Here is a 57671-nt window from a genome sequence, read left to right as displayed (position 1 = left end):
AACGCCGAAAGGATCCCTGCCGGAGTAGTTCTTGTCCGCAATCGCCTTCTTGATCTTGTCCATCGAGTAAACCGAAGCGTGCGGGTCGAGTTTTCCAGCCACCGTCAGATAGTGCCCGGACGGCGACACGTCCACGCCGTGCGGGCTGCGCGGCTCAGGAACGAAGTGCAGAACCCCTTCGTCCACCGCGGTCTTGAGCGACATCATGCGCACGCCGTTGCGAACTTTGAACTTGCCTGCCGCAATGACTTTCTCGGCCTTCTTCCAGTCGATGACATGGAGGAAGTCGTAGTCGTTGGCCGACGCTCCACCCTCCAGCGAAGGCTTGCCCTCGAGATTCCCACCGGTTGCCATCTCGGTGTTGTAGGAGTTGATGAAAGCAAACCCGTCGCTCGCCAGTTTGCCCGCGTCCGCCAAATCCTGGTCGTACGGCGGCAACTCGATTTGGAAGCTCTTCGAAAGCACGCCCTTGCCGGTCTTCTGGTCGACGGAAACGAAAGTGGAGACGCCCCGGTACGACTTCTTGTAGTCGGAGAGCGGCGCGTACCCACTGGGCGTCAACGGAATCGGCTGCATCGAGGAGATGTGCACGTACTCGGTGTTCGGTGTTGCGAAGACCCCGCCGTGCGAAGTCCCGATGTTCGGGATGTCCAGGATCTGCTTCGTCTTGAAGTCTCGAAGGTCCACCATTCCCAAGCGGCCGTTCGCGCGATCGTTGATGTACATGAAGCGACCGTCGTAGTCGCCGGCAGTCTCGGAGATGGCCGGGTGATGGCTGTCGCCCCACGTGAGCGACTCGCTCTTCGCGGGATCGGATCCCCGTGCAAGCACTTCGTCGCCGGAGTCGGCTCCGAACCCGTAGCCGGACCAAGGATCAGGCGAGAACACCGGGATGATCTTGAGCAGGCGCATCGAGGGCACGCCGATAACCGCCATCTGTCCGGAATGCCCTCCGGATGCCATGAGGTAGTACTCGTCGTACTTTCCTGGAGCGACGAACGTCTTGAGCGCCGCTTGAGCCTCGGTGCCGCTGAGTCCGCGCGCGGAGGCGACCTTCGTCAGGTCACTGCTGGTTGAGGCCCCCAGGCGCGCCCCGCCGATCCCGATCACCGCACCCACGATGAACGAGACGACGATGATCAGAGTCCTGCTTCTCATACCCCACCGCTCCCTTCAGAGACCCTCGCAACAGCAGCGCGAACGGCTCTCGTCCGGCGCTGCGACCCGGTGCGACCGTCCTCCCAACGCGCTCCGGGCCCCCTCCTGCGGCCGATTATCGCCCTAGAGTGGTCGGAAATCCGACGCTGCCGATAGGTGAGATTGACCCCAATGCCGGTAGGTAAGGTGCACTACGATCGAGCCGTACGCAAGCGCCACGCCTGCGCGAGATGCCGGCCGGCGTGAACCACCCGGGAGGGGTGCGCATGGCGATCATCGATGGGTTCTCCTACCAGGTTCCCGACGCCGACCCGACGGAGACCGACGAGTGGCTTGAGTCGCTCGACTCCCTGGTCCAGGCTAGGGGCAAGGCGCGCGCGCGCTTCGTGCTTATGAAGATGCTCGAGCGCGCGCGCGAACTGCAAGTGGGGTTTCCCGCGACCGTGTCGACGCCGTATGTCAACACGATTCCGAGCGACCACGAGCCGGCGTTTCCAGGCGACGAGGACATGGAGCGACGCATCCGTCGGTTCATCCGCTGGAACGCAGTGGCGATGGTCACGCGGGCCAACATGCGATCGGAAGGGCTCGGGGGTCACCTCGCCACGTACGCGTCTTCCTCGACGCTCTATGAAGTGGGCTTCAACCATTTCTTCCGCGGCCGCGACGAAGGATCGCGCGGAGATCAGGTCTTCTTCCAAGGCCACGCGGCTCCCGGAATCTATGCGCGCGCATTCCTCGAAGGTCGCTTCGACGAGACGCACCTTGACAACTTCCGCCGGGAACTCAGCGGAGGGGGGCTCTCGTCGTACCCACATCCCTGGCTGATGCCGAACTTCTGGCAGTTCCCAACGGTCTCGATGGGACTCGGTCCACTCACCGCGCTCTACCAAGCCCGCTTCAACCGATACCTGCGGGATCGAGACATCGCCGACACCGACGGGTCGAAGGTCTGGTGTTTCCTCGGCGACGGTGAGTGCGACGAACCGGAGACACTCGGGTCTTTGTCCCTTGCCGCGCGCGAGTCGCTCGACAACCTCATCTTCGTCGTGAACTGCAACCTGCAACGGCTGGACGGTCCCGTGCGCGGCAACGGCAAGGTGATTCAGGAACTCGAAGCGGTATTCCGCGGTGCCGGATGGAACGTCATCAAGGTCATCTGGGGATCGCGATGGGACGATCTGCTGGCGATGGACACCGACGGCATCCTCGTCAACAAAATGAACAGCACCGTCGACGGCGAGTTCCAGAAGTACGCCGTCGAGTCAGGCGCGTACATTCGCGAGCGGTTCTTTGGGCCCGATCCTCGCCTCCAAGCCATGGTCGCGGACATGAGCGACGACGAGTTGCGGCGCCTGCCGCGCGGCGGGCACGACTACCGCAAGGTGTACGCCGCCTATCAGTCCGCGATTGAGCATTCGGGATCGCCCACAGTCGTTTTGGCCAAGACGATCAAGGGTTGGACTCTCGGCTCAGAGATTGAGGCGCGCAACGTCACGCACCAGATCAAGAAGATGTCGCACGATCAGTTGCTCACGCTCCGTGACCGGCTGCACCTCGAGACCCACATCTCCGATGAGTCGCTTCGCGATGAAGTGCCGCCCTACTTCCGCCCGGCGCCGGGAACGCCCGAGCACGAGTACTTGCTGGAGCGGCGGCGCGCGCTCGGCGGTTTCGTGCCGAGGCGGACGGCGCGCGCCGCCGCGCTCGCCGCGCCGCAGGATTCCGTCTTCGCCGAATTCCGGCTCGGCTCAGGTGAGCAATCTGCGTCGACAACTATGGCCTTCGCGCGCATGCTCCGGAACCTGCTCCGAGACCCGTCGATCGGCAAGCGCATCGTCCCGATCGTGCCGGACGAAGCTCGCACGTTCGGGCTCGACGCCTTGTTCCGCACGTTCAAGATCTACGCGCCGCACGGGCAGTTGTATGAGCCGGTCGATGCCGGCTTGCTGCTCTCGTACGCAGAGGGGCGTGACGGACAGATTCTCGAAGAGGGGATCACCGAAGCCGGATCGATGGCGAGCTTCACCGCGGCAGGCACGAGTTACGCCACCTGGGACGAGCACGCGATCCCCTTCTACATCTTCTACTCGATGTTCGGATTCCAACGCATCGGGGATCTTGCCTGGGCGGCCGCAGATGCGCGCGCGCGCGGCTTCTTGCTCGGGGCGACCGCGGGACGCACCACGCTGAACGGTGAAGGGCTTCAGCACCAAGACGGCCACAGCCTGTTGCTCGCGTCGGTGATCCCAACCTGCCGCGCATACGATCCCGCCTTCGCCTACGAAGTCGCCGAGATCGTCCGCGACGGGGTGGCGCGGATGACCGGAGAGTCTCCGCAAGACGGCTACGTCTACATCACGCTCTACAACGAGACTATGCCGCAGCCGGCGATGCCGTCCGGCGTGCAAGATGGAATCCTGCGCGGGCTGTACCGGTTCATCGAAGCTCCGTCCGGTCCCCACCGGCGCGCGACGATCCTGTTCAGCGGGACGGCGTGCGGGGCGGCGCTGGAGGCGCGCGCACTGCTTGCGCAGGACCACGACGTCGCGGCCGAATGCTGGAGCGTCACCTCCTACAAGGCTCTTCGTGACGACGCACTCGCAGTCGATCGTCACGCGCGCCTGCATCCCGGCGAATCGGCCGCGACTCCGTACATCACGCACGCGCTGCGAACGGCCTCCGGCCCGTTCATCGCCGTAACCGACTTCGTCACGGCCGTCCCCGACCAAGTGGCACGCTGGATCCCGGGCAGGTTCGTTCCGCTGGGAACCGACGGCTTTGGACGCTCCGACGCGCGCGCGGCGCTTCGACGCCACTTCGAAACCGACGCCGCGCACGTCGTTGTCGCCGTGTTGCACGCGATAGCTGCGGACGGAGCAGCGAGTCCCGCGGAGGCGGCCGACGCAATCGATCGCTACGCCATCGATGCGGCCGCGCCGAACCCGCGCACCGCGTAGGCGACGCGAGGGCAAGACACCCAACGATTACCGTCGTCGCGGATCTCACCTTTGACCCTGTTTGCACCGGAGTGCTACCGTCCAAACGCCTCGTGAGAGGGCAGCGAGTAGCGAACACCGCCGGGAGCGCAAGTTCCTAAGCGAGAGCTCGTCAGGGTGAGGGGAGCGCGTGTGTTTCGTTTCGGAGCTCGTGTTCGCGTTGCGCGCGCATGGGGCGTCCTGCTCGCCGTCATGATCGTTGCGTCGAGTTGCGGCGCTCGGTGGACGGCGCAAGAGGACGCGCGCGCGGCCGGCGAGTTGGTCGCGTCCTCCGGCGACTCGCCGACTCCTTCGACCACCGACGCTCTGCAAGAGGTCGGGGGAATTCAAACGTCACCCCCGTCCTGGACGACCCGCACGACCGGCCCGCGCTCAGGCCTCACCGTCACCGGCGACGCAGGACCGCATCCCGGAGTAACGAACACAGAGATCACGCTGTGCGTGCTGATGCCCGAGACGGGCGCCTCTCCTCTTCCGACGGCATGGGAGAAGGGTGTGAACGCGTTCTGGGACTACCTGCGCAGGAAAGGCGGAGTGCACGGGCGGAACATCCGGCTCATCATCAAGGACACGAAGTCGGACACAGCCGAAGCTTTGGCGCGCGCGCGGGACTGCATCAACGAGGGCGCATTCAGCTTCTACACAATGGACCGCGTTGAAGTGATGTCGGCCCTCAGCAAGTTCCTGGACGACCAGGGGATTCCTCACGTACTTACCTTCGGACCACCCACGACCGCCATGAACTCCGGGTCGAAGAACAGGAATACGTTTGTCGTCTCGATGGACCACCGCGCGCAAGGTCGCCTCGTCGCCGACTACTTCTCAACCGGAGACCTGTCCAACAAGCGCCCGGCGATCGTTCGCGAAGACGTCCCCGACGCCATTCCGTTCGCCGCGTTCTTCAAGGCTCGGCTTGTCGAGCGCGGGCGGAAGGCGGTTGCGGAAGAGGCGATCAACGGTCAGGGAAACGACTTCTCTCAAACGGTCCTGAACCTCAAGAGAGCCAACGCCGAGGTCGTCGTCGCATACATGGCTCCGACAACGCTCATCAAACTCGCTCAGCAGGCGCACGCGGCTGCATACGATCCGGTGTGGTTCGCAGATGCTCCCTCCTGGAACTTCGACATGGTCCTTCAGCTCGCCAACTCGAACGGAGCGCTTAAGGGCGCGCGCGCGTTCTCCCCGTGGGTGGCGCTCTCCAGCCCCGCCGCAAGCACCTACAAGCGTGCATACGCCGAGATGTACCCGAACGAAGCTCCCGACGACATCGGACTGATCGGCTGGGGTTTGGGCGAGGTCATGCATGCCGCGCTCGCAAAGGCGGGCAAGGACCTCGGCTACAACTCATTCCGCACGGCATTCCAGACTCTGTCGGTAACGCCGACGACCTGGGGTCCACTCGATTTCCGCCCCAATCGCAGAGTCGGAACCGACTCGATCATCGAGTTCCGCGAGGACGGCGACCATTGGGTACAGGTCGGCACTTTTCGAAGTTCGTTCTAGCGCACGCGCGAAACACGCACGCCGACAGGAGGAATTGATGCAGACCGAAAGAATGCGAGTGGTCGTCGTCGGCGCCGGAGTAGCCGGCTGCGGAACTGCGGCACTACTCGCCCACAACGGAATCCAAGTCACTCTCGTCGAAAGCGATCCGTTCGTCGGCGGACGGGCCGCGACGCGCACCGCATCCGAATGGGGGTGGGCCGACGAGCGATGGAGCGAGTACCGGCCTGATTTCGGCCACCACGCCCTGGGTGGCAACGGCTTCTTCGAGCGACTGCTACGGGAAACCGGCGCTTGGGATCGCGCCGACATCCGCCCGCTTCCCATGGCGCACTTCATGGGAGACGGCCGGCTGCACCAAGCTCCCGTCACCTTCAGGCAGTCGCTGAGTGCGTACAACTACATCGGCCTCAAACAGAAGCTTCAACTCGCGAGATTCGACAGGTTCGCAAGGAAGATAGACACCGAGGAGGCCATCCAGCGGTACGGCAGGGTTCCGCTTCGCCGGCTGCTCGCCGACTTCAATCTAGGCCCGCAGGCAACCGAGATCATTGTCGAGGGATTCGCCGCCGGCTATCAGACAACCGTCGACCTCGATGCGAACTCCGCAGGCGACCTCCTGCTGTGCATGAAGCTGCTGCGGCGGGGGCTCGACAAGCACCGAACCACAGCAGTGCTCTACCCGCACGGCGGCTTCGGAAGACTGAGCCAGGCGCTCGCCGATATCGTTTCAACTCACAACGGCGAAGTTCTGCTCGGAAGTCGGGTGGAAAGGATCACGACAGAGGCCGAGCCGACGGGTGAGAGCCGCGTAACCGGGGCCACCGTCGACGGCCGGCACATCCCTGCCGACGCGGTGATACACACCGCCCCGGCATTCGATCTCGGCTTCCTGCTCGACGACCAAGTCGTCGACGCGCAGCCGGAATTCTTCAACCGCGTTGCCGAGGGACGCAAGGCCTCATCCAGTCTCGCGCTGCTTATCTGCGGCGGACCGCAGACGTTGACAGGTGCGGCACTCAATACATGGGTGTTTGTGCCTCGATCGCAACTACGCGAGTTCTCCGAGTACCTCCTCATCAGCGAACTGGATCATTCATTCGGGGTAGCCCCCGTGGGCCGACAGGTTCTCACGAGCGCCACGCTGGCCGAAGGCGACTTCGACATGCGGGAGTTCGGGGAGAAGATGCGTCGGGAACTGGAGCGCCTGTTCCCCGGCCTCGATCTCTCGAAGGCCGAGTGGACGACAACCAGGCTCTTCCCCGTCGTAGACGGTGTGGCTCGGACCATCGACTGGTACGGCGACCATCGACCGGGTCCGCGCACCCCGATCAAAGGTCTGTTTATCGCCGGCGATACGACGCAGGAGTACAGCACCGGAACGGACGGATGCGCGCAGTCCGCGTACCTCGCGGTCGAGGCAGTACTCGGACGCGACCTCGTGAGAACAGCGGACGTTCTGTGAAGGACCCGACATGCAGACCGGCGAGGGCCGAGAGTTCGCCAAGGTGAAGGGAGGGCGGGTGTTTCGCGATTCCGCTTCTTGTCGTTCTCTTGTTTCCCGCAGATGCGGTCGCGCGCGACCGGCCTCGCACCGCCGCGCGGCTCTCACGGCTCTCGGCCTTACCGCGCTGCTACTTCCCGCGTGCGGCGCGCGCTGGGCGCCGGATCTCGATTCACGCATGCTCGCGGGCTCGAACGACTCCGTCGAGTCCCCACAGACGACAACCGGGCCGATCGACCCCACCTGGTCCCCAGGCCTCGATCCTTCGGCTTCACCGGGCGATCTGCCGCGGACACCGGACGGCCGGATCAATCGGACGCGCACCTCCGTCGGCACGGAGAACTCTCCTATTGCCCCCGGTCCGCACCCCGGTGTGACCGACACGACCATCACCGTCTGCTATCTCGTTCCCTTAACGGGCGCATCACCGGTTCCGACCGACTGGGAAAAGGGCGTCAACGTGTACTGGGAACACCTTGCGTCCAAGGGCGGCATTCACGGGCGCAATGTGCAACTCCTCGTCAAGGACACCGAGTCCGACCCGGCGACCGCGAAGGCGCGCGCGCGCGATTGCATCAACGAGCAGGCGTTCGTCTACTTGATCATGGATCGCACGTACGTGGAGGCAACCGTCGTGAAGTTCCTCAACGATGAGAACCTCCCCCACGTTCTGATCGTTCCGCTCGGTGCCAAAGAGTTGAAGAAAGGCGGACGCTGGACGAACACGTTCGGCGCCGTGATGGGCGTCGAGGAGCAAGGACGACTTATCGCCGACTACTTCACCACCGGCGATCTCAAAGGCAAGCGGCCCGCTGTCGTTCGCGACGACGCCCCCGACACCGTCCCCGGCACCGAGGCGATGCGCGCGCGCCTGAAGGAAAAGGGCGTCGCGCTCGTAGCGGAGGAGCGAATTGACCCGAACGGGAACGACTACTCCAGCACCGTGCTCAACCTCAAACGCGCGAACGCCGAAGTCGTCTGGGTGTATGCGGCGCCGGTGACGATCATCAAGATCGCCCAGCAAGCGCAGGCGGCCGCGTACCTACCCATTTGGTTCGCATGCGCCCCATCGTGGAACTTCAACCAAGTTCTGCAAATCGGTAACTCCGACGGCGCAATGAAGAACGCGCGCGCGTTCTCGCCCTGGTCCTCGCTGTCGAGCCCCGCCGTGGACGAATTCAAGGCCGTCTATCGCGCGCGGTACAATCAGGAGCCGGACGACATCGGCGTCGTAGGGTGGGGATTCGGCGAAGTTCTCACCGCGGCACTGCAGGCGGCCGGTCGCGACCTGGGGCACGACACCTTGCGCGCGGCGTTCCAGAACCTGCACGCCACTCCGAAGATCTGGGCACCGCTGGACTTCGGCCCCGGTGTGCGAATCGGCTCCAACGTGATCATGGAATTCAGAGAGGCGGGAGACCACTGGGAACAGGTTGGAACGTTCCGGAATACCTTCTAGGTGAGGCATGCTCGGGTATCTGCTGATCGGGCTTGCCAGCGGTGCCGCCTATGCGTTGATGGCGGTCGGCATCGTTCTGGTCTACAAGGGATCGAAAGTCCTGTCTTTCGCGCAAGGCGAAATCGGCGCCTTCGGCATGTTTCTTGCGTGGACGCTGCACGACCGCGGGATGCCGGTCGCATTGGCGGCACTAATCGGCGTCGCGCTCGCCGGCGTGCTGGGCATTGTGGTTGAGCGGTACGCGATCCGGCCCCTTGAAGGTCGACCGCCGCTAGCCGGCGCCGTCGTGACGCTCGGTATCGCTCTCGGCCTCACCTACACCGAGGGGACCATCTGGGGGTTCAACATCAAGTCGTACCCGTCGTCGGTCGGCAGTGCATCGATCTCAGTCGGGGACGCGGTGCTGTCCACCACGAACCTGACGGCCATGCTCCTTGCCGGCACGACGGCAGCGGGGATGTATTTCTTCTTCTCTCGCAGCCGATTCGGGCTTGCGGTCCTTGCCGCCACCGCCGACCCCGACGTCGCGCGCGTTCTCGGCGTACCGGTGACACGCGTCTACCGCTTCGCATGGGGACTGGGCGGAGTCCTAAGCGGTCTTGCAGCAGTGATCCTGGTCCCCCAGTTCGGCGCGCTGGTTCCGTTTCACCAGACTCTGTTCTCGATTCGCGCGCTTGCCGGAGCCATCATCGGCGGCTTGGATTCGGTACAGGGCGCAATCGTGGGCAGCCTCATCGTCGGAGTCGCCGAGTCGCTATCGCGCGGCTACATCGGCGGGGGCGGAATCACGGACCTGGTCGTGTTCGCTCTGATCCTTTCGACGTTGTTGGTGCGCCCGCGGGGGCTGTTCGGTGCGCGCGCCTAGATTCGCCGCGAACCCCCGATGGTTAGCAGGCGCCGCTGCGGCCGCCTTCGTCTGCTTCATGCCTATCGCGATGCCGAGCAAGGCATTCGTGCTCTCGGTCATCCTGGTCAAGACCACCGCGGCGATGAGCCTCAACACTCTGGTCGGCCACGCCGGGCAGATGTCGCTCGGACAAGGGGCGTTCGTCGGGGTGGGAGCGTTCGTTGCGGGGAACCTCGCGGTTCGAGGACTCCCCCTCCCAATCGCAGTCGCGGGGGCGGCGGTGGCCGGCGGCTTGGTCGCCGCTGGGACCGGGTTGCCCAGCCTTCGGATCCGCGGCCTCCAAGTCGCAGTGACGACGCTGGCGTTCGGCGTCGTCGCCGAGAAGTTCCTGTTCGGGCAGCAGTGGTTCTCGGGAGGATCCGCAGGGTTGATGATCGATCGCCCCGTGCCCTTCGAAAGCGACCGAGCGATGTACTACGTCGCCCTGGCTGCGCTTGGGTTCGCCTACTGGGTGGACATGCGAGTGCGAGGAACGAAAGCCGGGCGGGCGTTCGCCGCGGTGCGCGACTCCGAGGAGCGCGCGACATCTTTCGGCGTCGAGCCCGGACCGTCCAAGCTGCTCGCCTACACGGTGAGCGGGGCGGTCGCAGGTGTGGCCGGATCGATGTTCATCTACGTGGTCGGCGCCGGCACCCCATCGTCGTTCGACATCTACCTGTCACTCAATCTCGTCGCGATCGTCATCGTCGGCGGCGTCGGTTCGAGGATCGGCGTTCTGGCGTCATCGGCGCTGCTGCTCGCACTCCCCGAACTCGTCCCCAAGACGATCGGCGGCCTCAATATCGACCTCGGGCGGCGCGCGCCCCTTATCGCCGCATGGCTGCTCGTCGTAGTTGTGGTCTCGCTGCCAGGCGGACTGGGCAGCTTGCTGACTCGTCTGGGAAACCGGATGTTCGGCTCGACCACCGGGAGCAAGGATGCGTCGACAGCGCTCGCAGACATCGACCCAAACGTGATCGAAGAACGCGCGCGCGCAGCCGCGTTCATCCGTCGCGTCCCGCGCGCGCTTTCGCTACGAATGCCGTCGCCGGCATTGCTTGAGGCCCGCGATGTCTGCGTCCGCTTCGGCGGCGTGCAGGCGCTGGACTCGGTGAGCATCGAAGTACGACGTGGTGAAGTCGTGGGGCTGATCGGGGCCAACGGCGCGGGGAAGACGACGTTGTTCAACGTCGTCGGTGGTTTCGCTCCCGCAACCGGCTCGGTGCGATTCCGCGGCCGCGAACTGCTGGCAGAAGCCGATAGCGCGCGATCCGGCTTCGGCGTCGCACGCACATGGCAGCAGATGGGTTTACTCCGCGCCGAGTCGATCGAGACGAACATGCTGCTCGCGCAGCACTGGCTTGCGGCGTACCCCGCATCGCTCGGAATCCTGGGCTTCGGTGCGGCAGGGCGAACCGAAGCCGAACTGCGGCGTCGGGCGGCGGCGGCAATGGACGTCTTCGGCCTTACCGAACTCGCCGGGCAGCGCGTCGGCGACCTCCCCTACGGCCTGATGCGCCGGGCCGAAATCGCAGCCGCGGTGTCGGCAGGGCCCGAGTTGCTGATGCTCGACGAAGCCTCCGCCGGCATTTCGCCGGAGGAGGCGCGAGGACTCGGAGACGAGATGCTCGCACTGCGCGATGAACTCGAACTGACGCTCCTGGTCATCGAGCACCACGTCCCGCTAATCGCGCGGGTGTCGGACTACATCTACTGCCTGGAGTCGGGGAAACTGATCTCCGAAGGGACCGCTGCGCAAGTGACGACCGACCCGAGGGTCGTCACGTCATTCCTCGGACGATCGGCGACCGTGCGGCGCGCGGCAGCCGTTGCATTGGAGACCGCGTGATGGACGCCGGATCTCGCGCGCTCTTAGAGGTGGACGGCCTCTTCGCCGGCTACGGCTCGCTCGTCGTCCTTCACGGAGTTTCGCTCACCGTGTCCAAAGGCGAGATCGTCGCGCTCATGGGATCCAACGGCGCCGGCAAGACGACCACGATGCGGACGATCGTCGGTCTGCTCAAACCAATCCGGGGGAGAGTGTTCTTCAAAGACGCCGACGTGACTCGCCACTCACCGGAAGCACTCGTTTCGCGGGGGCTCGCGATGGTGCCCGAAGGACGCGGCATGTTGCGCGATCTCACCGTGCGCCAGAACCTCGAACTCGGCGCGTGGGTAATCGGGCGCGACCGCGCGCGCGTCGAGCGGAACCTCGAGCGCGCGTTCACGACGTTTCCGGTGCTCGCCGATCGCCAGGAACAGCTTGCAGGAACGCTGTCGGGAGGAGAACAGCAGATGCTCGCGCTGGGGCGCGCGCTGATGTCCGAGCCGGAGCTACTCTTGGTGGACGAGGCATCGATGGGTTTGTCTCCATCGATGACGGAGGTCGCGTTCGATCTCATCCGCCAAGTCAACACCGACCTCGGCGTCTCGGTGCTTTTAGTCGAGCAGAACGTGCTGGCGCTGGAACTCGCCAATCGCGCGTACGTGCTCGAGAAGGGTGAGATCATCTCAGAGGCCGGCCCCTCGGAGGTTCGCGACATGGCCGCGCGACTGCAGGAGTCCTACTTGGGATCGGCAGCGCGTGCCGCGCGAAAGGCGAAGCCGCGTGCCTAGAATCGCGCGCGCGCTGCAGGCGATCGCGATCGCGGCGGTCGTTGTCGCCGCCGCCTGGGTCGGGGCTCCGGGCGCGCGCGCGCAAGTGCCGCTGCCGTCGGACGTCCCGGGGCTGCCGACGGGAAGCCCTTCTCCCTCACCCACGCCGACTCCGACGCCGACGCACACGGCATCCCCCACGCCGACGCCGACTCCGACAACCACGTCAACGCCCACCCCTGTTCCAACCCCCACGCCCACCGAGACTCTCTCTCCTGGAGATCTCGCCCCCTTCGAGCCGAGCATTCCAAACTTCGATCCACCATCGCCGGCGACGTCCCCAGCCAATCCGGCGCCGTCTCCATCCACTGGGCCTGCAACCACGTTTGGAAACGCTCTTGCGGCCGCGCACGGAATCGTGGGGACGGGCATCGTTGCCGTGGCGATCGCTTTTCCCGCAGCGCTCAGCTATGCAGGCCCCAGAAGGAGACGGCGCGCGCGCACTGCCGGCCTCGCTGCGCGCGCGCGCGCAGCCACATCCAATGACCTGATGCACCCCGAGGAGGAAGCCATGCCGACACCGACCCGCCGCTGGCGACTGATCGCCGGCCTCGGATTCATCACAGCCGCTGCGGCAGCCGCGCTGATCGGCTATCTGAAGATCAGCCTGGAACCCGTAATCGCGCGCCAGATCCCGTATCTTGCGAGCGCCGGTCTGGCTACGCTCGTCTTCGCAGTCACCGGCGGAAGCCTGCTGATGGCCGACCAGATCAGGGCCGAAGATGATCGCGTCGATGAGATCGAACGCTCGCTCGCTCGCCTCGCGGACCTGATCGCCCCCGAGGTCGAGCGCCCTGCTCGCACCGAAGAGACGGATGCGCGCAAGGAACCGCGAAGCACCACCTCACGCTAGGCGAATCACCCGCCGCAGCCGAACGCGTCCAACGCGTGCGTGCTTGCCGACGGCGGGGCATCCTGGGGCGCGGCTCCCCATGCGACGTTGGGTATCGCATCCATCGCCAGAGTCACAGTCGCGCCGTCCTGCAGATCCGACTCCGTGAACCACGCCCGATCAAGCGGCGCTCCGTTCAGCGTCGCGCTCTGCACGTACTTGGCCGTCGTCGAAGCGTTCGGGGCGGAAATCGTTAGATCCCCGGTCGGCCGATGCACCACAGCCGAAGTGAACACCGGACTTGCAACCGTGTACATGGGAGCGCCGGGCGTCATCGGATAGATGCCGAGCATCGCCCATACCAGCCAGCCCGACAAGGCGCCGAGGTCGTCGTTGCCCGGAAGTCCGTCCGGAGTCGGGGTGAACACCGACACCACGCCTCGCGCGGACGCCTGCGTCTTCCACGGCGCGCCCGCGTAGTTATAGAGGAACGGCGCCTCCAGATCGTGTTCGTTGCCCGGCGCGTACTGATTGCCGTAATAGGCAATGCCGAAGACCGTCGCCTGGTTCTGCGCCTTCGCAGGCAGAACCGGCACCGTTGCGGTTGCCGGAAACGCCAGCAGCGTGTCGAGCCGATCCCGCACTACGGAATCGCCACCCATCCGATCGAACAGCCCCCGCAAGTCCTGCATCGCCAGCCAGGAGTACTGCCAGGAGGTGCCCTCCTGGAATCCATATCCCAGTTCGGGGTGAAAGGGTTCGAGCCACGATCCGTCGGCGAATCGCGGACGAATCCAACCCGTCTGCGGATCCAGAAGATTGCGATAGTTCATGGCGCGCGCGACCATCGTGTCGCGATCGGTCTCGCGCTCCAACCGATCCGCCATGAGCGCGAGCGAGAATTCCGCAACACCGTACTCCAGACTCGTCCCCGTACTCCCGGGTCCTCCCTCGTAGACCTCCCAAGACGACTCCGGGGGACGAACAGGCTGATATCCATGTTCGATGTATTCGGGTCGTCGCTCCACCATCTCGCGCATCGCTTCAAACAGCTCCGGCTTCGCGTCGTCCGGGACGAGCCCTCGGCACCATCCTTCCGCGACGAACGGGATCACCGGATCCCCCGACATCGAACCTTGATCCCGGTTGGCGAGTTGCCAACGAGGCAGCGATCCAGACTGGCGGTGGAAGTCCAGAAGCGATCCGATCATGTCGCGGTAGGCGACCGGATCGATCTCGGCGAGAAGCTGATTCTGCCCGCGATAGCTGTCCCATAGAGAGAAGTGGCTGTAGTGGGGGCGATTACCGGAGTGGATTTCCCCATCGGCCCCCAAGTATCGGCCGTCAACGTCGCTCGCGACGTTGGGGAACAACTGCGAGTGATAGAGAGCCGTCGTGAACGAGATCCGCTCCGCGGCCGTTCCCCCCTCGACCTCCACGCGCGAGAGCGCGCGCCTCCACTCGGCCACGGCATCGCTCCGAACTTCGTCGAAGTCCCACCGGGGAATCTCCGCGTCCAGGTTTCCCGCCGCGCCGGCCTGGTCTACGTAGGAGATCCCAACCTTCGCTACCAACACCCCGCCGTCGCTGCCGAAGTCCAGCACTACACCTGCGCCGTCCGCGGAAAGGGTGGACCCCGGCATCAGCAGCTCGCCCTCCAGCGAATGTGCGGCAAGCACCGAACGGTCGAAGCGCGCCACAAAGTGAATCGTGTGATTCGGTCCGGTCGAAGTTGTGATGCTTCCGGCAAGCGTCCGGTCGTCGACAAGGGTCGCCGAAGCAGGATGACGACCGCCCAAGTCCCGACCCACGTCCACCACAATCTTGGATGCAACTCCGGCCGGGAAGCGGTACCGGTGCATCCCCGCGCGCTCGGTCGCGGTCAGCTCGGCTCCGATTGCGTACCGATCGAGCTGAACCGCGTAGTACCCCGGCTCCGCAACTTCGGTCGCATGATCGAACGCAGAAGAGTAGGCCGGGACCGGCTGAGTCCACCCAATGTCGGACAGGTCTCCTCCAAGCACCTCGCCGGTCACCGGCATCAGGGGGATCTGCGCTCCGCGCGGCACGCCCGCCGACATATGTATGTGACTGAACCCGGTGATGAGGGAGTTGTGCCTGTAGTAGCCGCCGTAGTTGAGGGGCCCTTCGGTGTCGGGTCCCAGCGCGACCATGCCGTGCGGCAACACGGGTCCAGGATTCACGAAGCCGGGCACCAGCGTCCCGATGAAGGGGTCCACCCACGCGGCGGGATCGTCGGTGCCGGCCCGCGACGCCACCGGAAGCATCAGCATCACAACAACACCGGCAACGAAACGTCGTGCCCTCACCCGGCAACCTCCCTCAACGGCTCGACGCCGCTCGCGTTGGATGTGGGTTCGCCCCGCACCCTCGCAGGTCCTTTTGGTGATTACCCCGACCCCGGCGCCTTTGCCCTGTGGAGGTTCCCTAAAGGAGTCCGCCCACCCGAGGGCGAACCGGGGTAGCGAGAGTTCTACCGAGGGGAGCCGAACATGCGTGGTCGCTTGTTTGCCGTGGTCGCTGTTCTTAGTGCGTTGGCGCCGGGACTGGGACAGGCGGTGATTCCCGACGCCGTGCCCGACCTAACGCTGTTCGGACCGCAAGCCGCGCGCGGCGCCGGACTCATCACGTCCGCCACGGCAACCGTGACGCCCACAGCCAAAACCGCCGATGGGAACATCTCCGACTGGACCGGAGACATCACTCGGTACGCCGGAACGTCGATCTACTCGGCAGGCGAATACGTCTATCAGGACTACTTGATGGACGGGTGGGGCGCCGACGACGGCCAGGACGCGACGCGGGTCGCACTGACCGACCAGGCAAACGGCCTTGAGCCGCGCACCTACCGCGCCGAAGCGCTGCCCCAGGCCGCCGGAGAGCAATTCGGTGTGGAATGCGGAGAAACCGTTTGTGCCGTCGCGCACTACGGCAACGTCAACGACGCGGCCATCCGAAGCGAAGCCGACATCGAAGAGGTTCGCATCGCAGCAGACGATGATGCCCTGCACTTCCTCATCCGAACCGCCGGCATGACCGGATCGACGACTGCGGCACTCGTGCTCGTCGACACCAAGCAAGGTGGTTCATACGCAGCCCCCGGCGGCATCACCACCGGCGCAGAGCACGCGTTCCTCGTCGGCGGCAATGCAGTGCTCGCGGAGTCCCACGAAGGCGTCGCCATCGCGTCGTGCGTCGAGTGCATCACCGTCGCGACGAACTCCTCGGACTTCATCAACGCCATCGAGGTCTCGATCTCGCGCAGCGCGCTCACGGACCTGCCTTCGACCCCACGCATCGCCGTCGCGACCGCCGTCTCCGACGGCAACGGCGGGCTGAGCGCAGTGAAATCCGGCGACGCAAAGTCGGATCTGCTGAATGTGGCCTTCCGCTTCGACGAACCGCAGCGGATCTGGATGGACCGAGACCAGTCGCTGGCGCTGCGAGACGGAAACATCGACCGCTATCTCACTCCGGTCGACCTCGGCCGGCTGCAATCCGGGTACTCGCAGGTCTTCGAACCGCGTCCCGGCTACTGGGAACGGATCTACGAGTCGGAATCCCCGGTCAACGTTGAACAAGAGATCAACGACTATTTCCAAGGCCGCTTTCAGCACTACGGCGTCTACCTGCCCTCGGCGTACCGACCGGGATCCATCCTTCCAGCAACGTGGTGGACGCACTACCGCGGCGGACACGCGCACGACGCCGCGGCGTGGGTACCGGGATTGCTGCGCCAGTTCGGCGAGGCGAAGAACAACATCATGATCTTCCCGTCGGCTCGCGGAACCTCGTCCTGGTACGTCGGGCGCGGACAGGAGGACTTCCTGCAAGTGTGGGACGACGCCATGAGCGCGTTCCCGATCGACCCCGACCGCGTCTACATGACCGGCTACTCGATGGGCGGATTCGCCTCGTGGCTGTTCCCCATGCTGTACCCGGATCGCTTCGCCGGAGCATCGCCGCAAGATGGAGCGGTCACCCAGGGTATGTGGCTCGGAACTCCGCAGAACGAGTCGGACCCGAGCCAGGGCGCGAACGGTGGGGATGCGCAAGCGGAGCTGCTCTACAACGTGATCGAAAACGCGCGCAACGTCCCCTACGTGATCTACCACGGCACCGACGACGAGTTGGCTCCGATCAGCGGCGTCCTGGCAATGCAGGCGAAGTTCGTCGAACTCGGATACCGGCATAGGATGTACGCCCTGGTAGGAGCCGAGCACTACACCGCGGCGATTATGGACCGCTGGGAAGAGGCCGCGAACTACCTGAACCGATTCCGGCGCGACCCAAACCCGGCGCGCGTGACCTATCGAACGTGGCCGGCACTCGAACGCGCGGTGAGCACGATCAGCGTAAACAACGCCAGCCTGGACTTGGGCTACCGCTTCAATCGAGCGTACTGGGTGAGCGGCCTGGAAGTCCGCAATGTTGAACACCTCTCCGACGGACGCCCCGACCCGAAGTCATGGGGAACGATCGATGCGGTGACCAACGGACGCGGCACCGCCGAAGTCCTGACGATCCCCGAAGCCGGCGTCGGCGAGCAGGGAACGCCGTACCAGATGACCGGCCTCGCGTGGCTCGGGAACGGCCGCACAGCACCCCGGAACACGTTCACCGCAACGCTTACCAACCTCTCGGCGGGCACCTTGGACCTCGCGGGGATGGGGTTGGCTACGGGAGCGCAGATTGCCGGCTCGATCACAACCGACGGCCCGACGGAACTCGTGCTGACCGGGGCCTGGGACGCGGCTCCGCAGGTCGTCGGAGCAACAGCAACCTACGCCGGCAACACCCTGCGGATCACGCTTCCACAAGCCGGGACCTACGCACTGACAATCGGATAACAGAACACCCTTTGGTGCCCGGGGAGGGACTCGAACCCCCACGCCCCTTTCGGAGCCGGAGCTTTTAAGGCTCCCGCGTCTGCCATTTCGCCACCCGGGCCCGGGGTGATGCTAACCCAGGCCGAGTCGAACCGGCGTTCTCAGGCGCGTCTAGGGGGCTTTGATGAACGTGAGGACGCCGGTCGTCGAGCGGTTGCCGGCGACATCAATTGCTCGCACTTCTACGTGGTAGTACCCCGGCATCGACAGCGCCGGACGATCCACCCACACCGCCTGGGTGCGGCGAGAGCATTCGCACACCGCGTTCTGCCGCAAAACGAGCTTGTCCAGATACCAGTAGTCGAGTTGCACCGCGAGAAGCGCAAGATCGTCTCCGGCCATCCCGCGCAACTCGATCGGCTGGCCCGGCAAGAACGTCATCGGCAAGTCGTCGCTCGCAGTCTCGATCCGAAGACCCGGCTTCGTTGCATCAACGAAGAATGTGACGGCCGCTGATGCCGGGCTGACGCGCCCCTTCGAGTCGACAGACTGCGCACTGATGGTGTGCTCGCCCTCGCCAAAACGGTGGCTGATGGTCCACTTACCGGTTCGTGGATCCGCGATTGTCGTAGCGGAACGATCGATCTCCCCCGATCCGGCCGTGGTTTGGATCAGTTCGACGCGCGCGCCCGGAGGCGCACTTCCTTTGACGGTCGTGGGTGCGCTCCCGCCCAGAATCGTGCCGGTATCCGGCGACAGGATCTCCGGCGGAACCTCGGTCAACTCCGGCGTTGCGGGCGCTGCCTCGAAATCAAATGTCGCAAACGCGCGAGACGTCGGGTCAGAACGATTACCTGCACGGTCGTAGGTCGTGGCCTTCACGACGTAGTACCCCGGCGCCGTAGGTCGGAACTGGTCCGAGAAAGTGACTTGAGCCTGTCCGCAAGCACACTCCGCATTGACCCTGCGCACGAGCTGGTTCAGCAGCCAATAGTCGAGTTGCACCGCGAGCACCCCGCGGTCGTCGGCCGCTGCGCCGGTAACGCGAGCAGGCGTTCCCGCCGCCGAAGCGCCGTTCTCCGACGGCGTGTCGATGCGCGGAGCGAACGGACGAACACCGTCCGCGGTAAACGACACCGAGTCGGAAACAAGGGCCTCTCCCCGCTCGACGGCGCGGATGCTCCAGGCCCCGTCACCGAGCGGAACCGTAACCGACCAGGGGGCGCGCGCCTCGCCGCTTGCCGCAGTCGCAGTGGCGAGCACCCTGCCGTCGCGAACGTCGACAACGTCGATGGTCGAGCTGGAAGATGCGAGCCCCGAAACCACCACAGGTCCCGCGGAAACGAAAGACCCCGCGACCGGACGCCGGATCTCGGGCGCCGCAAGCGCGCCGGAGGCGCGCAGCGGAAACACGCCGAGCACGAGGCCGGCGGCTGTGATAATCGCGAGTTTGCGCACCATGTTGATCGCCTTCACCGTGAAGAACGCGCGCGGACGTCCGGCGTGCGGCAGGTTAGCCCGTCCGTGCCGGATCACGGTGAGACTTCGCGATGGCCCCTTGTACGAAGAATGCCCGCAACGGGGCATCTGTTACTCGGTGCGCGCGACGATCTCCTTGGCCTCCAGCAGTCGGTCGGCATCGACAAACAAGCGCACGCCCCAGTCGCCGGCGAAGAACATGCGGGTGAGCGAACCGGGCTGCTTGTAGGACCAGGCGATCCCAGCCTCCTCAAGAGCTCCGGCGATGCGGTCGGCATGAACGTCGCCGAACTGACCCAGGTAGGCGGTGCGCAGTCCGGCCACGGCTAGAGTCCGGTGAGTTTCTCGAGCGACGTCCAGTAGCTCGACTTCGTAGTTCTGAGGTCGTAGAGGCTGCCGCCGTAGGCGCGCGCGTTGGTGGCAGCCTTCACAAAATCGGCAACCTCCGACGTCGTGACGTCGTCGCCGACCCCGCCAATCAAATGCACTGGCAGCCCGGTCAACCTCCGGGCTTCAGTTGTGTTACCCAAGGAGTACCCGTATGCACAGTGCTCCGGCTTCGTGTCGCAATCCGTCCGGTAGGACCAGTACCCCATCGGAGCCACAGCATCGGAGTACCTGCCGATCGATGCCCACGGGAATCCGGCCCAACTCGACGGACTGACCTCCATCTGCAACGGCGCGGGGGTGATAGCCACGATTGGGTAGGTGCCGCCGGCACCGGCGCGCACCCGCCGAAGGTGTTCGACGATCCCGGCGTTGAAGAGATGGTTGTCGTAGTCGCATCCGCGTCGATACTCGATGTCGATCCCGAGCCCGTCGAATGCTTGGCCGTTCGGAGTCCGATAGCGCGCGATCGCAACCGTCCTGCTGACATCGGTGTCCATCGTGTCGCAGTACCAGGGCAAGTACCACCCCACGATCTTGATTCCCGCAGCGTGCGCGCGCTCGATCCAACCCGGCAGGGCTGACTTCCGCACAAATGCAGACGAGTCCGAAGAGCGCGCGGTTTCAATGAAGATCGTGCGGACCCCGTGATCCCGCAGTTTCGGAATCTCCGTGGCCGGATCCAGACCCCGGTTCACCCCGTAGTCCCAGATGTCGATCCAGACCCCAAGCCGTTTGAAGGCCGTGGTCGGCGCGCGCAATCGCCACGAATCAATCGACACCAAGGTGCCCCGAGAAGCAGATGCCTTCGCGCCTAAAACGACGATCTTCAGGGCATGCACTTCGTCGCGCAGCCCGGAAATCGTTCGCCGTACGCCGAAATGGCTGCTGCTCGCGTAGTTGTCGAACGTTGCTCGACGGGAGCCATCGACGTAGACGTCCGCACGTCCCTGATCAGGACCCGTCTTCGTGTACCAATCGATGCCCGTTCCCCGGAACGTGAACCTAGCGCTCGATCCGCGCGCGCCGGCCACTGCGTACTGATCTCCCAGCGCCCCGTCGTCCGCAACCAGACCCCAGCGGTAGGTCCCGGCCGGCGTCCGGTGAACCACTCCCGCAGCGCCGATCCCATCCACTGCGATCCAGGTTCCTCTACTAGCGGACCGCTTCGAGCCGAGGACACGAATGATGAGCCGGTGAGTTCCTCCCGAAAACCCTCGGTACGAGCGACGAACGAATCGTTCGGACGCCGAGTAGTTGTCGACCGTACCTTGCGCAGCGCCATCGACGTACACGGCCGCGCGCCCTTCCGCCGGACCCGTCTTCGTGTACCAATTCACCGAAGTGCCGCTGAAGCTGAAGGAAGAAAGCGCCGCGCGCACGAACTCGGCGCGATAGCTCCCCCCCAGCGCCTTGTCGTTTTGCACGGGGCGCCATCCGAACAAGACGCCAAGACTCGTCTCTTGCTCCGAGACCGACGCGCGAAACGTCGCGCTCGTCGTCGCCGCCTGGTTTCCGCTCATGTCCGTCACCGGGGTGGCGCCAGAAGGATTCACCGTCACTGAATACGTCTGGCCGGCAACAAGGGGACCGCGCGGGGCAAGCGCCACCCGGAGGACCGGACCGTTCTCGCACGAAACCGCGACACCGCCGGCACCGGTGCACGCGAAACGCACGGACACATACTCTCCTGATCCCGAGACTTCCAACACGATGTTTGCGGAATCCACTGAGCGAGCCGCCTCATCAAAAGCAACCTCTTCGGGGCCCGACAGCGAGGACGTGGTCGAAATCGTCGCCACGGGTGGAGTTGTGTCAATCTGCGCGCGCAGCGGAGTCGCCGTCGACACGACAAATGCGACGACTGTGGCGGCGGTAACCAGTGCGCGCGAGATCATCATTCGCATGGTAGCGCGCCCGCAGCGTGCCCGGGATGCGACTAGCCGCTCGGTGAAGCCTCGCCGAGCGTTCGCAGCACGCGAAGCCGGCGCCACCAGGCCCCGCGGGTCGTCGCCACGTCGTAGACGCTCGCGCCGTAAGCGTTCGCATCTCGCGCACCGCGCACGAACCCGGCCACGTCACTTGTCGTGATCTCAGAGCCGACACCACCGATCACGTGAACGCGGACATCGGCCCGTCCGGTAGCAAGCCGGGTCAACTCGACATTCGCCTTGGTGAACTCGTACGCGCAGTGCAACACGATCTGCGGACACCCCGTCCGATCCGACCAATAGCTCATGAGCAGAACCGCGTCGCTGTACCGCGCGATCGCCTTCCATGGAAATCCGGCCCAATATTGCCCGGCGACCTGCATTTGCAGCGGGGTTGGAGTGATCGCCGCCACCGGGAAGTCCGAACCGACCTCCCTGCGCACCAAGGAGAGGTGCAACCGCACGTTTCGATTCCACAGGCCAAGACGCGGGACCGCATCCCGGTACTCGATGTCCACGCCCAGCCCGTCAAAGCGCTCGCCGCCGAAAACCGCGCGCGCAATCACCGACGTCCGCGCGACGTCCCTGCGAATGTCCGTGTAATACGGCAAGTACCAGCCGACGACCGCGATGCCGGATCGATGGGCTGCCCGGATCCACCGCCCGACTCGCGCGTCGATGGCGCGCGCAGTGATGGATCGCCCCGTCTGCACGTACAGGGTCCTGACCCCCACACCCTTGAGTCGAGCCACCGTCGTCGCAACGTCCAGGTTCAAGTCGTACAGATCCAGCCACGCTCCCAAACCCGAGAAGATCTCCTCCCCTTCCGGAACCGTCGTCCGGGCCCGCGACGCCCGGCGCGGAGCCGCCTGCAACGGAGCACGCACCACCGGCGACGCCGAAGGCGACACCGAAGGAGTATGGGTCGTAATGCCGGACGCGCGCCCCTGCCGGTCGGCAATCATCTCGAGCGGCAGCAAGACCGCGCCCAGGACGAGCGCCAGCATCAGGCCCGCGGAACACGACCTCGACCAGAGTTCACGAACACCGGGCAGTTTCATCGCATTGTCCTGGGTTGTGCGCAGGGCCTCTGTTGGGCCGCCTCACGCGAGACGTTCAAGCAGTCCCCAAAAAGCATCGGCAGTAGTGCGCAGGTCGTAAAGGCTTGCGCCGAAGACCCGCGAATCAAGGGCGGCATGAGCGAAATCCGCGACTTCCGCGGCATCGATCACATCTGCGACACCGCCAATCACGTGAATCGGGACGGACTTGCCGACGAGCGCGCGCACTCGATCCACATTGCCCCGTGTGTACCCGTACGCACAGTGATCGGCGTTCGTGGGGCAATCGGTTCGATAGGACCAGTAGTTCATGAGCATCATCACGTCGGTCGACGCGGCCAAAGAACGCCAGGGAAACCCCGCCCATCGCGCCGGAGCGACCGCCATTCCCAGCGGCGTCGGAGTGATGGCGGTAAGCGGGTACGACCGTCCAAGTTCCGCGCGCACGAGCGATGCGTGGCGCGCAACTCGGCGATTCCAATCGTCGCGCCCCTTGACGTTGGCCTTCTCTTCAATGTCGATGCCCACCGCGTCGAATCGGTGACCGCTGATGCGGGCGCGCGCCACGGCCACAGTGCGCGCAACATCGCGCGACATGTCGGCGTAGTCCGGGAGGTACCACCCGACGACCTTGATCCCAGCCCGATGCGCGGCAACGAGCCACCGTCCGGCAACCGGCGTGATACCGGAGCCGCTGTTGTACCTGGCGGTCTGCATGTACAACGTTCGCACCCCGTGTGAACGCAGCATCGCAACGGCCCGGGCAGGGTCGAGCGCTCCGTAGTCGTACAAGTCCACCCAAGCACCCAGGCCCCCGAACACACTCAGGCGGTCCGAAGGCGCGCGCGCGGCAGCACGACGCGGCGCCTGCACGACCCGCGTCGGCACAGGACGCGGCTCCGCGGATGTTTGCACCGAAGCCGGCTTCTCGACCGACGGTGCCGGAGCCGCCGCCGTTGTGTGCGGCGGCGCGACGGCGCGCGCACGCACGGCGAGCAGTCCGGCTTGCGCCGGAAGGATCGCCATCAGCGCGGTCACTATGACCGCCGGGGCGTGACGCGCGAGCGCGCGAGGACGTGAGGAATTGAACATGATCTCTCTAGGGAAACGAGGCAGACCCTATCGGGTGGCGGGCGATTCGGGCGAAATCAGCCCGCGTGCGAGCGCAAGCGCGGCTCCATCCAGAATGTCGCTTTCGCTCACCAAGACCTCGCCGCAACCGAAGCGATCCATGACCGACTCCAGGATCACAAGGCCGGCGACGATCACGTCTTCCCGACCGCGAGGCATGGCCGGCAGACGGCGGCGATCCTGGGACGTCAGAGCTGAGAGTCGTCGGCGAATGCCGTCCACGGCCGCGCGCGGCACGCGCGCGTGATGGATCGCGTCGCGGTCGTAGCCTTCGAGTCCCAAGTGGATCGCCGCTGCGCTGGTGATCGTCCCCGCCAGCCCCACGAGCGTCCCAACCGGCTCGTCGCCGACGACGCGAATCGCGCGCGCCAAATGCTCCTCCGCGTCGGCGCGCGCAAGCGCCAGATCGGCCGTCGTCGGCGGATCCGAGTGAATGTGGCGCTCGGTGAGACGAACCGCGCCGATGTCCATGGACACAAACCGCTCCGCCCCGGCGGCACCGCGCACCAATTCCGTCGAGCCGCCCCCGATGTCGAGCACCAGATACGGTTCGGGCGCGGCAATGCTCGCCGTCGCGCCGGCGAACCCAAGGCGCGCCTCTTCCTCCCCGGCCAGCACGTCCGGACGAATCCCGCATGCGTCCTTTACCGCCGTCAGGAACTCCTCGCGGTTCGCCGCATCGCGCACGGCGCTGGTTGCGATCACACGTATCTTCGTCGCGCCGGCTGCGCGGCAACGTTGGACGTACTCCGCGATCACCGCGACCGTACGACGCATCGGATCGTCCCCCAGGCGGCGCTCCCGGTCTACGCCTTCCCCAAGACGCGTGATGAGGAGATCGCGCTCAACGTCGCGCAGGTCGCGGGAGTCCGCCTCGGCGACGAGCACGCGAACCGAGTTCGTCCCGACGTCGACGACTCCAAAGCGCGTTGCCATCACCTGCGGCGCTTCTTGCCTGCGAACCCGGGATGCCCAGGCGCGCGCGACGGCAATCCGTCCTCGTCGTCGACCACACACGGCCCCGGGCACTCGAGCGGCTCGATCTCCTCGCGCGCCATCGCACCGATCGGGTTCCCATCGGCGAGTTCGTGCGCGTACAACGCGTGCAAACACTTCACTCGCTCGGGCATCCCACCGGCGGACACGGAATTCGCCGTCACTTCGATCGAATCCCGACGCGCGATATACCGGCGGTGCGCGTCCCCGTAGGCGGCGCGCAATTGCTCGTCCGATGCCAGCCGGAGTTGGTAGGCGCCCATAGTTCCGGCGGCCTCCAGGCGTCCGATCGCACGCACCGCGACCGGGCACGCGAGGTGGAACAACGTTGGAAACGGCGAGCCGTCTTCGAGCCGCGGCGATGTCCGCACGACGGCCGGCAATCCGAACTCGCACCGCACGGCGACGGCGACATCACCTCGCGCGCGCCGTCCGATCTGCGCGGCGATCACAGCGGTGTCGCGCGCGTCGGCAGGGTGGCCGGGAAACTCGATTCGCTCCATCGCCGTCGAAGCGTACCTAACCCATCGCTCCCCCGGTATGCGAGAAGGCGGCTTTGGGGCCGCCTTCCCTGCAATCGCGTCGGGTTCGCCCGGGGGCGTCAGCCTCGCTTCGACTCACGCTGACGGCGCCAGTCCACGAGGTTCTCCTCGCTCTGCTTCATGAACCGCTTGAGCTTGCCCTCAAACTCCGGATCGCGGTCCCGTCGGACGCGTCGGGGCTCCGGTTGCCAGTCGGGCGCTGCCTGCTTGATCGAAAGATCGATCTTGCCGCCCTCCTTGATCCCCACGACCTTAACCATGACCTTGTCGCTCTCGCGCAGGTGCTCGGTCACTTCGCGAACGAAGTTACGGTCGATTTCGGAGATGTGCACGAGCCCGGTTTCCCCGGTCTCAAGCTCGACAAATGCGCCGTACGGCGCCAGGCGGATGACCGTTCCCTCGATTATTGCCCCTACCTCGACTGGCATATGTCGGATCGAGCCCCTTTCAGGCAGAAATTCCGGCCCTGCGCCGGAAGTCACAGCCATGCTACGCGGGGGCCGGGACGACGGTCAATGGCGCAGCTAGCGGACGGTGCGCACGGTGGATCTCAGCGCCGCCCACCAACGAGTGAGCCAAGAGCTGTCTCCCGGATCCTCATGTGCGGCTTGTGGAGCGGGAACGGGCGGACCCAGCCGCGGGGTCGATGACGGGTCGATGACGACGAACGGAACCTCTCCGGGACGAACCATCCCCAGATCTTCGCGCGCGATCCGCTCGATCTCCTCGGGAGTTCGAAGTTGGAACTTCCGTTGGCGAAGCATCTCGGCCTGCCGGTCAAGGGCCCGGTCTTGCTCCTGCAGGGATGCGATCCGGCCGCGAAGATCAATGTAGCGGCGCATCGGCAACACGCTCGTTGCCAAGAGACCGCCGACCACAAGGATCAAGATCGCGACCCGCGGTGCCGGCAACCTGCGCTCGCGCCCCATCATCGGCCCCCGAAGGCGTCCTTGCCCGCATAGCGAGATGCATCGCCGAGCATCTCCTCAATGCGCAGCAACTGGTTGTACTTCGCCGTCCGTTCGCCACGGTTGGGCGCACCGGTCTTGATCTGGCCGGCACCGGTCGCTACCGCGAGGTCGGCGATCGTCGCGTCTTCGGATTCGCCCGAACGGTGCGAGATCATGCACCTATACCCCGCGCGCCCGGCCATCTCGATCACATCGAGCGTTTCGGTCAGCGTTCCGATCTGGTTGACCTTGATAAGGATCGCGTTGCCCACTCCCGACGCAATCCCGCGCGCGAGGCGTTCGGGATTCGTCACGAAGATGTCGTCGCCGACGACCTGCGCGCGCGATCCCAACTCCTTTGTTCCCAACGCCCAGCCATCCCAGTCGTCTTCGGAGAACGGGTCCTCAATCGAGAGGATCGGGTAAGCGTCAACCCAGCCGGCATACCGGTCGGCAAGTTCCGCGGCCGTGAAGCGTTGCCCCTCGCCGGGGAAGTCGTAAGCATCGTCCTCGAACAACTCGGTCGCCGCCACGTCAAGAGCAAGGGCCATCTCCTCTCCCGGCTCCAACCCGGCAGATCGAATCGCCTCCATCAGCAACTCCAGTGCTTCGTCGTTGGCGGCAAGATTGGGAGCGAAACCGCCCTCGTCGCCGACGCCCGTCGCAAGACCCCGCGCGCGCAACACCGAGCGCAGCGCGTGAAAGACCTCGGCGCTCCAGCGGATTGCCTCTGAGAAGGACGCCGCGCCGACCGGAACGATCATGAACTCCTGCACGTCCACGGAGTTGTCCGCGTGCGCGCCGCCGTTGAGCACGTTCAGACACGGAACCGGCAGCGTGTGCGCATTCGCGCCGCCGAGGTAGCGAAACAGCGGCAGCCCGCAAGATTCCGCCGCAGCCTTGGCGGTCGCGAGCGATACGCCGAGCATGGCGTTCGCCCCAAGCTCGCTCTTGTTCTCCGTGCCGTCGAGATCGAGCAGCAGGCGGTCCAGCGCGCGCTGATCCTCGGCCTCAGCGCCGAGAATCTGGGGCCTGATGGACTCGTTGACGTTGAGGACTGCGCGCTGCACGCCCTTGCCGCCGTAGCGCTTGTCGTCTCCGTCGCGAAGCTCTAAGGCCTCGTGCGCACCCGTCGAAGCCCCCGAGGGCACGATCGCGCGCCCAAGGGAACCGTCCGCCAGCGATACGTCCACCTCGACAGTGGGGTTTCCGCGCGAGTCCAGCACCTCGCGCGCGTGCACATCAATGATCTCGGTCATCTCTCATCCCCAGGAAGTCATATCCGTCGAATCCTAGCAACGGCCGCCCGTGCCGCAGGGTAGCGCGCGCCGAAGCGCTGTTCCTCGCCTGTGGCCGGGGTGATATCATTCTGATACCACTCGCGGGATGAGGAGGTCGAAAATGCAACAACACACTGAGGAACTCAGCGCCCGGACCCTGCCCGGTGCGGCAGTCGCCGTGCTCGAATTCGCCGTGGTCGCGGGCTCGGCGGCCCTGTTCGCAATCGCGGGGGTTGCAACCGCGAACTCCGGCCGAGCCGGATCGGCACAGGTAGTCGCGTTCGTCCTGGCCGGCTTGCTCTTGCTCAAGGGGATCTTCCTCCCCCTCGGGTTCTTCGTCGTTCAGCCCAACCACGCGAAGGTCGTCGTCCTGTTCGGCCGGTACCGGGGCACGGTGCGCGCGACCGGATGGCACTGGACCAACCCGCTCACCGTCGGACAGCGCCGCCTTGTATCGCTGCGTATCCGCAACTTCGACTCCGAACGACTGAAGGTCAACGACGCAAGCGGAAACCCCGTCGAAATCGCCGCGGTCATCGTCTGGCGTGTCGTGGACACCGCGCGCGCGATCTTCGACGTCAACGACTACGAGGCCTTCGTAAAGACCCAGAGCGAGACGGCCATCCGCCACCTCGCCACCCAGTATCCCTACGATAGCCACGACCAAGCGGGCATGTCTCTGAGCGGGAACATCGACGAAGTAAGCGCCACGCTTCAGCAGGAACTCGAAGAGCGGCTTGCGTCGGCGGGCGTCTCGATCGTCGAGACACGCCTTTCCCATCTCTCGTACGCCCCCGAGATCGCCAGCGTCATGCTCCGGCGCCAGCAAGCAAGCGCCATCGTCGCCGCACGTCAGAAGATGGTCGAGGGCGCGGTGGGCATGGTGGACATGGCGCTGAAGATGATCGAACGCGACGGCATCATCGAGTTGGACGACGAACGCAAGGCGGCAATGATCTCCAACCTGCTCGTCGTACTCACTGGGGACCAGGCAGTGCATCCCATCGTCAACACCGGCACGCTGCATCAGTAGGAGCCCTAGACATGGCCGCGGAGCGCAAGAGCTTCCCGCTCCGGATCAACCCGGATCTCCACGCTGCGCTTGAGAAGTGGGCCGCGGACGAGATGCGCAGCGTCAACGGCCAGATCGAGTACTTGCTGTCCCAGGCCGTCCGTCAGGCCGGGCGCGCGCCCAAGCCGCGGCGCGCGCCCGGCCGCACGTAACGGTTCCTACGACTCGGTCTCGCGCGCGCGGCGCTCGGCATCGACGACGCGATCCCGAAAGAGGCGCGCGGCCCGGCGAAGTGCGGTCTCGGCGTCCAGGTCCAAGGATCGGGCAAGGGCGACCACCGACAGGAGCAACTCGCCCAACGCCGCCTCGCGCTGAGATTCCGAAGCGGATTCGAGTTCCGACAACGCCCCGGCGACTCGGGGATCCACCAAATCCCCGAGCGCAAACGAAGCGGCACGACGCTGGATCTTCTGCGCGTAAGCCAGCGCCGGCAGGGCCTCGGGAATCCCGTCGGCGGCGCTTCGTCGCCCCTTCTCCTTGTGCTTGATCCGGTCCCAGTTGCGCACGACCTCTTGCGGGCCGGACACCTCGACCTCCCCGAACACGTGGGGGTGCCGTCGCACCAGCTTGTCGATGAGCCCGCGAGCGACGTCGTCGATGTCGAAGACGTCTGCATCGGTTCCCATCTGCGCGTGGAACACGACCTGCAGGAGCACGTCACCAAGCTCCTCGGCGATGTGCTCTTCATCTCCGGACTCGATCGCTTCGAGCAACTCGTAGGCCTCTTCGAGCAAGTGCTCGGCGAGTGTTTGGTGGGTCTGCTCGGCGTCCCACGGGCAACCTCCCGGACCGCGCAGGCGCGCCATCACGCTCACGAGTTCGATGAGCGCGTGACCCCGAGGAACCCGCCCCATGACGAACTCGACCTCGACCTCACCCGCCATGCCGCGCTCGGTCAGCGCGCGCGTGACGGCCTCGTCACCCCCGATGAACGCAATCTCGCCGCGTTCGGCCGCCAGCTCGACCAGCCGCCCCGCCAGCGCGCGCGCGCCCTCGGGGATCGCGGCGTGCGAATGCAGCAGCGGAAGTCCCCCTCGGGCGGGTTCATCTTGTAAAGGCCCCGCTTCGACCAGTTCGCCTACTTCGTATCCCAACTGACGCAATCGCGTGGCAAGTTCCTCGCCGGGTGAAGCGAACGCGGGAACACTCATAAGCGCCTGCCACGCCTCGAGCGCGAGCAACTCCGGAGAACCGGCGCCGGGCAGGACCAGAAGAATTCGTGCCATGCACAAAAGCGTACCCGGGCTCGTGGCGCCGCGACGGACGGCGTGCCACACTTACGTCACGCTAGAGAGGAGGTGGTCCCGTTTGCCGTTAGATTCCAGGACCTGCGAGGTGCCTGAACGCTAGAGGGACCGCTCGGGGTTCGCAGGAGTTCGCTCCCGAACCGCCGGATTCCGGAACCGAGTGGTTCCCGGCGGAATCCCACCAGCGCACCGAGCGTCTCGGGGCCGGCTCAGTCCACCGGCCGCGCGCGCGACATGCGCGACGAACCGAGGCGTGAAACCGACAGGAGGGGCCTTCGGGCCCCTCCTTCGTTTCTACGGTCGGCGCGCGTCAGGGATGACCGGCAGGAGGCGCGCCACTGCCCGTCGGCAATTCGCCGAAGCCACCGGGCGGCTGCTCGCCGACACTGGGTTCCTCGGCGGGCACGAACCCGGAATGCGGCACAACCGTGCTGTTCTCGGCATCCCAGTCGCCATAGCGAGGATTCACCACGACCTTCGCCGACTTGACCTCGGTCTTCAAGAACTCAGAGAACGCGCTGTCCCCCGCCTGACCCTGCATTTGCGCGCGGATCTCCTCGGCGACCTCTGAGAACGGCTGAGTTCGCCGGGCCTCTGTGACGATCAGGTGATATCCGAACTGGCTGCGCACCGGGCCTACCGCAGTTCCGATCTTCGCGCCCCACGCCGCCTGCCCGAAGGTCGGGTCAAGTGACGCAAGCGCTACAAAACCTTGGAGCAAGCCGCCCTTAGCCTTGGACCCCGGGTCTTCGGAAACCTTCTTCGCCAGCGCCGCAAAGCTCGCTCCGGCCTTGATCTGCGCCAGTGCCGCAGTCGCTGCCGCGCGCGCCTTCGCATCGGTGCGCTCAGGGCTCACGGTCCACAGGATGTGGCGAACCTTCACCTGTCGGTAACGATTCTGCTCGGCCTGATAGACCTCGCGCACCTGCGCGTCGGTGACCTCTCCGGCGAGGACGACCTTCAACTTCTCGAAGACGATCTGCTGACCGATGCGCTTACGAAGGGAATCGATCGTGTAGCCGAATTCGGCAATCCGCTTGTTGAATTCGGCTTCGCTCGCGAATTCCGCGCGGATCTTCGCGAACTCCTCGTCGATGCTCTTCTTGTCGGCGACTACGCCGCGACGAGCCGCTTCCTGGGTGATGAGTTCTTGCTGGATCAGCCCTACGAGCACTTGGCGCGCGACCGATAGGCGGCCCTCGGCGCCCTGCGCGGGACCGAACTGACCGCCCTTCATCGTCGAGTCGACCTGCAGGTCCAATTCTTCTACAGAGATACGGACGCCGTTCACGACGGCGGCGCTCGCCGAAAGGATGCCGGCGCAACTTGTGGCGCCGAGGGCGAGCAGAATCGATAGGGAAATCAGTCGAAGTTTCACGCCCGGCAGGATATCAGTCCTCGGACAGTAGCTCCCGCAGAGCCCCGAGGAGCCATACGGCCGGCCCACTGGGCAGGTCCGGCGGGATGGGGATGATGGCGGTGAAGGTCGCATCCTTGTACAGCGACCTCGGGAACAGCCGCTTCATTCGGACTTGCTCGGATTGAGCCAGAACGAAGGGCTCGATGCGCACGTTGCCGCCGTGCGCCGACAGGGTGCGCGCGCCCCGCGAGCCCACCACGAACCGGATCTCGGCCACCGTGAACAGGTTCTCTGCCTGCGCGGGGAACTCGCCGTAGCGGTCGCGCAGCTCGACGCGGACATCGTCCAGTGCTGCGGACGACTCGGCTTCGGCCACGCGCCGATAGGCCTCCAGCCGCAGGCCTTCGCGCTCGATCCAGGATTCCGGCAAGTGCGCGTCCACCGGGAGGTCGATCTTGACCTCCAACTTCTGCGTCGGCGCGTGGCCGCGCGCCTCTTCAACCGCCTCGGCCAAAAGGCGCACGTACAAGTCGTAGCCGACGGCGGCGATGTGTCCTGCCTGCTCGCCGCCGAGCAAGTTCCCCGCGCCGCGGATCTCCAGGTCCCGCATCGCGATGCGCAAGCCGCTGCCGAGTTCGGTGAACTGACCGATGGCCGTCAGGCGCGCGTGCGACTGCTCGGTGAGGGTCCTGTCCTGCGGGTAAAGGAAGTACGCGTACGCGCGCTCGCGGCTGCGGCCGACGCGGCCGCGCAACTGGTAAAGCTGCGACAAGCCGAGCGCGTCCGCGCGATCGACGATCAGCGTGTTCGCGGTCGGGATGTCCAGGCCGCTTTCGATGATGGTGGTGGCGACCAGAACGTCGTAGTTGCGGTCCCAGAAGTCCAGCATCACGCGCTCGAGAAGGCGCTCATCCATCTGCCCGTGCGCGATTCCGACGCGCGCCTCGGGGACCAAACGCCGGACGTTCCCGGCAACGCTTTCGATGTCGTGGACTTGGTTGTGAACGTAGAAGGTCTGACCTTCACGCAGGAGTTCGCGGCGGATGGCGCGCGCCAGAGTCTCATCGCTGGAGGATCCAACGAAAGTGAGCACAGGGTGACGGTCCTCGGGGGGGGTATCGATCACGCTCATGTCGCGGATCCCCGACATGGCCATCTCCATCGTGCGCGGAATCGGCGTCGCGGTGAGCGTCAAGACATCCACGCTCGTGCGCAACTGCTTGATGCGCTCCTTGTGCGCCACGCCGAAGCGTTGCTCCTCGTCCACGATCAGCAACCCCAAATCCGCGAAGATGACGTCTTTTTGGAGCAGCCGATGCGTGCCGATCACGATGTCCACCTTGCCGCGCGCGATCTCCTCAAGCGCCTGCTTTTGCGCCTTGGCGCCCACGAATCGCGACATCACCGCGACGCGAACCGGGAACGGCGCGAACCGTTCCGAGAACGTCGCGTAGTGCTGCTGCGCGAGCAGCGTCGTGGGAACCAGCACGGCGACTTGTTTTTGATCCAGCACAGCCTTGAAAGCCGCGCGAATCGCGATCTCGGTCTTGCCGAACCCGACGTCGCCGCAAATCAAGCGATCCATCGGACTCGTGCGCTCCATGTCGGTCTTTACGTCGTCGATGGCGCTGAGCTGATCGCGCGTCTCGACGTACGGGAACGCATCCTCCAGTTCCGCCTGCCAGGGCTGGTCCGAGGAGAACGCGTGCCCCGGCTGGCGCGCGCGCTCCGCATACAACTTGATCAACTCTCCGGCCATGTCCCGCACGGCCTTGCGCACACGCGCCTTCTGTCGGTTCCAGTCTCCGGTGCCCAGGCGATGCATCTTGGGCACCTCGCCGCCGACGTACTTGGACACCGCGTCCACTTGATCGGCCGGGACGTACAGTCTGTCACCCGCTGCGTACTCCAAAACGATGTAGTCGTTGACCGAGTCGCCGATGCTGCGCGTCTCCACGCCGCGATAGCGCCCGACCCCATGCACCACGTGCACGACGAGGTCCCCTTCGACCAGATCCAGCGGCGTCGCGTAGCGGCGGCCGGCCTTGGGTTCGCGGTGCGCGCGCCGCTTGCCGAACAAGTCGCTCTCGCCGATCAACGCAAGGCGCATTGCCGGAGACCAAAAGCCTTCTGTTACCGGCGCGACCACCGTCGTCGCCGCCGAATCATCGGTCCCTGCGACGGAGACGAGCGAGGCCGCAACGTCGTGCTCGGCCAGGACTTCCGCGACGCGCTGCGCGGCACCGTCGGTCGCCGCGCACGCCACGACCCGATAGCCGTCGCGCAGCAACCCGCGCGCCGCGCCCGCCATCTTCGCGACATCGCCGCGCGCAACGTCCCACGTGCTCGCCTCCAGCACGGGATCCTCGCCGCGGAACCCGGTGAGCGAGGCGACCTCGTCGCCGAGGGCGCGCGATGGGGCGGCGAGTGTTCCGGCGGCCGGCGCGCGCCCCCCCTCGCCTGCCGCTCCCCAGGCCGCGCCGCGCAACTCCTCAACCTCGTGCATCATCTCCGTCACGCGATCCGCAACGCGCTTGGGCTCGACCACCAACACGCGCGTCCCCGACGGCAACAAATCGCGCAAGATCGGAGGCTGCTCCCAAAGCAGCGCCACGAGCGCCTCGACACCCTCGAAGGTCTGACCGTCGGCCAGGCGATTTAACTCGACGCGTTCGGTCGGCCAGCGCTCGATCGCGGTGCGCGCGCGCTCACACACCTCCGTCGTTGGAAGCAGCTCCCGGCACGGGTACGCCTCGATCTGTTCGATCCGCTCCAGCGAGCGCTGACTCGCGACCGCGAACGTGCGAATCGACTCCACCTCGTCGCCAAAGAACTCGATGCGAACCGGGTGGTTCAAGGTCGGGGGGAACACGTCGAGCAAACCGCCGCGCACCGCCATCTCGCCGCGCCGCTCGACCAAATCCGTGCGGTGGTAGTCCAGCGCCGCAAGCGCGCGCACCACCGCTTCAAGGTCGTGCTGCGCGCCGGAGCGCACGACGACCGGGGCGATCTGCTCGGCTCCGGGAACCATGTCCTGCATCGCCGCGAGCACCGGCGCGACCATGACGCGCGCCGCACCCTCGCGGAACGCGCGCAGCGCGGCCAGCCGGCGCGCGACCGTCTCGGGCCGCGGCGACAAGCGCTCGTGCGGCAACGTCTCCGAGGCCGGGAACAGAACCGCAGTATCCGTCCAGCCCCGCAACTCGCTCTCCAGGCGCTCGGCCTCCCTGCCCGAGGACGCAAGCACCAGCCAGCGGTCCTCCGGCGCGCGCGCCAGAGCGGCAACCACCGCGGCGCGCGCCGGTTCGACGCAGGTTAACGTGCCGCCGGAGCGCAGCACATCCACGGCCTCGTCGAGACTCGGCGAGGCCTGCAGCAGCGGAGCAAGCGGATGTTCGAGCACGCAAACAAGGGCTCCGATCGCGGCGACCGGGGCCTGCGGCGAGTCTAGCAGCGGGCTCTACCCGCGATCAGACGGGTTCCGCGGCGCTCTCGGGGTTCATTTGCCGGAGTCGGTCCACTCACTCGAGACGGGCGCCGGCTTCACCTCGCGGTTTCCCACGGGCTCTTTCAAAGAGACCGATGCGGCCTTGTGGTTCTCTCTCGCCACGCACGCCACCGGCGATGCCGGATCATCGAGGCTGTTCTCCAGATTCCGCGCGAGGGCAGTAACCACAATCTGGTCATCGCTCTCCTCGACGTCTGTGCGCTCGAAGACGAAACAACCCCCGTCGGTGATGCGAATCTCCAGCCGACTTCCGTCCTTGGACACCAATTCCCAAGGCACGCTGACAAGAGACTCGCGATCCACCGGCTTGGGGCCGGCGTCGGACGTGCACCCCACCAGTCCAGCAAGAAGACCCACGCACAGAACGAGCGCTGCGCTCGTCGCAAGTCTTTCGCGTCGGCCACGACTCCCCGTCCGCATGCCCACCTACCCCGTGTAGAGAACGACTTCCAGATCGCCGAGCAGTGCTCGGCGCTGCATCGTCTTGGTCATGGCCTACGACCCTCCCGGCTCGCGCACCAGTCGCCACGCTGCGTCGGGAATGCCTTGCACTCGTGCGTACTCGACAAGTCCTTCGGGGGGGTCACCCACCTGCACAATGACCAAGTTCGACGGCGCATCCGCAGTGACAAACCAATCTCTCTTCCCCTGAACCGTGAGATAGCCCGCAAGGTTATCCCGCCACTCACTCAGGGTTGCCTCTCCGTAACGCGCGCCCAGCACCCTTACATAGTCATTGCCATTCGTTACTTCGCGGACGTACTCCTCATCGGACGCGGCCAGGTCTACAACCGACACATTCAGCCACGCCGTCCGGTCGCGCTCGCTCGCGTCACTCGGCCGCTCAATCCAGACGCCCGCAAACCTTCCGCCGAACACGCGCCTGGCAAGTTGCCCGACGTCGCCGGGATTCGGGAACAGCGACCTGGCCGGATCCTTCCACTCCTCGGTTCCGAATGCGCCCGGCTCCAATTGTTCGGCACCCGACGCCACGTCTCCCAGCGAATCCGCCGACGACGCGATCGGCGCAGCGATGGTCGCAAGAGCAACCATTACCGCACATACCATTGCTCGCGCTTGCTTCTGCACCGGCTCCCCCTTCCAGTTGAATCCCGGCCGCTCTGCGACACAGGTGGTTCCGGAGAATCGGAAGCGATGACAGTCAACTGCTACGTCCGGCGCCTTGCCTGAGGAATCCCGAATCCATCCCAGCGTCGCGGAACACCAAATGCATCGATAGTGGACCACACACACACACACACACGTCAAGGGGAGCGAGTCGCCAGGGTCACATTGCAGGATCCGTTCCCTCGCAGGGCAGCGGGACTTCCTCACACGCTGCGGCGCCACCACGAAAGGACCCTTGAAGGCAACGCGGTCCAAGTCCGAAGAGACCGACTGGCACGCGACCTGCGGCGCGCCGGCCCGCTGTCCCGTTTCCAACGGCGACCCACGTTTGCGCTGCACAATGGCCAATGCCGCGCGACTACGTCCTATGAGAACACGAATCGGCTTCGAAACCCCGTTCGGTGAGTCAACTCGTTGACCGGCTCGACTCAGCGAAGGAAGATGGCGCATGGCCAAGGGTCGCAAACTGGCGCGCGCGTTTCAGATCATCGTGTTCCCGGTCGGATTGATCATGCTTCTCGCGCGACGGCGCGCGCGCCGTCCCGGAGTCCCTCCTCACCGCGGCGGCCCCGACACCGGAGTCCGCGAACCGCGCCGTCGCGGCCCCCTCACCGGCGCCGGCGCCGCCGCCGCGCCGATCCCAAAGAACTGACGCGCGCTCAGCGCTGCAAATACCCGATGTCCACGAGGTAGGAGAGCAGGTCCTTCATCAGCAAGAACAGATGCAGGGGATGCGTCGGGGACGGCTCGAAGTTGAAGTGCGCGTAGTACGCGCGCGCCTTCTCGTTCTTCGCGTGAACGACCAGCGCGCGCACGCCGATCTCCGCACCCACCCCGGCCGCGCGAATCATTGCGTCTTTCAGCAGGGCAGAGCCGAGTCCCTTTCCCTGCGCGCGCGCGTCCACCGCCAGGCGCGCAAGCAGGACGATGGGAACCGGGTATCCCCCCAGGCCCTTTGCGACACGCAGCGGCGCATCCCGGCGATCGACTCCGCCCGCCGCGAGGGTGTAGTAGCCGGCGACACGTCCCTCCTTCTTGACCACGAACGTGACCGCGCTGTTGGACGCGTTGCCCGCGCGGGCGTGTCGCTTGAGGAACTCATTCAGCTCGACCTCGCCGCAGTCAAAGGGAGCGACGTCGTCGTCGGCTGCGAGACGCGCGATCTGCGAGAACTCGCCCATAGCGAAGTGGCGGCGGGCTACCGCTCCAAGACAGACGGTTTCGTGAGCAGATCCTCCAAGCGGGGCTTGGAGCTGAGGGGTGTCACCGGGCGGTCGAGAATCTCGACGAACCGGTCCCAGGCCTCGCCCGAGATGGAGAAGAACCTACGATCGGCAAGCACCTTTTGGGCGCTCACGAGCGCGGCGTCCAGGACGAAGGCGCTCACGTCGGTCTCTGCGACCTCCGCAGCTTGCGCGATCACCTCGCGCTGGCGCCGGCTGATCCGCAAGGAAAGCCGCTGGTCTTTGTATTCCTTCGCTGGAGTCGCCATTCCCTCACCTTGCCGTACGCACGCTGTACATCCATTCGATCCATCCCAGCGTACGTACAACGGGTGCCACAGGTCAAGGCGGATCTATCCTCCGCGGATCTGCCCGGCGAGGGCCGCAAACCGCTTTGCCCGCGGGTCGGTTTTGCTGACCAGATGATCCAGCCACCGCCGAACTTCGCCAAGGTCTACGGCGTCGAGCGCGATCAGCATCTCCTCGATGTCGATCCAGTCCTTGGCGCGATTGAACGCGACCTTCGCGACCATCAGATGCTCCGGCGCAAGGATCGGGATGGTGGCCTCGCCGAAGGGAACCGTCCGGCAGGCGGTGCGCATCGCTTCGTGGACCTCGTCGTAGGAGAAGAACAGATCGACCGGATTCCGCCCCCACCACGCACGGCACTGGCCGTTGCGGGCGACCTCGCCTTCGGCCGGCATCTCCTTGACCCCCACCCGGCGTAAGGCCGCCGCAACCTTGGTCCAGCCGAGCACGGGAACGAAGACGTTCACGTCGATGTCCACCGTCGCGCGCGGGGTCGCGTAGTAGGCCAGCGCGAGTGCGCCGCCAAAGGCATGAGGAATCCGCGCGCGCTCGAGCGCGCGGTGAACGCGCACCACCTTCTGGGCAAGCCCCGACTCAGCCATCGGCGAGCCGAGCCCGGGACAGGCCTGGGAACGCGAGCGGAGAACGGCGCGGCGCCGGGAGCGCGTCGACCAGACCGAGCAAGTCGATGAGCGCGTCCCCCCGCTCTTCCAGGGAAGCCCCAATCCAAGGGTCCAGCGCGTCGTCGATCGGGCGGCGCAAGGCCGGTGCGTGCTTGGTCCGATCCCGCACTAGTCGCAGCAACGCCGGACGCGGATGACGTCCGCGCGCGATGCTGCGCAACAACGCCGCAGCCAGCTCGTCGGGGTGTTCGGGATCGACCGGAGCCCCGACCTTGCGGGCGGCTCGAACGATCTGCTCGGGTTCTAAGCCCGCCCGTGAAGCCCGTTGCGCGCGCGCGACGACATCGTCCGACAGAGCCGTGAACGACACGAGCGTGCGCGACCGCGGACCCTCGGGCGTGCTGAAGGACTCCCGAACCTCCCACCGCCCCCGCGGCCGCCGAACCACATACGCCATAGTGGGTATAGTGTACCACTATCCAAATGAGCGCCCACCGATCCCGCCGGCTCAGCGCCCCGTCGGGGTGGTGAATCCACTGCGGCACGGCCGAAGCGAGACCGCCGCAATCGGCCACCTCTAGCCGAGCTCGAGTCCGGCGAGGAACTCCGCAGGCGAGACGATGCGGATGTCTCTCCACTCGCCGATCCGCAAGAGGTGCTTGTCGCCCGACACGATGACGTCCGCGGCGGCCTCGAAGGCCGCTTCAAGGACGCGGTCATCGGCAGGGTCGGCGGCCACGACCGCTACCCGCTCCGCGGGCTCGACGACGGTGGCAATCCTGGCCACATGAGCGACCGCCTCTTCCGCGCGCCCCGGTTCCTTCCCTGCCAGGCATTCGCGTCCTCGGCACGCTATTCCGCGTGGAAGACGCCAACGACATAGAAGCGCGCCGGGCGCGGCTCCGGCGCCCGGGAGGCGGGCGTTACGTAGAAGCCGATCCTGCCGCCGTGGAAGCGACCCGCGAACCTCCCCGTGATGTCGCAGGGCTCCTCGATCGATCGGATGACTACGTCCGCAGCGTGCAGCGCCGTTCGCAATGCCTCGCACGCACGCCCCTGCCGCTGGGCGCTCTGCACCAACAACGCCAGCTGCGGTGGGCGCGCCGTCGACAGCGCGTCCCCCGATCTGCGCTCGGACACGCGCTCGAAGCCGGAGAGATCGATCGCGCTCAGCGCGGCACGGATGTCCGCGTACGGCCGCGGCCAATTCGAGACTATGGCGACGACCCCGGCAGCGATGGCCGTGACGGCGAGGATCCACGCGGAGGCAGACGAGACGCGCGTTGGCCCTTGGAGCGCGGGCACGTCCGACACCAGCGTGTTCGGCGCCGGTTGCACCCACGCGGGGGCGCCTTCACGTTCTGGCCCGCGACCGAAACGCTCCCCGAGGAAAGTGCTCAGGATCGCCAGACCCACGAGGTACACGTAGACGAGACCCCACAACCCGTCCTCGTCGCCACGCGACGCCGTGAACAGCGCGAGCACTGCCGGACCTGCGACGGACGCGATGCCAATGCGGCGCGCCGGCTCGCGCGTCACGAGCCCAGCGAGCAGCGCAGTGACTGCCGTCGAGACGGCCAGCGGCATGACGTTCGAGGTGTCGTCTGGCCATGCGTACACGTGCATCCATACAGCGCTGTTGACGGCGATCAGCGCGAGGTAGATGGGGGTTGCCGGCATCACCGGCAACCCCCAATGTCGGGTTCGCTTGGACGCTTCGTTCGGCCTCAACTCCGGGACAGATTAACGGTTGGCTGCCGGATGTCCACCCGACTACCGACACTCTTGTTGATCACCGACCGCAAACCGCAGCCGGCGCGATGACGCCGGCGTAGGCGGCCGCTACGCGCGCCAGTCGATTGGGCCGGTGGTGAACCTGCGTTGCAGGCGTTCCAGGACGACGTCCCACGCGCGCGCGAAGTACTCGTAGTACTCGGCCCAGCCTTCGCCTTCTTTCCAGCCGACGTGGGTGAGCGAGACGCGGGTGGCGGCTTCGGCGTCTTCGAAGCGGACGTCCACGCGAGTGTGGTGGCCGCGCACGGACGGCAGGGAGGGGGGCGCGTTCCAGGTGAACGACAGGCGGCGTTCTTTCTCCATCGAGATCACAGTGCGGCGCTAGCCGAGTTTGAGTCCGGCGAGGAACTCCGCAGGCGAGACGATGCGGATGCCTCTCCACTCGCCGATCCGCAACAGGTGCTTGTCACCCGACACGATGACATCCGCGGCCGCCTCGAAGGCTGCTTCAAGGACGCGGTCATCGGCAGGATCGGCGGCCACGACCGCGACCCGCTCTGCGGGCTCGACGACGGTGGCAATCCTGGCCACATGAGCGACCGCCTCTTCCGCGCGCCCCGGTTCCCATCCGAACCTATCGGTGAGGATCCGCGCGAACTCGGCGAGCAGCGGTGCCGAGGTGATCAGATGAACGCGGCCGTCCAGGGCGAGCCGATAGACGTCCTCCGGCGGTCCGCCGGGAAAGTTGAACGCCGAGACGAGAACGTTGGTGTCGGCGACCGCCTTCACGCCCGGCGGGCTTCTTGGATCAATCGCTCGACGTCGCGCTCATCGCGGATCCCACGACGGCCGGCGGCTGCTGCTCCGTAACGCTGAAGGGACTCGAAGGTTCGAGTCTCGCGATACGCGCGGTAGACGCGAAGCATCTCTCGGAACAACTCGCTTTTGTTGCGTCCTTCCAGGCGCGCGATGCGGTCGAAGTCCTTCGCGGCCTCGGGGGGAACCGACACGGACAACACCTTCGACGGCCTCTTCATGTATTACACGTTATGACAGCCGGGCGGCAGGGTCAATCACCACGACGCCGGCGCGAGCCAGTCAGTTCCGGGACCAGCCGGGGGCGGACGTTGTCACTGACGAGATTGGCGAAGCGCCTCTAGGTCAAGGGGGTTCGTCACGCCGCGAACCCGCCCCGCCTGGTCCTCCACGCCGACGAGCAGGACCCCGCCGGCGGTGTTCGCGAAGGCCACGATCGTCCGCAGTGCCCTGTCGGGGGAGGACAGGTCGCGCTTGAACTCCAGGGTCTTGCCCTCGGGGCGCCTAAGCAACTCAACCACATCCATAATGCTAGGAAGTCTACTCAGAAGTCCTCGGAAGCCTCAACCTTCCGAGTCGGAGCAGGCGTGTCGCTTACGTCGAAGCTCAGGACCTTCGGCCTTTCGGGTCCAGCGTGATGATTGTCGAGGGCCGAGGAGGGAGCCTCGGGACGTCGGGGCACGTGAAGGTTTCACCCCCGCTCGCGCGATTGTCCGGCCTGGATTTGAGTCGCAACGACCCGCCTCAAGAACTTCGCATACTTCAGGTCATTGCCGAAAGCGGGGGGTTGCGGCCACATCATCAAACCGCTCCATCAACCAACCCACCGTGAAGCGGTCGGTTGGTTCCGACCAACCAACCCGAGTCCACTCCAACGCGCGCTCGGCCAAGCCGCGACGAACGCAGCCGCAGGAACCTGTTCCCGCGGGAACACCCCGCGGAAGCGGAAGCGGTGAAGCAGCGTCCCCTGGCCGAGGATCAGGTGCAGAAGATGGAACGCCTGAATCAAGCCTGTGTCCGCAGGACGGCTTCCGATCTGTCCAGGCCGCCCGCGGCCAGCCATAGCAGTCCGCCGCCAAGAGCAATATGGAGGCCGACGGACATCAGGCCCGCCCACATTTCCAGCGTGCCCTGCAGTCCCTCGCGGATGACAACCCCCATCCCAAGGCCAGGAACAAGCGCGAGAACTCCCACAGAATCGCCGTCGAGCACGAACTGCAGTGCGATTCCAGCCGCAACAAGCGGAAGCGTAACTACTCCCGTATATGCGTTCGCCTGAGCTGGGGTCCGCGCCCGGGCGCCGATAAGAGTTCCGGCACCCGCGAACACTCCAACCAAAAGAGCGCCCGCAAAGCCCACCAGAGCAACGTCAGCAGCTGAGAGACGCAAGCTCTCGCCAATCAAGCCTACCGGGAGGGCGCCCAGACCCACCACGAAGGTCGTGAACGCAGCAAGCGCAAACAACCCAAGCGAAGTAGCCGCGACCCACTTCGCGACAACGAGGTCCCGCCGGCGAAAAGGAAGAACGAGAAGCGTCTCCAGCGTGCGCCGTTCCTTCTCTTCTTGGATCAGACCTGCAGAGATAGAAACAAGGAACAGAAGTTGGAGGATCAAGAACCCCGGGAGCGAAGATGCTGCCTGATGCTGGGCATTCGACTCCGCAGCGCCAACGTCCGTCACGGAAGCCGCGATGCCCTCGGCGAGTTCTGGTGGTAACCCGCGCGCAGCCAACTGCGTGCGAGCCCGCTCCTTGTCGATCTGCTGCAGCGAAACCAATACGGTGCCGGCGGCAAGCCTGGAGCCCGGGCGCGCGCTGATCAGCAAGATCTCAACTCGCAGTGAACTGCCGACGATGTTCGGCGAAACGTTGGGGGATACCACGACCCCGACGTCCACCCGCCGCAACAAGACCACGCGCCGTGCGTCCCTATTCAAGACAACCTTGAATCCATCACCTCGAAGAGCAGTGGCGATACCGGAGTCGGCCTCGTCCTGCACTGCCACACTGAAGGAGCGGTCACGGACCCTGTTCTCCTGCGCGCGAGTCATGAGCCCTGGGAGAATCATCACCAGTGGAGCAGTAACCGCGGGGATGACGAGAATCATGAGCAAGAGGCGCCTCTGGCGCCACAGACTCAAGACCTCTCTCCGGATCAGTACTCTCATTCCGTCCCCGTCACACCGTAACCTGCGCGGCCAACTCCTCAGTTAGCAGCGAGAGGAATCCCGTCCGGAAGTCGTCGGCGCATGTCGACGAAACGACGTCGGCTGGGGAGGAGTCGAGGAACACGCTGCCACCGCTAATCCCCACGACGCGAGAACAAAGGCGCTCTACCTGGTCAAGCTGATGTGTCGAGAGCAGGACCGTCCTTCCATCCATCTCCGAGCTGCGCAGGAACTCCTCAAGTGCCGCTGCGGAGGTCACATCCAACCCGGCGGTCGGTTCGTCGAGCAGAATCACCGAGGGGTCGTGAACTAAGGCACGGGCCAGCGCCACTTTCTGACGAGTCCCCTTCGACAGCCGTGCACCCGGATCTGAAAGCACAGATTCAAAACCCAACAAGCCTGCCAGCCGCTCGACATCCGACCGGGCAGCCCTGGGCGATCGCCCGTAAGACAAGGCAGAAAGGAGGAGTTGCTCGCTGACGGTCAGCCTGTCGTAAACACCCGGCTCTTCCGTCAATAACCCAATGCATCGCCGCACTGCGAGCGGATCCGCTTCAGCATCATGACCGCCCACAAGAACGCGTCCAGAGGACGGCTTTATGAGGGTGGCAACAACCCTCATGGTGGTCGTCTTGCCGGCGCCGTTGGGACCAAGCAGGCCAGTGATCCCGCCGGAGGGAACCGTGAACGTGACGCCGTGGAGGATGTCCACGCTCCCGTACGACACACTCACTGCCTGCACGTCAATCACGCTTTGGCCACCTTTCGCCGTCATGGTTGCCGGACGGGTGCTCAAGTCGCATCAGCCTACGCTGCTTTCACACGCCCCCACTCGCCTTCGTTCCGAAGTGGAGTCGGTGGTCCGAGGCGAGGACAGCCGGCTGAGTCGCTCGGGCCACCGACAGCCGCTACGCGCGCCAGTCGATTGGGCCGGTGGTGAACCTGCGCTGCAGGCGTTCCAGGACGACGTCCCACGCGCGCGTGAAGTACTCGTAGTACTCGTCCCAGCCTTCGCCTTCTTTCCAGCCGACGTGGGTGAGCGAGACGCGGGTGGCGGCTTCGGCCTCTTCGAAGCGGACGTCCACGCGGGTGTGGTGGCCGCGCACGGACGGAAGGGAGGGGGGCGCGTTCCAGGTGAACGACAGGCGCCGTTCTTTCTCCATCGAGATCACTGCGCAGCCTTCGCTTCCGCGCGATCCCTCGGGGGCACCCGGATCGAAGAACAACTCATAGGGGCCACCGCGGCGAAGTTCGATGCGCGCGCCGGGCGCGAAGAAGGTCTGCGCACCCTCGGACGTCGTCCACGCCTCCCATACCTCGGACAGCGGAGCCGCCACATCGACTTGCTTGCGGATCGCGCGACGCTGTTTGGGGCGCTCGGGGGGGGCATGGTGGTGCCGCTGGGCGGCCTCGACGCCCTCGCGAACGACGAGCAGCACGGCGTCGGCGGCCTCGCGGATCGCGATCTCGGCTTCGTCGCGCTCGCGCTTGGCGAAGGGCTCCAGGACGTAGTCGGCAGTGTCCTGGCGGCCGGGCGGACGCCCGATGCCGATGCGCACGCGCGCGTAATTGCCGGAACCCAGCGCGCGCGTGATGTGCTTCAGTCCGTTGTGGCCGCCGTCGCCACCGCCGCGCTTTAGACGCACTGCCCCCAGCGGCAGGTCGAGGTCGTCGTGAACGACGACGATGTCGTCGAGTTCGACTTTGTAGTAGCGGCACAATGCGCCGACGGCCTCGCCGGACAGGTTCATGAACGTCGTCGGCTCCGCCAGGATGACTCGAACGTCGCCGTCGCGCGCCTCGGCCGCCAGCGCGCGCACACCCTTGACCGCGCGCAAGCGGGATCCCAATTGCTCCGCAATGATTTCGACAACGCGAAAACCCGCGTTGTGTCGGGTGTGCTCGTACTCCGGACCCGGGTTGCCGAGCCCGACGACCAGCGTCGCGCGGCTCGACACGACCGGTGGCTACTCGGCCCCGGACCCCGCCGACGCCCCGGACTCCGCGGGAGCCTCCCCGGCAACTGCAACCGGGGCTGCCTCAAGCTCCGCCTCGACCTTGAGCGCCTGCGGCGTGATGCAGGCCAGGATGATCTCGTCTTCGTTGGTCAGCACAGTGGCGCCCGCAGAAAGAACCACGTCGCGAACGTGCACGACGTCACCGATCTCGAGAGCCGAGACGTCCACGTTGATGCGCTCGGGGACGTCGGCGGGCAGACACTCAACGTGCAATTGCCACAGGTGATGCTCGATGACGCCGCCCTGCTTCACGCCGTGGGCCTCGCCCTCGACGTGAATCGGCACATCCACCGTGATCACCTGGTCGCGGGCAACCTTGACGAAGTCCACGTGGAGGATGTTGCCCCGCACTGGGTGCTTGGACAGTTCGCGCGCGATCGCCAGGTGGGTGTCGCCACCGATGTGAAGGTCGATCAACACGTTCATGCCGGCGTCCGTAGCGAGGGTCTGCAAGAGCCCGCGCGCGTCCACCGCCAGGGCGACCGGCTCAATGCCGTGCCCGTACAGGGTCGCAGGGACCTTGCCGTCCGCGCGCAACCTGCGGGCGACGCCCTTTCCGCGCCCCTCGCGGACCTCTACCGTCAGAGCTACCTCAGCCACCGCTCAACACCTCCGTAATCAACGGCCCGAGATTCTAGCAAGCCCTGGGGCTCCCCGATTCCGGCGAGCCTGACCCACGGACAAAGCCAGGCCAAATGCTACGAACCGGCAGAGGCGGACCCCGAAAGCACGCCCAGCATGTGAGTGAGTTGCTCCTCGGTGATCTCGCCGCGCGCGTACCGGGCTCGCAGAATCTCGCGAGCGTCGGCGGGCTCGGCGTGGCCGGCGGCAGTGCCCTCAGCGTGGTCCTCGTGACGCCCGTGCAGCAGATGCATCAACATGCACAACATGGCTGCCTCCCTCTGGTGGCCGGATGTCTAGTTGTCGCCTTGGAAGATCTCGCTAACGGATTTGTCCTCGAAGACCGCCCTGATGGTGCTCGCCACGGTCGGGGCGATGGACAAGACCACGATCTTGTCGATCAGCTTCTCGGGCGGGATGGGCAAGGTGTTGGTGACCACGAGTTCCTTGATCGGCGAGTTCTTCAGGCGGTCGATGGCCGGATCCGACAGGATCGCGTGCGTCACGCAAGCGTAGACCTCCAACGCCCCGAACTCCATCAGCACCTCGGCACCGCCGGTCATGGTTCCGCCGGTGTCGATCATGTCGTCAACGAGCACGCAGCGACGCCCGCGCACGTTCTCCTCGCCGATGACCTCGCGCACGGTCTCCGAGACGTTTCGCTGGTCGGTGCGGCGGCGCTTGTGCAGAATCGCCAGCGGCGCCCCGACGCGATCGGCGAACTTCTCAGCGACCTTGATGCGCCCTGGGTCGGGCGACACGATGGTCACATCGCCGTTGAAGCGGGCCTTGAAGTGATCGGCGAGCAACGGCAGCGCGGTCAGGTGATCGAAGGGCTTGTCGAAAAACCCTTGGATCTGATCGGTGTGCAGATCGACGGAGAGGACGCGGTCGGCACCGGCGGCGATGAGCAAGTCGCCGAGCAGGCGCGCGGTGATCGGCTCGCGGCCGCGCGACTTGCGGTCCTGGCGCGCGTAGCCGTACATCGGGATGACGGCGCAGATCCGCTTGGCCGACGCGCGCTTGGCGGCGTCGATCATGATCAACTGCTCCATGATGTTGAGGTTGATCGGCGCGGTGTGGGTCTGGAACACGAACACGTCCGAGCCGCGCACGTTCTCGCCCAGGCGCACGTAGACCTCGCCGTTGGCGAAGTTCGCGATCTCGACCTCCGCCAAACCGGTGCCGAGTTCCGCGGCGATCTCGGCCGCCAGCTCGGGGTGCGAGCGGCCGGCAAGGAACATCATCCGCTTCTTGGTCTGGATCTCGACGCCGTTCAATGTGAGTTCTCCCTTTCGGTGGGCTTGCGCTTGCGCAGTGGACGGGCAGGGTTACCGACGACAACCGTCTCGGCGGGAACATCGCGAGTGACGACGGAACCGGCGCCGGTAACCGCGCGGCGGCCGATCTTCACCGGGGCAATCAACATCGTGTCGCTCCCGATCTTGGCACCGTCACCGATGATCGTGCGTGACTTGATCTTGGTCTCCGAGTCGTAGTTGACGGTCACGGTGGCGGCTCCGACGTTGACGTCCGCGCCTATGGTGGCGTCCCCGACGTAAGACAAGTGCGGCACCTTGCTGCCGACACCGATAGTCGAGCCCTTCACTTCCACAAACGTCCCGACCTTGGAGCCGCGCGCCAGTTTCGCGCCCGGCCGCAGGTAGGCGTAGGGACCGACACTCGCATCGGGACCCACCCGCGCGCCGTCCAGGACCGAGAAGATCACGCGCGCGCCGGCCTCGATCCGGCTGTCGCGCACGCGCGCGCCCGGCCCGATCTCGCACCCTGCGCCGACGGTGGTCGAGCCTTCCAAGAAGGTCAGCGGATGGATGACGGTGTCCCGGCCGACCTTGACGGTCGCGTCTATATACGTCTGCGCGGGGTCAACGATCGTGACGCCTTCGTCCATGAGTTTGCGGTTGATGCGCGCGCGCACCAACACCGCGACCTCGGCGAGTTGCGCGCGCGAGTTCACACCGAGGATCTCCTCGGGGCGCGCGGCGGCGATCGCCGAGACCTTCTCGCCCTTTTCGACCAGCACGGCGATCACGTCGGGCAGGTAGTACTCGCCCTGGCTGTTGGCCCGGCCGACCTTGGTCAGCGCAGAGCGAAGCGCGGCGCGGTCGAACACATACACGCCGGAGTTGATCTCGCCGATGGCGCGCTCGAACGGCGTCGCGTCGCGGTGCTCGACGATCGCTCGAACGTCGCCGCGTTCGTCGCGCACGATCCGCCCGTAGCCGGTTGGGTCGTCCAAGTCTGCGCTCAACACCGTCGCGGCGGCGCCGGTCTTGCGGTGATGCGCGACTACCGCTCTCAGCGCGGTCGCCGTCAACAGCGGCGTATCGCCCGGCGTCACCAGGACGTCGCCGGCGAACTTGCCGAGTTCGTCGTCCCCTACTTGCGCGGCGTCGGCGGTTCCGAGTTGCTGCTTTTGAAGGGCAAACGCCAGCGGATGCTTGTACAGGCCCTGCACGGACGCGCGCACCTGCTCGGCCCCCCGGCCGACCACGACCACCGTTTGGGTCGGTCGCAGCGCGCCGACGGCGTCCAGGACTCCGGCGAGCATCGGGCGCCCACACACCTCGTGCAGAACCTTGGGCAGCGAGGACTTGAAACGCTTGCCCTCACCGGCGGCCAGAACGACCGCCGCAAGATCGCGACCTGCTCGGGCCATCAACGCTCAGCCACCGTTCGGGTTGGCTGGGGGAGAGGGATTCGAACCCCCATCACGTCCTCCAAAGGGACGGGGCTTGCCATTAGCCGATCCCCCACTGATCGATCTCCCCGCGTTGCGGGGGCGCCGCCGGACGCGGCGCAGCGCTCATCATAAAGCACAGGCCGGATGCGCTAATCGGGACTCTCGATTCGCGGGCCGTGCGTGATCGAGTGGACCACCTCGACGCGCGCTACCGAAGCGGCCGCGCGCCCCGCGATCTCGCGCGCGCGGGCCTCATCTGTTGCCAGGCCCAGCCAGGTCGGGCCACTCCCCGACAGGCTCACCGCGAGCGCCCCGGCTTCCCGTAGCGCATCGCCGGCGCGCGCGATTTCGGGAGCAAGGGACAGCGCAGCGGGCTGCAAGTCGTTCCTCAAACTCTCAGCCAGGCGATCCAGGTCGGCGCGCGCCAGCGCATCGGCGACCTCGTAAGGATCGTCGGTGGATCCCCCGCCCAGGCGGTCGAACTCCGCGTACACCGCCGCCGTGCTAAGGCTCAGATCCGGAGTTGCCAGCACCCACCACACCGGCCGCAAACACGGCACGGCCGAGAGATCCGACCCGGTCCCGCCGACCACCGCGGTCGCGCCCTGCAAACAAAACGGAACGTCCGAGCCGACTCCCGCGCCGATTCGCTGCAACGCCTTGCGCGAAACCCCGAGTCCCCACAGTTCATTCAACCCGATCAGCGCGGCCGCAGCGTCGGCACTCCCGCCGGCAAGTCCGGCGGCAACCGGAATCCGTTTTTCGAGCACGATGCGCGCGCCGGCCTCGACGCCTTGCATCGCCGCGAGCGCGCGCGCCCCCCGCAAGACGAGGTTCTCGTCGCCGTCCGGCACCGCCCCGATGGGTTGGACTTCCAGCGACAGTTCCTCGGCAGGCTCGAAAGACACTTCGTCAAACAACGAAACGGCCTGCATCAGCGACAGAAGCTCATGGAGTCCGTCGGCGTTGCGACGGCCGACGGACAAGAACAGATTGATCTTGGCGGGGGTTCGGATCTTCACCGAGTTACCTTGCGCGCGCGGCCGCCCGGCCGCAAACCGGGCCGCGGCGGCAGGCGTCGCGCAAGCGCGGAGAACTCAGCCAGACCGAGCGTCTCGGCCCGGTCCTCCCCGGCGACGCCTGCGCCTTCAAGCGCAGCCTCGACATCGGACGCGTCCCATCCCCCTCCGCGCAGCGCACGCCGGATGGTCTTGCGGCGCTGCGCGAATCCGGCCTCGATCACTGCGAAGATCCGCTCGCGGCCGCCGGCGACCGCGGGGCGCGCGCGCCGGTCCAAGCGAACGACGACGGATTCCACATCGGGCATGGGCGAGAACACTCGCCTCGACACACGAAACGCGATCGACGCCTCGGCGAAGTACGCGATCTTGGCGCTGACGGCGCCGTAGGCGTCCTGGCCCGGCCGCGCGACCAGACGGTCTCCCACCTCACGCTGCACCATGACGGTGTACGAGCGGATCCGCGGGACTTCCTCCAGTAGGTCCATCACCAGCGGCGTCGCGATCTGATACGGCAGGTTTGCGACCATGGCCGTGTCGCGTTTCCCAACGAGCGCGCGCACATCCACCTTCAGCGCGTCGCCCCACACCAAGGTTGCTTCGCGCGCGCCGAGCACCTCGACAAGGGCCGGCTCCAGCGCGCGGTCCCACTCGATCGCAATCAGGCGCGCGCCGGCATCGATCAGCGCAACCGACAAAGTCCCGAGTCCGGGACCGACCTCCAGAACCTGGGTTCCCGGTGCGAACCCTGCGATCTGGACCACGCGGCGCACGGTGTTGGCGTCCACCATGAAGTGCTGGCCTATCGAGGTTCGGGGGCGAAGCCCGTGGCGCGCGAGCAGATCGCGGGTTTCCCGCGGCCCGAGTGTCACCAGCGGATACGGACGCTCGCGACCCCGCTGCGCAAGGACGCTATCCGCCGGAATGCCTCGTCGCTGAGGTCGATGATGCGGCCCTTCACGTACGGCCCGCGGTCGCGAATGACGACGTTGACCCACTTGCCGTTCGCACGGTTCTCGACGCGCACTACGGTGCCCATCGGAAGCGTCCTGTGCGCGGCCGACAACCCGTCCGCCTCGCCGTACCAACTCGCCTTGCCAAGCTGCGTTCCCCGGTCGCACGCGCACCCAGGGAAACCCGTCCCGATCTTGATGACACGATCGACCGGCTGCCGAACGGTCTTTGTCGACAGAACTCGCCGCGAGACGCGCACCCCATCGACGAACTTCGCCAGGTAGGTGGTGCGGCGCAACCCCGGCCGCCCTTCGCTGGACACCCGGCGACGCCCGTACTCCAGGCTGCGATCGCGCCGCAGGATGGTCTTGTAAGAGATCACTTCCTCGCGAACCTCGTTTCGCAGACCCACGCGGAGAACCCGAATCGTCATCCCAGTCACGGGGCGCACCGAGGCGCTTGGCTCCAGTCGGTCGCGCGAACCGAGCTTGATCCCCAACTCTCGAACTACCGCACCGACCGTAGTCGCGTTTGAGACCACATGGTCGGTGCGATCGTCATGCCGGATCGCCAGAGCCAGCGCGCGCCGGTAGTTGATGGTCATGCCCGCGCGGACGCGCGACGACCGCGACGGCCGGACGAAGTCCACCAGACTGCCGCGGAGTTCGATCTCGTTTAGCACCTCGTCGATCGTGAGGCCGGTCACCACAACCCTGCGCGGCTTGCCGTCCAACAACAGCACGATCGACTTCGCGCGGTAGACCTGAATCGTGTCGCCGTCGCCGATGGAGGACCCGAGCGCCGGCTCAACGCGATCGCGCGCGCCGATGCTGATCCCGGACCTGCTCAGCGCAGAGCCAACGGTCATCGCGTAGGTCTTCACCCCAACGGGATGACCTTCGACCCGCACGACCACTCGCTTCTCGAGCGCTCCGTAAGCCAGCGTCGCGATCCCCAGGCACAACACGATCGCAAGCCGGGCGGTTCTTCGCTGCAAACGCCCCCCTTTTTCGTCTCCGGCAGGTGGCCGGAGGCGAACACACGGAGGCGAGGCTAGCAGAACCCGGGGAGGGGTCCAAAAAGCAACTCGAACGCCTGTTCGCCACCGATTTGGCAGGGTTCGCAATGTTTCAGCCGGCCTAAACGAGCCCGAAGATGCGCGCGGCGGTGTGCGCGGTGGCCTCCGCCAGTTCCGCCAATGGCATCTGCCTGGCAGCCGCGACGCCTTCGGCGACGTAGGCGACCATGGCGGGCTCATTGACTTTGCCTCGGTGAGGCGCAGGCGTGAGGAAGGGTGAATCGGTCTCGAGCAGGATCCGCTCGAGCGGTGTTTCGCGCGCAGCCGCGCGCACGTCCTCCGCGTTGCGGAAGGTGACCAACCCGGCGAAGGACAGGACGGCGCCCAGTTCGACGGCGCGCGCGGCCTCAGTTGGACCCCCGGTGAAGCAGTGGAACACCAGCCGTTCGGGAACTCCTTCGGCCTCCAAGATCGCGAAGGTGTCGTCCCAGGCTTCCCGCGTGTGAACGACCAGCGCCTTGCCGACCTCGTTCGCCAATCGGACCTGCTCGGCAAAGACTGCGCGCTGCGCGTCACGCGGCGAGTTGTCGTAGTGGTAGTCGAGTCCGGCCTCGCCGATGCCCACGACCTGGTCCACGCGCGCCAACTCGGCGATGCGGGCCATCAGTTCGGGCGTGCGGTCTTTGGCGTCGTGCGGGTGAAGCCCGACGGTCGCCCAGATGCCCGGGTGCGAAGTTGCGAACTCCGCCGCCCACTCATTCGATGCGGCATCGACTCCGATGGTGATGGCGCGGCGGACGCCGGCAGCGTGCATGCGCTCCAACGCGCCCTCGGGGTTCTCGAGCATGTCGAGATGGCAGTGCGTATCGACCAGAGGCATGTCGGGCCGCTATACCTCGATGCGCGGAAACAGCGATTCCCCGCGCGCGATTTCGGACCCGGACTGGAGGCCGCCCCACTGCGCCGCCTCGGGCAATCGCTGCGACGCCAGGGGCTTGGCGTTGCCCAGTGATACCCAAAGTCGGTCGCAAGCTCGAGGCATGAAGGGCGCGAGCAGGACGGCGAGCACACGCAGGGTCTCGGCCGCGCGGTACAGCACGGCTCCGGCGCGCGCGCGCCCGTCGGGCTCCTTGACCAGCTTCCACGGCGCGGTCGCCACGAGGTATCCGTTCGCCTGGCGAACCAAGCGGTCCACCGCGTCCAAGGCATCGTTGAAGCCGAACCGATCCATCGCCTCTACGAACTCCACTGCGGAGCGCTCGGCAACCTCACGCAGCGCAGCGTCGGGCCCCTCCTCTGGTCCGGCGTCGGGCACCGCACCCTCGAAGTTCGCGTCGATCATCGCCAGCACCCGCGACGCGAGGTTGCCGATCCCGTTGGCCAACTCGGCGTTGTAGCGCGCGACCATGGACTCCCAACTGAAGTTCCCGTCCTGACCGAACGCGATGTCGCGCAAGAAGTAGTAGCGGTAGGCGTCCACCCCGAAGGTCTCGAGCAACTGGTCGGGGTGAATCCCCGTGAGCTTGGTCTTGGACATCTTCTCGCCGCCGACCAGCAGCCAGCCGTGGGCGACAACGCGCTGTGGGGGCTCGATTCCGGCCGCATGCAACATCGCCGGCCACGTCACTGCATGAAAGCGAAGGATGTCCTTGCCGACCATGTTCACGCCGGGCCAGAACTTGGAAAGCAGATCGCCGTCGGGGTAGCCGAGCGCGGTGATGTAGTTCAACAACGCGTCCACCCACACGTACAGCACGTGCTTGGGATCCCACGGCAGCGGCACACCCCACGAGAACGAGGTGCGCGAGATGGAGATGTCCTGCAGGCCCCCGCGCGCGAACGCCACGACCTCGTTCAGGCGCGCGCCGGGCTGTACCGGAGCCGGATCCCGAGCGTAGTAGTCGTTCAGAAGCCAGTCTTGATACTTGGACAACCGGAAGAAGTAGTTCTCCTCCTGCACAATGTCCACGGGCCGGTGGTGGATCGGGCACGTGCCGTCGAGCAGGTCTTCCTCTTTGTAGAAGTCCTCACACGCCACACAGTAGGGACCTTCATAAGAGCCGAGGTACACGTCTCCGTTGTCGTGAAGACGCTGCCAGAAAGCCTGCACTCGCGTGATGTGGCGATCCTCGGTTGTGCGAATGAAGTCGTCGTTCGAGACGTCCAGCCGAGTCCACAAGTCGCGCCATGCGGGGATCATCCCGTCCACATACGACTTGGCATCCAGGCCGCGCGCCTGTGCCGCCTCCAGAATCTTTTGGCCGTGCTCGTCCGTCCCCGTGAGAAAGAAGACGTCCTCACCCTTCATGCGGTGATAGCGCGCAGACACGTCGGCTGCCACAGTTGTGTAGGCATGTCCGATATGGGGCACATCGTTCGGGTAGTAGATCGGGGTCGTTACGTAGAACCGCTCGCTCACGCGCGCTCCTCGCGAATCGGAATGGGCATTGCAAACCCTACTCTGGGGGCGTAATTTCGACTCAGGAATTATATGGGTCTGGAATTCGGATCCTGTTCGGCTTATCGATGGAGGGCAGCGTGGGACCACGAGCAACCGGCGTCAGCCGCAAGGTCGACGATCTGGGCCGTATCGTGTTGCCGGCCGAGCTTCGCCGCTCCTTCGACATCCGCGAAGGCGACCACATCGAGATCGCGGTCGAGGACGACCACATCATCCTGACCAAGGCCCGGACCTCTTGCACGTTCTGCGGCGGCAACGATGGACTTCGATCGTTCCGCGAGCACCAGGTCTGCTCAACCTGCGTGACCGAACTGCGTCGCTTCTAACCGGTCACTCACCGGAGTGGTCGAGCACCGCTTGGTAGACGGTCTTTTTCGGCACGCCCTCTTCGAGAGCCACTTGTGCGATCGCATCCCGCTTGGGCGTCCCCGCGGCCACAAGGTCGGCGACCGCGTCCGCCAGGTCGGCCGGCTCGGTCATGCGAAGCGCTTCCGGAGCCCCCTCCACCACAATGGTTACCTCGCCGCGCACCCCTTCAGCCAGCGATTCGGCAAGTTCCGGCAACGTGCCCCGCAGCACCTCTTCGTAAAGCTTGGTCATCTCGCGCGCGACGGCGACCTGCCGCGGTCCCCAGGCGCGCGCCATATCCCCAAGCGTGTCGGCGACCCGGTGGGGGGACTCGAACAACACGATGGTGCGCCGCTCGGTCGCAAGTTCCTCCAGACGGCGACGACGCGCAGCGCCGGTGCGCGGCAAGAACCCCTCGAACACGAAGCGCGCGGCGGGCATCCCCGAGAGCACCAAGGCGGCAGGAACTGCTGAAGGTCCGGGAACGACTTCGATTCGTAGCCCTGCCTCGACGCATGCAGCCACCAGGTGCCGCCCGGGATCCGAGACGCCCGGCATTCCGGCATCGGTGACCAAAGCCACTCGCTCGCCGGCAGCGATCGCGCGCGCCAACTCGGGCGCGCGCTCGCGCTCGTTGTGCGCGTGATAGGCAACCAGGCGACCACGGCGGCGCGCGCCGGTCATCCCGGCGGCGTGCATCAGCAACGTGCGAGTGACCCGGGTGTCTTCGCAAGCGACGACATCGGCCTCGATCAGTGCTGCGGCCGCGCGCGGGGATAAGTCGCCGAGATTGCCGATCGGCGTAGCGACAACGATGAGCGCGCCACTCACGCGCGCACCACGCAACCTCGATTTTCCTCTGGCTCCACCGGGCCTCCTGGTCGGTTCTCTATACTGTATTCGCGCCTGTTCGACTCCGGCGCGCGCACGCGTGGACGACTCTCCCGACATCCCCGCACCCGAGGACGAACACGCCCCCGGGCTCTTAGACGTGGAGTCGCCCGTCGTCGGCGAGGAAGCGCCGGACATCCCCGAGCGTCCCCACTGGGAGCCTCCGGTGCGCACACCGCTTCGCGGTCGCGACCGCGCCGTGCTGATTCTGATCCTGATCGCGAGCGCCGTCGCGCACTTCGCCCGACTGTCCGTCCCCGGCGCACCGCTGCCTGCCGACAACGAGGAATGCGAGAAACGCCCGCCGCTCGGCGCACAGTGCTACGCGCTGATCCCACTCGACGAGGTCCACTACGTTCCCGACGCGCGCGACGTGGTTCGGTTTGGAACCGACAGCGACACGCGTGTTCCGACGTCCGACGACGGTGCGTTCGTGGTTCACCCGCCGGTGGGCAAGTGGTTCATGGCGGCGGGAATCAAAATCTTCGGCGACAGACCATTCGGATGGCGCTTCGCCGGCGCGCTGCTGGGGACTCTGTCCAGTCTGATCATCTACGCAATCGCGCGCCGCCTTTGGGACTCGCCCTGGTGGTCGGCCCTTGCCGCGGCGTTCCTAGCGATCGACGGTCTGTGGCTCGCGCAGTCGCGCATCGCCATGCTCGACATCTACGCGGCGTTCTTCGTCCTGCTCGGCACATGGCTGCTTCTGGAGGATCGCGACCGAGCGTCTCCGGATCACCACCGGTACCGGTGGTGGCGAGTCGGAGCGGCGACATCGTTCGGGTTCGCCCTCGCCACGAAGTGGTCGGTCCTGCCGTTCATCGCAATGGCCGGCTTGTTCAGCCTCGGGTGGGAACTGGGCAAGATGCGGATGGCAGAACGGCGACGGCTGCTCGCGCGCGCCGGGAAGTTCGCCGGCGTGTTCGGCGTCCTACCGTTGCTGTTGTATTTCGCGACCTACACCCCGTGGCTGCTCGACTCCCACCGCTACAGCCCGCCGCGCTGCGTCGAGGTGAAGGGAACCGTCGCGAAGTGGGGCTGCTACCAGGCCGAGATCTTCGACTTCCATCGGAACCTCGCCAAGTACGAGGAATCAACCGACCAGCCCACCCCGAGCCCGAAGATGAAACCAGCCCACCCTTACTTCGGCAACGGCTACAGCTGGCCGTGGATCGGCCGGCCGGTCGCGCACTTCTACGAGTCCTCCGGCTCTGGACGCGATCAGCGAGCGAGCGAGGTTCTCGGCCTGCCGAACCCGGTGATTTGGTGGAGCGCGTTCTTCCTGGGACTACCCCTGCTGGTCTGGTGGACGCTATGGCGCAGGGACCGCGTCGCCCCGCTCTTGCTCGCGATGTTCGCGGCCGGATGGCTACCGTACGTCGCGGCCGATCTCGTGGATCGGCCGGTGTTCCTGTTCTATGCCACGCCGCTGGTGCCGTTCGTGGTCCTGACCGCAGTCCACACCTGTCGACGTCTAGCCGCTCGCTTCCCTGTCACCCGCTACGTCGTGTTCCTGTACGTAGCGTTCGCCCTGGCGGCCTTCGCCTACTTCTACCCCGTGGTCGCGGGAATCCCGATCTCCTACGACGGCGTCTGGGGCTGGCATGGACGAATGTGGTTCACAAGCGACTGCTCGGTGGTCGACCGCGTGAAGTACTTCTGCTGGATCTGACGGCTACTTCTGCACCGCGACGTCCGGCGGACCGAGCCCGTGAAGCCGGCACAAGTACCCCCAGTCACGCGTGGGCCTGCTGAATCTGCCCGTCATCGTGTTGAACCGGGGCGCAAGCGCCGCCGGATCGCCCGCGGCACCCGTGAACTTCAGTACGTCGATCCCGCGCGCCGCGTCGAACGTGTAGATGTAGGTTTCTGCGCCGACCACGTTGAACTTCGCCGCCCAAACCTCGGTCACCGCCGGCATGTAGTAACCGACCTGACGGATGTCTAAGGGATCCGAGACGTCGAGGAGGCGCAAGCCCTGCTCGTACCAGCCGTCAACGACAATTTCGTCCTTGTAGTCGAAGAAGTGCGACGAGCAAGCGACAAGCGCGGCGGGCTTCTTGGCCTCGGAAATCGTGCCCGTCCCGATCGAGAACGCACCGAGTTTGTCGACCCGCGCGACGCCATCGACCGTCCGGTACCAACCCGTCTGGAACTGACCGTCGTCCTTGCACATCCCGTTGGTCGCGGCGGTCCAGTTCTCTTCGGTGACCACGACGAGTTCGCCCTTGTCCAACTTGTTGTCGGCCAACTGTGCAGGCGTCGGCAGGTCTGCGTACGGCCGCATCGTGTTGTGAATGATGAACTTGTTGTGGAACCCGCTCTCGCGGTCCATCCACCCGTTCAATCCGAGCGGCTTGGGCTCGGGGTTCACTTCGGGGTCATACCCATTGAGGTCGTACGCGTAGAGCCCGTCCCAGGCCGAAACCCACGCGATTCCCGTAGGATCCACGCTCACGGCGTGCGAAGCCGGGCCGAACCTGCCGAGACGGCGCGGGCGCGTCGGATCGGCCAGATCGATAACCTCGATCCCCGGAGCAGACGCCCCAGAGAGCCACGCGTAGCGACAGTCGAGAATGCAAGCTGCTGTGTGCCCGGACGCGGTGGTGGTCGCTGAAAGAAGCATCGGCACAAGGGGGTTCGACACGTCGATCACGTACAACACGTTGGTGGGGAAGCTGAACGCGTGATCGGCGGCGATCAGCAAGATCTTGCCGTTGGTGTCGACGTCTTCGTTCTCGAAATGCGGCAACTCAAGTGCGCCCTGCAGAATTGGGAGGCCTTTGCTGATGTCGTAGATCCGAACACCTTGCGATCCTGTCACGTACATCAGGTTGCCGATGATGCG

At 65.8% G+C, this 57671-nt stretch carries 55 protein-coding genes, 2 tRNA genes and 1 pseudogene (2 of these 58 cut by a window edge); 14 read left to right on the top strand and 44 right to left on the bottom strand.

What is annotated here, in order from left to right; all coding sequences use genetic code 11:
* Nucleotides 1–1158 carry the 5' portion of a Sec-dependent nitrous-oxide reductase gene (gene nosZ / locus WDA27_03270; protein ID MFA5889966.1) on the bottom strand. It extends 822 nt beyond the left edge of the window, so only the first 1158 of its 1980 coding nucleotides appear in the window; the start codon lies at nucleotides 1156–1158; the stop codon falls past the left edge of the window.
* A 266-nt stretch (nucleotides 1159–1424) separates the two neighbouring features.
* Here nosZ and aceE point away from each other — a divergent pair, with 266 nt between their 5' ends.
* The 8 genes from aceE (at nucleotide 1425) to WDA27_03230 (ending at nucleotide 13017) form a co-directional block, all read left to right on the top strand.
* On the top strand, nucleotides 1425–4118 hold the full coding sequence (gene aceE, locus WDA27_03265) for a pyruvate dehydrogenase (acetyl-transferring), homodimeric type (GenBank protein ID MFA5889965.1): 2694 nt from the start codon (nucleotides 1425–1427) through the stop codon (nucleotides 4116–4118).
* Nucleotides 4119–4289: 171 nt separating this feature from the next.
* Nucleotides 4290–5660, top strand: a complete 1371-nt coding sequence (locus WDA27_03260) for an ABC transporter substrate-binding protein (GenBank protein ID MFA5889964.1) — start codon at nucleotides 4290–4292, stop codon at nucleotides 5658–5660.
* A 37-nt stretch (nucleotides 5661–5697) separates the two neighbouring features.
* Nucleotides 5698–7125, top strand: coding sequence for an FAD-dependent oxidoreductase (locus WDA27_03255; protein MFA5889963.1), 1428 nt, complete (start codon nucleotides 5698–5700; stop codon nucleotides 7123–7125).
* Between the two features lie 217 nt (nucleotides 7126–7342).
* Nucleotides 7343–8623, top strand: a complete 1281-nt coding sequence (locus WDA27_03250) for an ABC transporter substrate-binding protein (protein MFA5889962.1) — start codon at nucleotides 7343–7345, stop codon at nucleotides 8621–8623.
* 7 nt (nucleotides 8624–8630) lie between these two features.
* Nucleotides 8631–9488, top strand: a complete 858-nt coding sequence (locus WDA27_03245) for a branched-chain amino acid ABC transporter permease (protein ID MFA5889961.1) — start codon at nucleotides 8631–8633, stop codon at nucleotides 9486–9488.
* Between the two features lie 70 nt (nucleotides 9489–9558).
* Nucleotides 9559–11358, top strand: coding sequence for an ATP-binding cassette domain-containing protein (locus WDA27_03240; protein MFA5889960.1), 1800 nt, complete (start codon nucleotides 9559–9561; stop codon nucleotides 11356–11358).
* Nucleotides 11358–12125, top strand: a complete 768-nt coding sequence (locus WDA27_03235; GenBank protein ID MFA5889959.1) for an ABC transporter ATP-binding protein — start codon at nucleotides 11358–11360, stop codon at nucleotides 12123–12125. The genes WDA27_03240 and WDA27_03235 overlap by 1 nt, the downstream gene beginning before the upstream one ends.
* A complete protein-coding gene (locus tag WDA27_03230; GenBank protein MFA5889958.1) occupies nucleotides 12118–13017 on the top strand; it encodes a hypothetical protein in 900 nt (299 codons plus the stop codon). The genes WDA27_03235 and WDA27_03230 overlap by 8 nt, the downstream gene beginning before the upstream one ends.
* Before the next feature lie 5 nt (nucleotides 13018–13022).
* Here the strand turns inward: WDA27_03230 and WDA27_03225 are convergent, their stop codons facing one another.
* The gene (locus WDA27_03225) at nucleotides 13023–15326 is read right to left on the bottom strand and encodes a GH92 family glycosyl hydrolase (protein MFA5889957.1); all 2304 of its coding nucleotides are present in this window, start codon (nucleotides 15324–15326) and stop codon (nucleotides 13023–13025) included.
* Nucleotides 15327–15509: 183 nt separating this feature from the next.
* On the opposite strand from WDA27_03225, the gene WDA27_03220 reads away from it, so the two are divergent.
* Nucleotides 15510–17867 carry a prolyl oligopeptidase family serine peptidase gene (locus WDA27_03220; GenBank protein MFA5889956.1) on the top strand — a complete coding sequence of 786 codons (2358 nt, stop codon included), beginning with the start codon at nucleotides 15510–15512 and terminating at the stop codon, nucleotides 17865–17867.
* A gap of 12 nt (nucleotides 17868–17879) precedes the next feature.
* Here WDA27_03220 and WDA27_03215 read toward each other — a convergent pair.
* From WDA27_03215 to eno, 11 genes are all read right to left on the bottom strand, one after another.
* Nucleotides 17880–17967: transfer RNA gene (locus tag WDA27_03215), tRNA-Leu, on the bottom strand.
* Nucleotides 17968–18017: 50 nt separating this feature from the next.
* A complete protein-coding gene (locus WDA27_03210; protein ID MFA5889955.1) occupies nucleotides 18018–19382 on the bottom strand; it encodes a hypothetical protein in 1365 nt (454 codons plus the stop codon).
* Nucleotides 19383–19436: 54 nt separating this feature from the next.
* A complete protein-coding gene (locus WDA27_03205; GenBank protein MFA5889954.1) occupies nucleotides 19437–19649 on the bottom strand; it encodes a hypothetical protein in 213 nt (70 codons plus the stop codon).
* A gap of 2 nt (nucleotides 19650–19651) precedes the next feature.
* The gene (locus tag WDA27_03200; protein MFA5889953.1) at nucleotides 19652–21613 is read right to left on the bottom strand and encodes an Ig-like domain-containing protein; all 1962 of its coding nucleotides are present in this window, start codon (nucleotides 21611–21613) and stop codon (nucleotides 19652–19654) included.
* Nucleotides 21614–21651: 38 nt separating this feature from the next.
* Nucleotides 21652–22650 (bottom strand): hypothetical protein, encoded by a 999-nt coding sequence (locus WDA27_03195; protein MFA5889952.1) that lies wholly within the window; start codon nucleotides 22648–22650, stop codon nucleotides 21652–21654.
* Nucleotides 22651–22746: 96 nt separating this feature from the next.
* A complete protein-coding gene (locus WDA27_03190; GenBank protein ID MFA5889951.1) occupies nucleotides 22747–23796 on the bottom strand; it encodes a hypothetical protein in 1050 nt (349 codons plus the stop codon).
* 27 nt (nucleotides 23797–23823) lie between these two features.
* The gene (locus tag WDA27_03185) at nucleotides 23824–24771 is read right to left on the bottom strand and encodes a Ppx/GppA phosphatase family protein (GenBank protein ID MFA5889950.1); all 948 of its coding nucleotides are present in this window, start codon (nucleotides 24769–24771) and stop codon (nucleotides 23824–23826) included.
* Nucleotides 24771–25334: a DUF501 domain-containing protein gene (locus tag WDA27_03180; GenBank protein ID MFA5889949.1), complete on the bottom strand. Its 564-nt coding sequence runs from the start codon at nucleotides 25332–25334 to the stop codon at nucleotides 24771–24773. Before WDA27_03180 ends, WDA27_03185 begins: the two co-directional genes overlap by 1 nt.
* Before the next feature lie 98 nt (nucleotides 25335–25432).
* A complete protein-coding gene (locus WDA27_03175) occupies nucleotides 25433–25801 on the bottom strand; it encodes a S1 RNA-binding domain-containing protein (GenBank protein MFA5889948.1) in 369 nt (122 codons plus the stop codon).
* Between the two features lie 96 nt (nucleotides 25802–25897).
* Complete coding sequence (locus tag WDA27_03170) at nucleotides 25898–26305, bottom strand: septum formation initiator family protein (GenBank protein ID MFA5889947.1); 408 nt, start codon at nucleotides 26303–26305, stop codon at nucleotides 25898–25900.
* Nucleotides 26302–27582: a phosphopyruvate hydratase gene (eno, locus tag WDA27_03165; GenBank protein ID MFA5889946.1), complete on the bottom strand. Its 1281-nt coding sequence runs from the start codon at nucleotides 27580–27582 to the stop codon at nucleotides 26302–26304. The genes WDA27_03170 and eno overlap by 4 nt, the downstream gene beginning before the upstream one ends.
* Nucleotides 27583–27724: 142 nt before the next feature.
* On the opposite strand from eno, the gene WDA27_03160 reads away from it, so the two are divergent.
* Nucleotides 27725–28636 carry an SPFH domain-containing protein gene (locus tag WDA27_03160; protein ID MFA5889945.1) on the top strand — a complete coding sequence of 304 codons (912 nt, stop codon included), beginning with the start codon at nucleotides 27725–27727 and terminating at the stop codon, nucleotides 28634–28636.
* An 11-nt stretch (nucleotides 28637–28647) separates the two neighbouring features.
* Nucleotides 28648–28827 (top strand): toxin-antitoxin system HicB family antitoxin, encoded by a 180-nt coding sequence (locus WDA27_03155; GenBank protein MFA5889944.1) that lies wholly within the window; start codon nucleotides 28648–28650, stop codon nucleotides 28825–28827.
* A gap of 6 nt (nucleotides 28828–28833) precedes the next feature.
* On the opposite strand, the gene mazG is transcribed toward WDA27_03155, so the two are convergent.
* The 5 genes from mazG to WDA27_03130 all read right to left on the bottom strand — a co-directional run bounded on the left by mazG (nucleotide 28834) and on the right by WDA27_03130 (nucleotide 35879).
* Nucleotides 28834–29901 (bottom strand): nucleoside triphosphate pyrophosphohydrolase, encoded by a 1068-nt coding sequence (mazG, locus tag WDA27_03150; GenBank protein ID MFA5889943.1) that lies wholly within the window; start codon nucleotides 29899–29901, stop codon nucleotides 28834–28836.
* Nucleotides 29902–30232: 331 nt separating this feature from the next.
* Complete coding sequence (locus WDA27_03145) at nucleotides 30233–31300, bottom strand: peptidylprolyl isomerase (protein MFA5889942.1); 1068 nt, start codon at nucleotides 31298–31300, stop codon at nucleotides 30233–30235.
* 13 nt (nucleotides 31301–31313) lie between these two features.
* On the bottom strand, nucleotides 31314–34685 hold the full coding sequence (mfd, locus tag WDA27_03140; GenBank protein ID MFA5889941.1) for a transcription-repair coupling factor: 3372 nt from the start codon (nucleotides 34683–34685) through the stop codon (nucleotides 31314–31316).
* 96 nt (nucleotides 34686–34781) lie between these two features.
* Nucleotides 34782–35216 carry a hypothetical protein gene (locus WDA27_03135; protein ID MFA5889940.1) on the bottom strand — a complete coding sequence of 145 codons (435 nt, stop codon included), beginning with the start codon at nucleotides 35214–35216 and terminating at the stop codon, nucleotides 34782–34784.
* Nucleotides 35217–35285: 69 nt separating this feature from the next.
* Nucleotides 35286–35879, bottom strand: a complete 594-nt coding sequence (locus WDA27_03130) for a hypothetical protein (protein ID MFA5889939.1) — start codon at nucleotides 35877–35879, stop codon at nucleotides 35286–35288.
* Nucleotides 35880–36366: 487 nt separating this feature from the next.
* On the opposite strand from WDA27_03130, the gene WDA27_03125 reads away from it, so the two are divergent.
* Nucleotides 36367–36570 carry a hypothetical protein gene (locus WDA27_03125; GenBank protein MFA5889938.1) on the top strand — a complete coding sequence of 68 codons (204 nt, stop codon included), beginning with the start codon at nucleotides 36367–36369 and terminating at the stop codon, nucleotides 36568–36570.
* Between the two features lie 7 nt (nucleotides 36571–36577).
* Here the strand turns inward: WDA27_03125 and WDA27_03120 are convergent, their stop codons facing one another.
* The 24 genes and pseudogenes from WDA27_03120 to metG form a co-directional block, all read right to left on the bottom strand.
* A complete protein-coding gene (locus WDA27_03120; GenBank protein ID MFA5889937.1) occupies nucleotides 36578–37099 on the bottom strand; it encodes a GNAT family N-acetyltransferase in 522 nt (173 codons plus the stop codon).
* A gap of 17 nt (nucleotides 37100–37116) precedes the next feature.
* On the bottom strand, nucleotides 37117–37410 hold the full coding sequence (locus WDA27_03115) for a DUF1778 domain-containing protein (GenBank protein ID MFA5889936.1): 294 nt from the start codon (nucleotides 37408–37410) through the stop codon (nucleotides 37117–37119).
* An 84-nt stretch (nucleotides 37411–37494) separates the two neighbouring features.
* Entirely contained in the window at nucleotides 37495–38052 is a 558-nt protein-coding gene (locus WDA27_03110; protein ID MFA5889935.1) for a hypothetical protein, read from the bottom strand.
* Complete coding sequence (locus WDA27_03105; protein MFA5889934.1) at nucleotides 38045–38530, bottom strand: hypothetical protein; 486 nt, start codon at nucleotides 38528–38530, stop codon at nucleotides 38045–38047. Before WDA27_03105 ends, WDA27_03110 begins: the two co-directional genes overlap by 8 nt.
* 120 nt (nucleotides 38531–38650) lie before the next feature.
* Nucleotides 38651–38905, bottom strand: a complete 255-nt coding sequence (locus WDA27_03100) for a PIN domain-containing protein (GenBank protein ID MFA5889933.1) — start codon at nucleotides 38903–38905, stop codon at nucleotides 38651–38653.
* 20 nt (nucleotides 38906–38925) lie between these two features.
* Nucleotides 38926–39753 (bottom strand): hypothetical protein, encoded by an 828-nt coding sequence (locus tag WDA27_03095; GenBank protein MFA5889932.1) that lies wholly within the window; start codon nucleotides 39751–39753, stop codon nucleotides 38926–38928.
* 162 nt (nucleotides 39754–39915) lie between these two features.
* The gene (locus WDA27_03090; GenBank protein MFA5889931.1) at nucleotides 39916–40170 is read right to left on the bottom strand and encodes an SRPBCC domain-containing protein; all 255 of its coding nucleotides are present in this window, start codon (nucleotides 40168–40170) and stop codon (nucleotides 39916–39918) included.
* Nucleotides 40171–40188: 18 nt separating this feature from the next.
* Nucleotides 40189–40596 (bottom strand): putative toxin-antitoxin system toxin component, PIN family, encoded by a 408-nt coding sequence (locus WDA27_03085; GenBank protein MFA5889930.1) that lies wholly within the window; start codon nucleotides 40594–40596, stop codon nucleotides 40189–40191.
* On the bottom strand, nucleotides 40593–40844 hold the full coding sequence (locus tag WDA27_03080) for a ribbon-helix-helix protein, CopG family (GenBank protein ID MFA5889929.1): 252 nt from the start codon (nucleotides 40842–40844) through the stop codon (nucleotides 40593–40595). The genes WDA27_03085 and WDA27_03080 overlap by 4 nt, the downstream gene beginning before the upstream one ends.
* Nucleotides 40845–40937: 93 nt before the next feature.
* On the bottom strand, nucleotides 40938–41144 hold the full coding sequence (locus WDA27_03075; GenBank protein MFA5889928.1) for an ATP-binding protein: 207 nt from the start codon (nucleotides 41142–41144) through the stop codon (nucleotides 40938–40940).
* Nucleotides 41145–41628: 484 nt separating this feature from the next.
* A complete protein-coding gene (locus WDA27_03070) occupies nucleotides 41629–42789 on the bottom strand; it encodes an ABC transporter permease subunit (GenBank protein MFA5889927.1) in 1161 nt (386 codons plus the stop codon).
* 10 nt (nucleotides 42790–42799) lie between these two features.
* Nucleotides 42800–43585 (bottom strand): ABC transporter ATP-binding protein, encoded by a 786-nt coding sequence (locus WDA27_03065; protein MFA5889926.1) that lies wholly within the window; start codon nucleotides 43583–43585, stop codon nucleotides 42800–42802.
* A gap of 112 nt (nucleotides 43586–43697) precedes the next feature.
* Entirely contained in the window at nucleotides 43698–44126 is a 429-nt protein-coding gene (locus WDA27_03060; GenBank protein ID MFA5889925.1) for an SRPBCC domain-containing protein, read from the bottom strand.
* 48 nt (nucleotides 44127–44174) lie between these two features.
* A pseudogene (gene pth, locus WDA27_03055) lies at nucleotides 44175–44747 on the bottom strand (aminoacyl-tRNA hydrolase).
* Nucleotides 44748–44756: 9 nt separating this feature from the next.
* Nucleotides 44757–45407, bottom strand: coding sequence for a 50S ribosomal protein L25 (locus WDA27_03050; GenBank protein MFA5889924.1), 651 nt, complete (start codon nucleotides 45405–45407; stop codon nucleotides 44757–44759).
* Nucleotides 45408–45505: 98 nt separating this feature from the next.
* Entirely contained in the window at nucleotides 45506–45697 is a 192-nt protein-coding gene (locus WDA27_03045) for a hypothetical protein (protein ID MFA5889923.1), read from the bottom strand.
* 27 nt (nucleotides 45698–45724) lie between these two features.
* The gene (locus tag WDA27_03040; protein MFA5889922.1) at nucleotides 45725–46708 is read right to left on the bottom strand and encodes a ribose-phosphate diphosphokinase; all 984 of its coding nucleotides are present in this window, start codon (nucleotides 46706–46708) and stop codon (nucleotides 45725–45727) included.
* A complete protein-coding gene (gene glmU, locus WDA27_03035; protein ID MFA5889921.1) occupies nucleotides 46705–48108 on the bottom strand; it encodes a bifunctional UDP-N-acetylglucosamine diphosphorylase/glucosamine-1-phosphate N-acetyltransferase GlmU in 1404 nt (467 codons plus the stop codon). The genes WDA27_03040 and glmU overlap by 4 nt, the downstream gene beginning before the upstream one ends.
* 23 nt (nucleotides 48109–48131) lie before the next feature.
* Nucleotides 48132–48205 (bottom strand) — tRNA-Gln (locus tag WDA27_03030).
* Nucleotides 48206–48281: 76 nt separating this feature from the next.
* Nucleotides 48282–49154: a 4-(cytidine 5'-diphospho)-2-C-methyl-D-erythritol kinase gene (locus tag WDA27_03025; protein MFA5889920.1), complete on the bottom strand. Its 873-nt coding sequence runs from the start codon at nucleotides 49152–49154 to the stop codon at nucleotides 48282–48284.
* Nucleotides 49151–50023 (bottom strand): 16S rRNA (adenine(1518)-N(6)/adenine(1519)-N(6))-dimethyltransferase RsmA, encoded by an 873-nt coding sequence (gene rsmA / locus WDA27_03020; protein MFA5889919.1) that lies wholly within the window; start codon nucleotides 50021–50023, stop codon nucleotides 49151–49153. The genes WDA27_03025 and rsmA overlap by 4 nt, the downstream gene beginning before the upstream one ends.
* The gene (locus WDA27_03015) at nucleotides 50020–51102 is read right to left on the bottom strand and encodes a ubiquitin-like domain-containing protein (protein MFA5889918.1); all 1083 of its coding nucleotides are present in this window, start codon (nucleotides 51100–51102) and stop codon (nucleotides 50020–50022) included. Before WDA27_03015 ends, rsmA begins: the two co-directional genes overlap by 4 nt.
* Nucleotides 51103–51244: 142 nt before the next feature.
* Entirely contained in the window at nucleotides 51245–52003 is a 759-nt protein-coding gene (locus tag WDA27_03010; GenBank protein MFA5889917.1) for a TatD family hydrolase, read from the bottom strand.
* 9 nt (nucleotides 52004–52012) lie between these two features.
* Entirely contained in the window at nucleotides 52013–53542 is a 1530-nt protein-coding gene (metG, locus tag WDA27_03005) for a methionine--tRNA ligase (protein MFA5889916.1), read from the bottom strand.
* 119 nt (nucleotides 53543–53661) lie between these two features.
* Between metG and WDA27_03000 the strand changes: the two genes are divergently transcribed.
* Nucleotides 53662–53910, top strand: a complete 249-nt coding sequence (locus WDA27_03000) for an AbrB/MazE/SpoVT family DNA-binding domain-containing protein (protein MFA5889915.1) — start codon at nucleotides 53662–53664, stop codon at nucleotides 53908–53910.
* 4 nt (nucleotides 53911–53914) lie between these two features.
* Here WDA27_03000 and rsmI read toward each other — a convergent pair whose 3' ends face one another.
* Complete coding sequence (gene rsmI / locus WDA27_02995) at nucleotides 53915–54778, bottom strand: 16S rRNA (cytidine(1402)-2'-O)-methyltransferase (GenBank protein ID MFA5889914.1); 864 nt, start codon at nucleotides 54776–54778, stop codon at nucleotides 53915–53917.
* Nucleotides 54779–54863: 85 nt separating this feature from the next.
* Between rsmI and WDA27_02990 the strand changes: the two genes are divergently transcribed.
* Entirely contained in the window at nucleotides 54864–56495 is a 1632-nt protein-coding gene (locus WDA27_02990; protein MFA5889913.1) for a phospholipid carrier-dependent glycosyltransferase, read from the top strand.
* Between the two features lie 3 nt (nucleotides 56496–56498).
* Here the strand turns inward: WDA27_02990 and WDA27_02985 are convergent, their stop codons facing one another.
* Nucleotides 56499–57671: the 3' portion of a hypothetical protein gene (locus tag WDA27_02985; GenBank protein ID MFA5889912.1), read on the bottom strand. It continues 165 nt past the right edge of the window; only the last 1173 of its 1338 coding nucleotides appear in the window; the start codon falls outside the window, past its right edge — the gene reads right to left on this strand; it ends in the stop codon at nucleotides 56499–56501.

The sequence above is a fragment of the Actinomycetota bacterium genome (assembly GCA_041658565.1).
GTDB lineage: Bacteria > Actinomycetota > AC-67 > AC-67 > AC-67 > JBAZZY01.
The sequence above is the reverse complement of the archived record's forward strand: the minus strand, read 5'-3'. Positions and strand labels throughout refer to the sequence as shown.

What these genes read in the sequence shown, in the direction of transcription:
- aceE (MFA5889965.1), top strand. Translation starts at nt 1,425, where the DNA reads ATGGCGATCATCGATGGGTTCTCCTACCAGGTTCCCGACGCCGACCCG.
- WDA27_03255 (MFA5889963.1), top strand. Translation starts at nt 5,698, where the DNA reads ATGCAGACCGAAAGAATGCGAGTGGTCGTCGTCGGCGCCGGAGTAGCC.
- WDA27_03250 (MFA5889962.1), top strand. Translation starts at nt 7,343, where the DNA reads ATGCTCGCGGGCTCGAACGACTCCGTCGAGTCCCCACAGACGACAACC.
- WDA27_03245 (MFA5889961.1), top strand. Translation starts at nt 8,631, where the DNA reads ATGCTCGGGTATCTGCTGATCGGGCTTGCCAGCGGTGCCGCCTATGCG.
- WDA27_03240 (MFA5889960.1), top strand. Translation starts at nt 9,559, where the DNA reads ATGCCGAGCAAGGCATTCGTGCTCTCGGTCATCCTGGTCAAGACCACC.
- WDA27_03235 (MFA5889959.1), top strand. Translation starts at nt 11,358, where the DNA reads ATGGACGCCGGATCTCGCGCGCTCTTAGAGGTGGACGGCCTCTTCGCC.
- WDA27_03220 (MFA5889956.1), top strand. Translation starts at nt 15,510, where the DNA reads ATGCGTGGTCGCTTGTTTGCCGTGGTCGCTGTTCTTAGTGCGTTGGCG.
- WDA27_03200 (MFA5889953.1), bottom strand. Translation starts at nt 21,613, where the DNA reads ATGATGATCTCGCGCGCACTGGTTACCGCCGCCACAGTCGTCGCATTT.
- WDA27_03195 (MFA5889952.1), bottom strand. Translation starts at nt 22,650, where the DNA reads ATGCTGGCGCTCGTCCTGGGCGCGGTCTTGCTGCCGCTCGAGATGATT.
- WDA27_03190 (MFA5889951.1), bottom strand. Translation starts at nt 23,796, where the DNA reads ATGTTCAATTCCTCACGTCCTCGCGCGCTCGCGCGTCACGCCCCGGCG.
- WDA27_03185 (MFA5889950.1), bottom strand. Translation starts at nt 24,771, where the DNA reads ATGGCAACGCGCTTTGGAGTCGTCGACGTCGGGACGAACTCGGTTCGC.
- WDA27_03180 (MFA5889949.1), bottom strand. Translation starts at nt 25,334, where the DNA reads ATGGAGCGAATCGAGTTTCCCGGCCACCCTGCCGACGCGCGCGACACC.
- WDA27_03175 (MFA5889948.1), bottom strand. Translation starts at nt 25,801, where the DNA reads ATGCCAGTCGAGGTAGGGGCAATAATCGAGGGAACGGTCATCCGCCTG.
- WDA27_03170 (MFA5889947.1), bottom strand. Translation starts at nt 26,305, where the DNA reads ATGATGGGGCGCGAGCGCAGGTTGCCGGCACCGCGGGTCGCGATCTTG.
- eno (MFA5889946.1), bottom strand. Translation starts at nt 27,582, where the DNA reads ATGACCGAGATCATTGATGTGCACGCGCGCGAGGTGCTGGACTCGCGC.
- WDA27_03160 (MFA5889945.1), top strand. Translation starts at nt 27,725, where the DNA reads ATGCAACAACACACTGAGGAACTCAGCGCCCGGACCCTGCCCGGTGCG.
- WDA27_03155 (MFA5889944.1), top strand. Translation starts at nt 28,648, where the DNA reads ATGGCCGCGGAGCGCAAGAGCTTCCCGCTCCGGATCAACCCGGATCTC.
- mazG (MFA5889943.1), bottom strand. Translation starts at nt 29,901, where the DNA reads ATGGCACGAATTCTTCTGGTCCTGCCCGGCGCCGGTTCTCCGGAGTTG.
- WDA27_03125 (MFA5889938.1), top strand. Translation starts at nt 36,367, where the DNA reads ATGGCCAAGGGTCGCAAACTGGCGCGCGCGTTTCAGATCATCGTGTTC.
- WDA27_03120 (MFA5889937.1), bottom strand. Translation starts at nt 37,099, where the DNA reads ATGGGCGAGTTCTCGCAGATCGCGCGTCTCGCAGCCGACGACGACGTC.
- WDA27_03115 (MFA5889936.1), bottom strand. Translation starts at nt 37,410, where the DNA reads ATGGCGACTCCAGCGAAGGAATACAAAGACCAGCGGCTTTCCTTGCGG.
- WDA27_03110 (MFA5889935.1), bottom strand. Translation starts at nt 38,052, where the DNA reads ATGGCTGAGTCGGGGCTTGCCCAGAAGGTGGTGCGCGTTCACCGCGCG.
- WDA27_03105 (MFA5889934.1), bottom strand. Translation starts at nt 38,530, where the DNA reads ATGGCGTATGTGGTTCGGCGGCCGCGGGGGCGGTGGGAGGTTCGGGAG.
- WDA27_03095 (MFA5889932.1), bottom strand. Translation starts at nt 39,753, where the DNA reads ATGCCGGCAACCCCCATCTACCTCGCGCTGATCGCCGTCAACAGCGCT.
- WDA27_03090 (MFA5889931.1), bottom strand. Translation starts at nt 40,170, where the DNA reads ATGGAGAAAGAACGCCGCCTGTCGTTCACCTGGAACGCGCCCCCCTCC.
- WDA27_03080 (MFA5889929.1), bottom strand. Translation starts at nt 40,844, where the DNA reads ATGAAGAGGCCGTCGAAGGTGTTGTCCGTGTCGGTTCCCCCCGAGGCC.
- WDA27_03070 (MFA5889927.1), bottom strand. Translation starts at nt 42,789, where the DNA reads ATGAGAGTACTGATCCGGAGAGAGGTCTTGAGTCTGTGGCGCCAGAGG.
- WDA27_03045 (MFA5889923.1), bottom strand. Translation starts at nt 45,697, where the DNA reads ATGTTGTGCATGTTGATGCATCTGCTGCACGGGCGTCACGAGGACCAC.
- glmU (MFA5889921.1), bottom strand. Translation starts at nt 48,108, where the DNA reads ATGGCCCGAGCAGGTCGCGATCTTGCGGCGGTCGTTCTGGCCGCCGGT.
- WDA27_03010 (MFA5889917.1), bottom strand. Translation starts at nt 52,003, where the DNA reads ATGCCTCTGGTCGATACGCACTGCCATCTCGACATGCTCGAGAACCCC.